General features: G+C 62.7%; 59 protein-coding genes. 19 read left to right on the top strand and 40 right to left on the bottom strand.

Going from position 1 to position 53,469, the window contains the following annotated elements:
• Nucleotides 1-186: 186 nt before the first annotated feature.
• The 4 genes from AC3EC3_RS17540 (at nt 187) to AC3EC3_RS17525 (ending at nt 2,553) form a co-directional block, all read left to right on the top strand.
• A complete protein-coding gene (locus AC3EC3_RS17540) occupies nt 187-633 on the top strand; it encodes a GNAT family N-acetyltransferase (protein WP_488490891.1) in 447 nt (148 codons plus the stop codon).
• A complete protein-coding gene (locus tag AC3EC3_RS17535) occupies nt 630-881 on the top strand; it encodes a hypothetical protein (protein WP_488490890.1) in 252 nt (83 codons plus the stop codon). Before AC3EC3_RS17540 ends, AC3EC3_RS17535 begins: the two co-directional genes overlap by 4 nt.
• Before the next feature lie 61 nt (nt 882-942).
• Nucleotides 943-2,108, top strand: a protein-coding gene (locus AC3EC3_RS17530) for an IS3 family transposase (protein WP_488490889.1) whose coding sequence is annotated in 2 segments (ribosomal slippage) — nt 943-1,195 and nt 1,195-2,108 — 1,167 coding nt in all. Because the reading frame shifts where the segments join, the coding sequence is not laid out codon by codon here.
• Between the two features lie 19 nt (nt 2,109-2,127).
• Nucleotides 2,128-2,553, top strand: a complete 426-nt coding sequence (locus AC3EC3_RS17525) for an FMN-dependent NADH-azoreductase (RefSeq protein ID WP_488490888.1) — start codon at nt 2,128-2,130, stop codon at nt 2,551-2,553.
• Nucleotides 2,554-2,738: 185 nt separating this feature from the next.
• Here the strand turns inward: AC3EC3_RS17525 and AC3EC3_RS17520 are convergent, their stop codons facing one another.
• Nucleotides 2,739-3,977: an aminotransferase-like domain-containing protein gene (locus AC3EC3_RS17520; RefSeq protein WP_488490887.1), complete on the bottom strand. Its 1,239-nt coding sequence runs from the start codon at nt 3,975-3,977 to the stop codon at nt 2,739-2,741.
• Nucleotides 3,965-4,858 (bottom strand): LysR substrate-binding domain-containing protein, encoded by an 894-nt coding sequence (locus tag AC3EC3_RS17515; protein WP_488490886.1) that lies wholly within the window; start codon nt 4,856-4,858, stop codon nt 3,965-3,967. Before AC3EC3_RS17515 ends, AC3EC3_RS17520 begins: the two co-directional genes overlap by 13 nt.
• Nucleotides 4,859-4,960: 102 nt before the next feature.
• On the opposite strand from AC3EC3_RS17515, the gene AC3EC3_RS17510 reads away from it, so the two are divergent.
• A complete protein-coding gene (locus AC3EC3_RS17510; protein WP_488490885.1) occupies nt 4,961-5,200 on the top strand; it encodes a tautomerase family protein in 240 nt (79 codons plus the stop codon).
• Here the strand turns inward: AC3EC3_RS17510 and AC3EC3_RS17505 are convergent.
• Nucleotides 5,162-6,312, bottom strand: a protein-coding gene (locus AC3EC3_RS17505) for an IS3 family transposase (protein WP_488490884.1) whose coding sequence is annotated in 2 segments (ribosomal slippage) — nt 5,162-6,060 and nt 6,060-6,312 — 1,152 coding nt in all. Because the reading frame shifts where the segments join, the coding sequence is not laid out codon by codon here. The genes AC3EC3_RS17510 and AC3EC3_RS17505 overlap by 39 nt on opposite strands.
• Nucleotides 6,313-6,375: 63 nt before the next feature.
• On the opposite strand from AC3EC3_RS17505, the gene AC3EC3_RS17500 reads away from it, so the two are divergent.
• The 8 genes from AC3EC3_RS17500 (at nt 6,376) to AC3EC3_RS17465 (ending at nt 13,794) form a co-directional block, all read left to right on the top strand.
• Nucleotides 6,376-6,603: a tautomerase family protein gene (locus tag AC3EC3_RS17500; RefSeq protein ID WP_488490883.1), complete on the top strand. Its 228-nt coding sequence runs from the start codon at nt 6,376-6,378 to the stop codon at nt 6,601-6,603.
• Nucleotides 6,604-6,653: 50 nt separating this feature from the next.
• Entirely contained in the window at nt 6,654-7,052 is a 399-nt protein-coding gene (locus AC3EC3_RS17495) for a cupin domain-containing protein (RefSeq protein ID WP_488490882.1), read from the top strand.
• Nucleotides 7,053-7,671: 619 nt separating this feature from the next.
• Nucleotides 7,672-9,189, top strand: coding sequence for an MFS transporter (locus AC3EC3_RS17490; RefSeq protein ID WP_488490881.1), 1,518 nt, complete (start codon nt 7,672-7,674; stop codon nt 9,187-9,189).
• Between the two features lie 11 nt (nt 9,190-9,200).
• Nucleotides 9,201-10,283 (top strand): HlyD family secretion protein, encoded by a 1,083-nt coding sequence (locus AC3EC3_RS17485; protein ID WP_488490880.1) that lies wholly within the window; start codon nt 9,201-9,203, stop codon nt 10,281-10,283.
• Nucleotides 10,280-11,845, top strand: a complete 1,566-nt coding sequence (locus tag AC3EC3_RS17480; protein WP_488490879.1) for an efflux transporter outer membrane subunit — start codon at nt 10,280-10,282, stop codon at nt 11,843-11,845. Before AC3EC3_RS17485 ends, AC3EC3_RS17480 begins: the two co-directional genes overlap by 4 nt.
• A complete protein-coding gene (locus AC3EC3_RS17475; RefSeq protein ID WP_488490878.1) occupies nt 11,842-12,252 on the top strand; it encodes a hypothetical protein in 411 nt (136 codons plus the stop codon). Before AC3EC3_RS17480 ends, AC3EC3_RS17475 begins: the two co-directional genes overlap by 4 nt.
• 37 nt (nt 12,253-12,289) lie before the next feature.
• Nucleotides 12,290-12,805 carry a universal stress protein gene (locus tag AC3EC3_RS17470; RefSeq protein WP_488490877.1) on the top strand — a complete coding sequence of 172 codons (516 nt, stop codon included), beginning with the start codon at nt 12,290-12,292 and terminating at the stop codon, nt 12,803-12,805.
• A gap of 8 nt (nt 12,806-12,813) precedes the next feature.
• Nucleotides 12,814-13,794, top strand: coding sequence for a LysR family transcriptional regulator (locus AC3EC3_RS17465; RefSeq protein WP_488490876.1), 981 nt, complete (start codon nt 12,814-12,816; stop codon nt 13,792-13,794).
• Here AC3EC3_RS17465 and AC3EC3_RS17460 read toward each other — a convergent pair.
• From AC3EC3_RS17460 to AC3EC3_RS17320, 29 genes are all read right to left on the bottom strand, one after another.
• Nucleotides 13,727-13,966, bottom strand: coding sequence for a DUF2274 domain-containing protein (locus AC3EC3_RS17460; RefSeq protein WP_488490875.1), 240 nt, complete (start codon nt 13,964-13,966; stop codon nt 13,727-13,729). The genes AC3EC3_RS17465 and AC3EC3_RS17460 overlap by 68 nt on opposite strands.
• A 2-nt stretch (nt 13,967-13,968) precedes the next feature.
• Nucleotides 13,969-15,105 carry a TraB/TrbI/VirB10 family type IV secretion system protein gene (locus tag AC3EC3_RS17455; RefSeq protein ID WP_488490874.1) on the bottom strand — a complete coding sequence of 379 codons (1,137 nt, stop codon included), beginning with the start codon at nt 15,103-15,105 and terminating at the stop codon, nt 13,969-13,971.
• 89 nt (nt 15,106-15,194) lie between these two features.
• Complete coding sequence (gene trbG / locus AC3EC3_RS17450) at nt 15,195-16,226, bottom strand: P-type conjugative transfer protein TrbG (RefSeq protein ID WP_488490873.1); 1,032 nt, start codon at nt 16,224-16,226, stop codon at nt 15,195-15,197.
• Nucleotides 16,223-16,906 (bottom strand): conjugal transfer protein TrbF, encoded by a 684-nt coding sequence (gene trbF, locus AC3EC3_RS17445; RefSeq protein ID WP_488490872.1) that lies wholly within the window; start codon nt 16,904-16,906, stop codon nt 16,223-16,225. The genes trbG and trbF overlap by 4 nt, the downstream gene beginning before the upstream one ends.
• Nucleotides 16,906-18,270, bottom strand: a complete 1,365-nt coding sequence (trbL, locus tag AC3EC3_RS17440) for a P-type conjugative transfer protein TrbL (protein ID WP_488490871.1) — start codon at nt 18,268-18,270, stop codon at nt 16,906-16,908. Before trbL ends, trbF begins: the two co-directional genes overlap by 1 nt.
• A gap of 4 nt (nt 18,271-18,274) precedes the next feature.
• Entirely contained in the window at nt 18,275-18,565 is a 291-nt protein-coding gene (trbK-alt, locus tag AC3EC3_RS17435) for a putative entry exclusion protein TrbK-alt (RefSeq protein ID WP_488490870.1), read from the bottom strand.
• 10 nt (nt 18,566-18,575) lie between these two features.
• Nucleotides 18,576-19,331, bottom strand: a complete 756-nt coding sequence (gene trbJ, locus AC3EC3_RS17430; protein WP_488490869.1) for a P-type conjugative transfer protein TrbJ — start codon at nt 19,329-19,331, stop codon at nt 18,576-18,578.
• Entirely contained in the window at nt 19,328-21,766 is a 2,439-nt protein-coding gene (trbE, locus tag AC3EC3_RS17425; RefSeq protein ID WP_488490868.1) for a conjugal transfer protein TrbE, read from the bottom strand. Before trbE ends, trbJ begins: the two co-directional genes overlap by 4 nt.
• 15 nt (nt 21,767-21,781) lie before the next feature.
• Nucleotides 21,782-22,063 (bottom strand): VirB3 family type IV secretion system protein, encoded by a 282-nt coding sequence (locus AC3EC3_RS17420; protein WP_488490867.1) that lies wholly within the window; start codon nt 22,061-22,063, stop codon nt 21,782-21,784.
• A complete protein-coding gene (locus tag AC3EC3_RS17415) occupies nt 22,063-22,362 on the bottom strand; it encodes a TrbC/VirB2 family type IV secretion system protein (protein ID WP_488490892.1) in 300 nt (99 codons plus the stop codon). Before AC3EC3_RS17415 ends, AC3EC3_RS17420 begins: the two co-directional genes overlap by 1 nt.
• 29 nt (nt 22,363-22,391) lie before the next feature.
• Nucleotides 22,392-23,402, bottom strand: coding sequence for a P-type conjugative transfer ATPase TrbB (trbB, locus tag AC3EC3_RS17410; RefSeq protein WP_488490866.1), 1,011 nt, complete (start codon nt 23,400-23,402; stop codon nt 22,392-22,394).
• A gap of 162 nt (nt 23,403-23,564) precedes the next feature.
• Nucleotides 23,565-24,017, bottom strand: coding sequence for a CopG family transcriptional regulator (locus tag AC3EC3_RS17405; protein WP_488490865.1), 453 nt, complete (start codon nt 24,015-24,017; stop codon nt 23,565-23,567).
• A 7-nt stretch (nt 24,018-24,024) separates the two neighbouring features.
• Nucleotides 24,025-26,004, bottom strand: coding sequence for a conjugal transfer protein TraG (locus AC3EC3_RS17400; protein WP_488490864.1), 1,980 nt, complete (start codon nt 26,002-26,004; stop codon nt 24,025-24,027).
• A gap of 30 nt (nt 26,005-26,034) precedes the next feature.
• Entirely contained in the window at nt 26,035-27,771 is a 1,737-nt protein-coding gene (locus AC3EC3_RS17395) for a relaxase/mobilization nuclease domain-containing protein (protein ID WP_488490863.1), read from the bottom strand.
• A gap of 244 nt (nt 27,772-28,015) precedes the next feature.
• Nucleotides 28,016-28,744, bottom strand: coding sequence for a lytic transglycosylase domain-containing protein (locus tag AC3EC3_RS17390; RefSeq protein ID WP_488490862.1), 729 nt, complete (start codon nt 28,742-28,744; stop codon nt 28,016-28,018).
• Between the two features lie 4 nt (nt 28,745-28,748).
• Nucleotides 28,749-29,096: a DUF736 domain-containing protein gene (locus AC3EC3_RS17385; protein WP_488490861.1), complete on the bottom strand. Its 348-nt coding sequence runs from the start codon at nt 29,094-29,096 to the stop codon at nt 28,749-28,751.
• 68 nt (nt 29,097-29,164) lie between these two features.
• Entirely contained in the window at nt 29,165-29,722 is a 558-nt protein-coding gene (locus tag AC3EC3_RS17380) for a S26 family signal peptidase (protein ID WP_488490860.1), read from the bottom strand.
• Nucleotides 29,719-30,240: a DUF2840 domain-containing protein gene (locus AC3EC3_RS17375; protein WP_488490859.1), complete on the bottom strand. Its 522-nt coding sequence runs from the start codon at nt 30,238-30,240 to the stop codon at nt 29,719-29,721. Before AC3EC3_RS17375 ends, AC3EC3_RS17380 begins: the two co-directional genes overlap by 4 nt.
• On the bottom strand, nt 30,237-30,491 hold the full coding sequence (locus tag AC3EC3_RS17370) for a ribbon-helix-helix protein (protein ID WP_488490858.1): 255 nt from the start codon (nt 30,489-30,491) through the stop codon (nt 30,237-30,239). The genes AC3EC3_RS17375 and AC3EC3_RS17370 overlap by 4 nt, the downstream gene beginning before the upstream one ends.
• Nucleotides 30,488-31,141 (bottom strand): ParA family partition ATPase, encoded by a 654-nt coding sequence (gene parA / locus AC3EC3_RS17365; protein WP_488490857.1) that lies wholly within the window; start codon nt 31,139-31,141, stop codon nt 30,488-30,490. Before parA ends, AC3EC3_RS17370 begins: the two co-directional genes overlap by 4 nt.
• On the bottom strand, nt 31,138-32,268 hold the full coding sequence (locus tag AC3EC3_RS17360) for a replication initiator protein A (protein WP_488490856.1): 1,131 nt from the start codon (nt 32,266-32,268) through the stop codon (nt 31,138-31,140). The genes parA and AC3EC3_RS17360 overlap by 4 nt, the downstream gene beginning before the upstream one ends.
• A 17-nt stretch (nt 32,269-32,285) precedes the next feature.
• The gene (locus AC3EC3_RS17355) at nt 32,286-32,567 is read right to left on the bottom strand and encodes a helix-turn-helix transcriptional regulator (RefSeq protein WP_488490855.1); all 282 of its coding nucleotides are present in this window, start codon (nt 32,565-32,567) and stop codon (nt 32,286-32,288) included.
• A 140-nt stretch (nt 32,568-32,707) separates the two neighbouring features.
• Nucleotides 32,708-33,037 carry a DUF2285 domain-containing protein gene (locus tag AC3EC3_RS17350; RefSeq protein WP_488490854.1) on the bottom strand — a complete coding sequence of 110 codons (330 nt, stop codon included), beginning with the start codon at nt 33,035-33,037 and terminating at the stop codon, nt 32,708-32,710.
• Between the two features lie 82 nt (nt 33,038-33,119).
• Nucleotides 33,120-33,464, bottom strand: a complete 345-nt coding sequence (locus tag AC3EC3_RS17345) for a transcriptional regulator domain-containing protein (RefSeq protein WP_488490853.1) — start codon at nt 33,462-33,464, stop codon at nt 33,120-33,122.
• Between the two features lie 129 nt (nt 33,465-33,593).
• Entirely contained in the window at nt 33,594-33,854 is a 261-nt protein-coding gene (locus tag AC3EC3_RS17340; protein ID WP_488490852.1) for a DNA -binding domain-containing protein, read from the bottom strand.
• Between the two features lie 124 nt (nt 33,855-33,978).
• Nucleotides 33,979-34,227, bottom strand: a complete 249-nt coding sequence (locus tag AC3EC3_RS17335) for a helix-turn-helix domain-containing protein (protein WP_488490851.1) — start codon at nt 34,225-34,227, stop codon at nt 33,979-33,981.
• Between the two features lie 189 nt (nt 34,228-34,416).
• Nucleotides 34,417-34,743: a DUF736 domain-containing protein gene (locus AC3EC3_RS17330; RefSeq protein ID WP_488490850.1), complete on the bottom strand. Its 327-nt coding sequence runs from the start codon at nt 34,741-34,743 to the stop codon at nt 34,417-34,419.
• Nucleotides 34,744-35,327: 584 nt separating this feature from the next.
• Nucleotides 35,328-35,768 carry a hypothetical protein gene (locus AC3EC3_RS17325; protein ID WP_488490849.1) on the bottom strand — a complete coding sequence of 147 codons (441 nt, stop codon included), beginning with the start codon at nt 35,766-35,768 and terminating at the stop codon, nt 35,328-35,330.
• Between the two features lie 141 nt (nt 35,769-35,909).
• The gene (locus tag AC3EC3_RS17320; protein ID WP_488490848.1) at nt 35,910-36,077 is read right to left on the bottom strand and encodes a hypothetical protein; all 168 of its coding nucleotides are present in this window, start codon (nt 36,075-36,077) and stop codon (nt 35,910-35,912) included.
• Nucleotides 36,078-36,388: 311 nt separating this feature from the next.
• Between AC3EC3_RS17320 and AC3EC3_RS17315 the strand changes: the two genes are divergently transcribed.
• Together AC3EC3_RS17315 and AC3EC3_RS17310 are read left to right on the top strand one after the other, a co-directional pair.
• Nucleotides 36,389-36,598 carry a hypothetical protein gene (locus tag AC3EC3_RS17315; protein WP_488490847.1) on the top strand — a complete coding sequence of 70 codons (210 nt, stop codon included), beginning with the start codon at nt 36,389-36,391 and terminating at the stop codon, nt 36,596-36,598.
• A gap of 336 nt (nt 36,599-36,934) precedes the next feature.
• Nucleotides 36,935-37,828 carry an FRG domain-containing protein gene (locus AC3EC3_RS17310; RefSeq protein ID WP_488490846.1) on the top strand — a complete coding sequence of 298 codons (894 nt, stop codon included), beginning with the start codon at nt 36,935-36,937 and terminating at the stop codon, nt 37,826-37,828.
• Nucleotides 37,829-37,977: 149 nt separating this feature from the next.
• Here AC3EC3_RS17310 and AC3EC3_RS17305 read toward each other — a convergent pair whose 3' ends face one another.
• The 8 genes from AC3EC3_RS17305 to AC3EC3_RS17270 all read right to left on the bottom strand — a co-directional run bounded on the left by AC3EC3_RS17305 (nt 37,978) and on the right by AC3EC3_RS17270 (nt 50,367).
• Complete coding sequence (locus AC3EC3_RS17305) at nt 37,978-38,616, bottom strand: hypothetical protein (RefSeq protein ID WP_488490845.1); 639 nt, start codon at nt 38,614-38,616, stop codon at nt 37,978-37,980.
• A gap of 4 nt (nt 38,617-38,620) precedes the next feature.
• Nucleotides 38,621-39,229 carry a hypothetical protein gene (locus tag AC3EC3_RS17300; RefSeq protein WP_488490844.1) on the bottom strand — a complete coding sequence of 203 codons (609 nt, stop codon included), beginning with the start codon at nt 39,227-39,229 and terminating at the stop codon, nt 38,621-38,623.
• A gap of 323 nt (nt 39,230-39,552) precedes the next feature.
• A complete protein-coding gene (locus AC3EC3_RS17295) occupies nt 39,553-40,479 on the bottom strand; it encodes a DUF2493 domain-containing protein (RefSeq protein ID WP_488490843.1) in 927 nt (308 codons plus the stop codon).
• 308 nt (nt 40,480-40,787) lie between these two features.
• On the bottom strand, nt 40,788-41,828 hold the full coding sequence (locus tag AC3EC3_RS17290) for a DUF7146 domain-containing protein (protein WP_488490842.1): 1,041 nt from the start codon (nt 41,826-41,828) through the stop codon (nt 40,788-40,790).
• A complete protein-coding gene (locus AC3EC3_RS17285; RefSeq protein WP_488490841.1) occupies nt 41,828-46,123 on the bottom strand; it encodes a strawberry notch-like NTP hydrolase domain-containing protein in 4,296 nt (1,431 codons plus the stop codon). Before AC3EC3_RS17285 ends, AC3EC3_RS17290 begins: the two co-directional genes overlap by 1 nt.
• Nucleotides 46,124-46,330: 207 nt before the next feature.
• On the bottom strand, nt 46,331-46,858 hold the full coding sequence (locus tag AC3EC3_RS17280; protein ID WP_488490840.1) for a hypothetical protein: 528 nt from the start codon (nt 46,856-46,858) through the stop codon (nt 46,331-46,333).
• Complete coding sequence (locus AC3EC3_RS17275) at nt 46,855-48,996, bottom strand: ParB/RepB/Spo0J family partition protein (RefSeq protein ID WP_488490839.1); 2,142 nt, start codon at nt 48,994-48,996, stop codon at nt 46,855-46,857. Before AC3EC3_RS17275 ends, AC3EC3_RS17280 begins: the two co-directional genes overlap by 4 nt.
• A 177-nt stretch (nt 48,997-49,173) precedes the next feature.
• Entirely contained in the window at nt 49,174-50,367 is a 1,194-nt protein-coding gene (locus tag AC3EC3_RS17270; RefSeq protein WP_488490838.1) for a DUF932 domain-containing protein, read from the bottom strand.
• A gap of 162 nt (nt 50,368-50,529) precedes the next feature.
• Here AC3EC3_RS17270 and AC3EC3_RS17265 point away from each other — a divergent pair, with 162 nt between their 5' ends.
• From AC3EC3_RS17265 to AC3EC3_RS17250, 4 genes are all read left to right on the top strand, one after another.
• Nucleotides 50,530-51,039, top strand: coding sequence for a hypothetical protein (locus tag AC3EC3_RS17265; protein ID WP_488490837.1), 510 nt, complete (start codon nt 50,530-50,532; stop codon nt 51,037-51,039).
• Nucleotides 51,036-52,001 carry an MvdC/MvdD family ATP grasp protein gene (locus AC3EC3_RS17260; protein WP_488490836.1) on the top strand — a complete coding sequence of 322 codons (966 nt, stop codon included), beginning with the start codon at nt 51,036-51,038 and terminating at the stop codon, nt 51,999-52,001. Before AC3EC3_RS17265 ends, AC3EC3_RS17260 begins: the two co-directional genes overlap by 4 nt.
• On the top strand, nt 51,998-52,621 hold the full coding sequence (locus tag AC3EC3_RS17255; protein WP_488490835.1) for a hypothetical protein: 624 nt from the start codon (nt 51,998-52,000) through the stop codon (nt 52,619-52,621). Before AC3EC3_RS17260 ends, AC3EC3_RS17255 begins: the two co-directional genes overlap by 4 nt.
• A gap of 263 nt (nt 52,622-52,884) precedes the next feature.
• On the top strand, nt 52,885-53,355 hold the full coding sequence (locus AC3EC3_RS17250) for a hypothetical protein (protein WP_488490834.1): 471 nt from the start codon (nt 52,885-52,887) through the stop codon (nt 53,353-53,355).
• The last annotated feature ends 114 nt before the right edge of the window (nt 53,356-53,469 follow it).

The following is a 53,469-nucleotide window of genomic DNA, read 5'->3' as shown; positions in this document are numbered from 1 at the left end:
TCAGGCTCAACACCACCGCACAGGTGGGCGGAAATTAATCGGAATGGTGGGCGGGATCAGATCGGAATCCCGGGCGGGAATTCCTCGGAATGGCGGGCGGCATCAATTCGGAATCCGCAGCTCGGGAGCCTCAAAATTAGGCCTGCACAGCGACCCGTGGTCGCCAGACCGTCTTGAGGAACGACCATGCCATTGCCTGCAACCTTCTCCCATGCCGAGACAGCTAACGATTTTGCCGCGTGTTTCGATCTGATCCGCCAGCTTCGCCCGAAACTGCAAACGCCTGAGGACTGGGCAGCCAAGGCAGAAGAAATGGGCGCCAACGGCTATCGCGTCCTCGTCCATCAGGAAGGTGGCCACAATGTCGCCCTGGCAGGTTATCGAATAGAGACCAATCTCGTGCATGGCCGATTTCTCTTCGTGAACGATCTGGTGACGCTCGACAGTTGCCGGGGCCGCGGTTTTGGCAGCCTCATGCTGTGCGAACTCGAGGCCATCGCAAGGGCGAGAGCTTGTAACCGCCTCGTTCTCGATACCGCGATGGCAAACCATAGGGCAAGGCGTTTTTATAGGCGGGAAGGACTGGAGGAAATGATCGCCGGCTTCATCAAGCCGATTGTCCCCTCGGCATGACCCACATCCTCCATCTGACCTGTAGCCCACGCGGGGATGCCTCCCACAGTTCGATGCTTAGCGGGGCAATCGTCGATCGCCTCATGACCATCGATCCATCAGCCACCCAAAATACGCGCGATCTCGCAAGTGTTCCCTTTCAAGGGATCGACGCAACCTATGCGGCTGCGGTCGTGTCAGGAAAGCCGGATAGCGACAATTCCTCGCCTTCACTCGATGCTTCGGCCGTTGCCATTACCGAGTTGTGACGTGACCCCCGTTTCTTCATCCACCCGGAACTAGAGATCGGCCCCTTGATGGGACGGACAGATGAAGCGGAAGCAGTTCACGGAAGAGCAGATTATTGGCATCCTGAAGGAGGCCGAGGCGGGCGCGGTGGTGACGGATCTGTGCCGCAGGCACGGCATGTCGAGCGCCACCTACTATGCATGGAAGGCCAAGTTCGGCGGCCTGGAGGTGTCCGACGCGAAGCGTCTTCGGGCGCTTGAGGAGGAGAACGCGCGGCTCAAGCGGCTGCTGGCGGACACGATGCTCGACAACGCGGGTCTGAAGGATCTGCTGTCAAAAAAATGGTAGCGCCCGCCGCGAAGCGGCAAGCAGTCGCGCATCTCCAGGCGACGCTGGGGATGAGCGAGCGGCGGGCGTGTGCTGTCGTCGGGGCAGATCGCACGAGCATGCGGTATCGGTCGTGCCGAGCGGATGATGGCGACCTGCGGTCGAGGCTATGTGAGCTGGCGCAGCAGCGCCGGCGGTTCGGCTATCGGCGGCTCCACATCCTGCTTCGGCGCGACGGCGTGACGATCAACCGCAAGAAGACGCAGCGGCTCTACCGCGAAGAGGGTCTGACGGTCAGGCGCAGGAAGGGGCGAAGGCGCGCCGTGGGCGCGCGGGCGCCTGCACCGGTGCTGGCGCTTCCCAACCAGCGCTGGAGCCTGGACTTCGTGCACGACCAGCTCGTCACCGGGCGGCGGTTCCGCGTGCTCAACATCGTCGACGACGTCACGCGCGAGTGCATCCGGGCGGTGGTCGATACGTCGATCTCGGGCCGGCGGGTCGTGCGCGAGCTGGCCGATCTGATCGCCGAACGCGGCAGGCCGAAGATGATCGTCAGCGACAACGGGACCGAGCTCACCTCGAACGCAGTGCTCGCCTGGTCCGGCGACGCGGGCGTCGAGTGGCATTACATCGCGCCGGGCAAGCCGACGCAGAACGGGTTCGTCGAGAGCTTCAATGGTCGCATGCGCGACGAGCTGCTCAACGAGACGCTGTTCTTCACGATCGGCCAGGCCCGCTCGATCCTCGCGCGCTGGGTCGACGACTACAATACCGAGCGCCCGCACTCCTCGCTCGGCTACGCCACCCCGGCGGCGTTCGCCGCCGAACTCGAACAGCAACGAGCGGGGTTAACCCCGCCCGTTGCTTCGCCTGCGCTCCTGCGCGACAACACCGGCCGGTCTCTGGTCGCCGCTGGATGAAAGGCGGGGGTCACGTCAGTTGCTGGCGGCCGACGTGATCGTGATCGGGACGCCCATGCACAATCTGACGATCCCGGCAGCGCTGAAGGCCTGGATTGATCTCGTCGTCCGCGCCTTCCATACATTCGCTCCTGGCGAAAATGGCAAGGTGGGTCTGGTCTCCGACAGGCCAGTGATCCTTGCGATCGCTTCGGGCGGAGTGTTTCAGGGCGAGAACGCCCGCCAACCCGATTTCTTGACGCCCTATCTGAAAGCTGTCCTCGGCTGCATCGGCCTTCAGAGCATTCACGTTCTGGCCTTACAAGGCACGGCGAGACGTTCAGCGGACGACCTATCACGCCAATTGAAAGAGTTGGTCACGCAGGTCGACACGCTCCTCGCCCCTGACGCGGCGGTATGGAAAGCTCAGCGATTATCCCTTCCAGCCGTCCAGCCCAATCAGTGATTGTAATAAGGTTGCATCGCGCTCCACCGTTTCAGCAGTGGCATTGGTAATCCCGAGAACCAGTCCACGCTGGCGTCGCTGCGTTGTGAACCATTGAGATAGGGCCGTCGGTGCAAAGCCGTGCTCTCGCAACCGGGACAGGAGACGAGTATCATCCGTGTCATCGGGTAAGGGCAGATGGGCGGTCAAGCCCGCAGCACGCACGCCACCGGCCTCTCCACCAAAGGCGGCAACACGGCATCTCGCCGCTTGAGATAGAGCGTCTTCATGCGACGCAGGTGTCGCAGATAGTGACCCTCGGCCAGGAATTCTGCCAGGGCAGACTGCGCCGCATAATTTGGTGGCGGCATCAGATAGGTCGCAACGCGCATCAATTGGGCAATCAGCCCTTCCGGCGCGACCACGAAGCCAATGCCGAGCGAAGGGCTGATCGTCTTGCTGAACGTCCCGATGTGGATCACCCTGCCCTCAGGATCATTGGCGGCCAGTGCAGGCGCCGCACGACTCCCGAGTTGCAGTTCGCTCAGGTAATCATCCTCGATCACCCAGGCACCGGATTGCCCCGCCCACGCGAGAAGTGCCCGTCGCCGCTCAGGTGATAAGGTATGACCGAGCGGAGCTTGCTGCCCCGGCGTCACGACCGCCAGGCCAGCGTCGGATGCCAACCGAATACCACAATCCACATCAATGCCATCTTCGTCCACGTTCACGCCGATCGGAGCGAAGCCGGCAAGTTCCAGACCATGGCAAGAGACCGGATAGCCCGGCTCCTCCACCCAGGCCTGTCGCCGCGAGGATGATGACAGGGCGTGCAGAACCAGCCCCAGTGCACCCCGGAAACTGCTGGTGATAAACACCTGCCCGGCCGAGCAATGCATGCCACGTGCAAGGGCCAGATGCGCCGATATCTGATGGCGCAGTTCCTCCATGCCGCGTGGATCAATATAACGGGTGCGCATGGCCCCCACATCGGCCGCGCGGCGATGCAATCTGGCCCATAATTTTGCAGGGAACGCATCATGAGCAGGCACCCCCATCTGGAAGATACCCGAGGGGCCTGCTCCGAAAAGGCTGAGCGATGATCGCAGATCCGCGAAGCGATCTGCCGGCACCGTTGGAACGGCTTGCGATTGATCCGCAACATGGGTGCCCGCCGCGCCGGAGGAAACGATCAGCCGTTCATCGACAAGACGATCATAAGCGACCCGCACCGTGCCGCGGGCGACCCCGAGTTGTGCAGACAGGTCCTGCCAGGATGGCAGGCGCGCGCCGGGCGCCAATGCTCCCTGGGTGATCGCGGTTCGAATGGCCGTGCAGATCTGGTTGGTGAGCGAAGATGGAAGGCGCCGGTCGATCTCGAACTGAAGCTCGCGGGGCGGCAGGATGTTTTGGAAGTCGGGATCGAACATCGTCAATTCAGCCATTCAAACGGAAGGGTTTCGACCAGGGCCTGGCGAATGATCTTGGCCAGATGCCCTGCCACAGGCCCGGCATCGCGAGTGCCACGCAGCATAACGAGGCTGAGCGGCGGCATGTCCGGCAACCCCAAAGCCGAGCATTCGACTGCTGCAATCGAAGACGGAATGCCAATGCTGGTGCGCAGTGCGAAGCCTAAGCCAGCTGCTGTTGCCGCCCATAACCCTCCGACGCTTGGACTGACGAAGGCGATCCTCCAGGCGATGCCTTGTCGGTCCAGTGTCTCACAGGCCAGCTTACGTAACACGCAAGGCCCATCCAGCGTGACGAGCGGAATCGGTTCTCCCGCGTCCGGAAGCCAGTTGGGGCTGTCCAAAGCACTTCCGAGCCAGGTCAATGGTACATTTGCGAGCGGATCCCCCACCGCGGAGCCATCCGCCCAGGCAAGCGCCAGATCGAGTTTTCCTGATGCAACGCGCTCGACCAATTCGCCGTTGCGCGCGATGCGTCCCTCTACACGCACTTTCGGATGGGATCTTGCGAAACGACCGAGAACACGTGGGAGGATCGCTTCGCCAAAATCCTCCTGCAAACCCAATCTGACCCAGCCCGCCAGTCCGGCTCCACGCACGGCATTCATTGCCTCATCATTCAGGTCTAGAAGGCGGCGGGCATAGGAGAGCAACGCTTCCCCGCCATCGGTCAGGGCAAGGCCACGACCTGATTTTCGCACGAGGGCGATACCAGCCTGGTCTTCCAGCTTTCGCAGATGCGCACTGACCGCCGAGGTCGAACGCCCGAGCCGCTCCGCCGCTCGGGCAAAGGAATTCGCCTCGATGCCAACAACGAAAGTTCGCAAGGCGTCCATGTCGAAGTTGCCGAAGCGCACTCAAGCCTCCTGATTTTCAGGATGGTATATCCCAAAGGTTCGAATTTTCGGAATTAACTGCGCCCGCTATCCCATGTGTGTCAACGCAAATGGAATGCCATCATGCCCTTCACACGGATTTCACTGCTCGCTGGAAAAAGCTCTATCTATATCAGAGCGATCGTCGAGAGCCTGGATCGCGCTTTGGTCGAAGCATTTGACGTTCCTCCGACCGATCAGTTTGTCGCGATCCATCAGCATCAAGCGGGCGATTTGGTCTTCGATCGCCACTATATGGTGACGTGCTCCCCTGATTGTTACCACTCAGAGGTAGAGTCCGGCGCCTTCATGATGATTGGTTGAGGTGATGGCAAGCTGTCCGGGGGCATGCCCCCGGACAGCTTGGCCGGCGATCTCGGCGGGGGTCTTCCCGCCCAGTTTCGAGTGCGGCCTGACGTGGTTGTAGTCGTGCCGCCAGGCGTCGAGCACGATGCGGGCATGGACCAGCGACGTGAACAGGGTCTCATTGAGGCATTCGTCGCGCAGCCGCCCGTTAAAGCTCTCGACGAAGCCGTTCTGCATCGGCTTGCCGGGGGCGATGTAATGCCACTCGACCCGACGCTCCTGCGACCAGCGCAGGATGGCCGACGAGGTCAGCTCGGTGCCGTTGTCGCTGACCACCGTATGCGGCTTGCCGCGCATCCCGATCAGCCGCGTCAGCTCCCGCGCAACCCGCATGCCCGACAGCGACGTGTCGGCCACCAGCGCCAGGCATTCCCGTGTGTAGTCGTCGACCACGCACAGGATGCGGAACCGCCGGCTGCAAGTCAGGGTATCGGAGACGAAGTCCAGCGACCAGCGCTGGTTCGGCCCGTCTGGCAGCACCAGCGGTGCCCGTGTGCCCAGCGCCCGCTTGCGCCCGCCACGGCGGCGCACCCGCAGGTTCTCCTCGCGATATATCCGCAGCAGCTTCTTGTGGTTGGGCGTCATGCCCTCCCGCGCCAGCAGATAGCCAAGGCGCCGATAACCGAACCGGTGACGCTCCGCCGCCAGCTCGCGCAGACGCTGCCGCAGCACGCCATCGTCCGGCCGCGACGACCGATACCGGATCACCCGCCGGCTCACACCAACCAGCTTGCACGCCCGACGCTCGCTCAGCCCGTGATGATCACGGACATGGGCGACGGCTTCCCGCTTAGCGCCGGGCGTCACCATTTTTTTGACGCCAGATCCTTCAACACCACGTTGTCGAGCATCGCCTCGGCCAAGAGCTTCTTGAGCTTTGCGTTCTCGTCCTCGAGCGCCCTCAATCGACGGGCCTCGGACACCTCCAGACCGCCATACTTGGCCTTGTACTTGTAAAACGTCGCCGAGCTGATCCCGTGGCGACGGCACACATCCGCCGTCGCCATCCCGGCCTCCTGCTCCTTCAAGATCGCGATGATCTGCTCTTCGCTGAACCTGCTGCGCTTCATTCCGTCCGACTCCTTCGCGTCGGACTCTACTCACAATCGGTCACATTTCAGGGGAGCACGTCAATGGGCGCGCTACGCTCGGACGATTTCGTCCTGTTTCACATCACCACTGGACGTACCCGCAGTGAGGATACGAAATCCACATTCTATCAATGCCTAGTAGAGCAATTGGCCAAGGAGCCGGGCATCCGACCCGATGACGTAATGATCGTCATCGTAAATTCCGGCATGGACGATTTTTCCTTCAGCCATGGCCTCTCAGCGGTCGCTGCCGCGGCAATCGCGCGGTAGATCCGGTGACGGACGCCCCCAACTCGCAACGAGAAGTTCGGCCTTCCGGGATGACTGTATTCAGCGCCAAGGCAGAATTTTTGCCCGTGGCCGAAGAAGTCGGCTCCGGGGGCATTATGGTTCAACCGCTGCTGTCCAGCGTCAGGGAGGGCGAGATGACAGCCCTGCGAGCGCAATTGCCTCCCGGGGCGAACTCCAATTGGCACAGTCATCCACACGGACAATTCCTGCTGGCTCTGCAAGGTTCAGGGCTGATCCAATGTGAGGGAGAAGAGATCCTGTCTCTTTCACCGGGAGATAGTGTCTGGATCCCAGCCGATGTGCGCCATAGGCACGGCGCGCCAAACTCCGGCTCCTTTACGTACCTCAGCATTCAACAGGTTGGCGGCGGTTCCACCACCTATTGGGCATCCACCAAGACGTCAGGCGCTGGCGGCCAAATGTCATAGGCCTGTTGGTTTGACGGATGATCAAACGAAAAGGGCGCGTGTCGCACAGTTCGCGACCATGCATTGCGTGCAGCGCACTCAACACATGCGCGAAAGCCAATTTCCCGACGGGTCCGGAACGCATACGGGTGCTTACCGGACGACTGTAGGCGGGATGTGAGAGGACGTGGCCTCGGAAAGGCGCGTTCCGATTGCGATACTGCACATTCGGGATAATGGCAGCCAGGCGGCCATATCTAAAAGATTTACCAAAAGATCATAGGGCGCTCACCAGCGCACTCCTCGTTTGGCACAACACTTGAGCACTCTACCCCCAAGCCAGCTCAAGGACCGTGCCAGGTGCGGGTCACCCCCGAGGCCCGCACCACCCAATTATACGGACGCCTATCCCCCATCCCATTCTCGTTGGTCAGTTCTCGATAAGTGCTCTCACAAGGAGTGCGCCAAGCGCACTGCTGGATTGCATGCCAGTCGATTTCTGAGAATCGTTCGCGCCTGTACCTGGCCTGATGACCGTCAGAAATACTGTCGAGGCCACAATGTTCTTCACGTCCAACGTCCTTCGCGGGCTGCCATGATAGCGATTGCCGCCCCTCGCCAGCCGTCAACAGCAACAACCGTGCCCCCGGCATCGGCGCCCCCCGCGCTACCTGCATTTGGCCCACGCCTCGCAGTCGGTCTGGTTGGTGTACTGCTGGCGTCCCTCACTGCTGGCCTCAACGAGCATGTCACCGAGGTCGCGCTCGCCGATATCCGCGGTGTGTTCTCGATCGGCCATGACGAAGGGACATGGCTGACCGCGCTGTATGAAGCGACCAACGTCGCAGCCATGGCCTTCGCCCCATGGTGCTCGGTTACCTTCTCACTGCGGCGCTTCACGATCGGCGCGGTCCTGAGCTTCGCGCTGATCGGTTTTCTGTGCCCCTTCGCGCCGGATGTCGGCACGCTCGCAATGCTGCGAACGCTCCAGGGCCTTGCGGGCGGCAGCTTGCCTCCAATGCTGATGACCGTCGCGCTGCGCTACCTTCCCGCAAACATCAAGCTCTATGGCCTTGCCGGTTATGCCCTGACCGCCACCTTCGGACCAAGCCTTGGCACACCCCTGGCCGCGTTGTGGACGGAATATGTAGGCTGGCGGATGGTGTTCTGGCAGGTGGTTCCGCTCTGCCTTGCGAGCGCGGTCGCGATCGGCTGGGGGATTCCACAAGATCCTCTGCGGCTGGAACGATTCAAGACCTTCAACTGGCTTGGCCTCATCACCGGCTTTCCGGCCATCGTGATGCTGGTCATCGCCCTGGAACAGGGCGATCGGCTCGATTGGCTCAATTCACCGCTGATCCAGACGCTATTCGGTGCTGGTGGGCTGCTGCTGACCTTGTTCCTTGTGAACGAGTGGAGCCACCCCATGCCCTTCTTCAAGCTCCAGATGCTGGGCCGTCGCAATTTCGCCCATTCCCTGATCACGCTCGCGGGTGTTCTGGTGATCCTGCTCGGCGTCATCGTGATCCCGAGCGAATATCTGGCTGAGGTCAGGGGCTATCGGCCGCTCCAGACCTCCCCCTTGTCGCTGATCGTGGCGCTGCCGCAGTTGATCGCCCTGCCCTTGACCGCCGCCATCCTCAACATCGAGCGCGTGGACTGCCGCTGGGTGCTGGCGATCGGTCTCGGGCTGGTGGCTGGCTCCTGCGCGCTGGGCAGCTTCGTCACATCCGACTGGGTGCGCGAGAATTTCTACCTGCTCCAGGCTCTTCAGATCATGGGACAGCCCATGGCGGTGATCCCGCTCCTGATGCTGGCCACCACCGGCCTGCCGCCAGTCGAAGGCCCATGGGCATCGGCGATGTTCAACACCGTGAAGGGCTTCGCCGCCGCGCTCGGCACCGGGATCGTCGAGGGGATCGGCACGATCCGCGAGCATTATCACTCCGAGATGCTGGTCGATCGGCTCGGCGCGATTCCTGCCGGCGGTGAGCCCACGGACCTCGCCGGGCGTCTCCATACTCAGGCCGTCGTCCTGATGTCCTCGGATCTCTACGTCGTGATGGCAGGCATCTCGATCGCGCTGATCCTCCTCATTCCGATCATGCCCACCCGCATCTATCCGCCGCGTGCCGCAGCGCCGGTCAAGAGCAACTGAAAGTGCCCCTCATGGCCTATCGCCCTACCCGCAAGCATGTTCTCGTTTCCGTCTCCGCACTGGTCCTCGCCGGAGCCATCTTCGGGGCAGCGCATCTCGCGATGCCTTCCGCGCGGGAAACCACCAATGACGCCTATGTCCGCGCCGATGCCACGATCGTGGCGCCGCGTGTGGCGGGGCAGATCGTCCAGCTTCTCGTCGACGACAATCAAGCCGTGAAGACCGGCCAGTTGCTGGCAAGGATCGACGACCGCGATTACCGTGCCGCGCTTGCCAGCGCCGAAGCGGATGTCGAAGTCGCCAAGGCCGACATGGCCAATTTCGATGCCGAGATCGCCCGTCAGCCCGCGATGGTGGCGCAGGCGGAGGCAAATTTGCGCGCCGATCGCGCCGCATCGACCTTCGCTCAGGCGAACGCCATCCGCTACCGCAATTTGTCGGAGGGCGGCGCCGGCACGACACAGGAAAAGCAGCAGGCCGATAGCGCGCTGGCTGAGCGGATTGCCACGAGTGACCATGATGCATCTGCCCTCACCGCCACAAGACAACAACTGGGCGTGCTACAGGCTGGCCGGGCGAAAGCGGCAGGAGCGCTGGCCCGTGCGCAAGCCGCCCTCGATCAGGCCAGGCTCAATCTCTCCTATACCGAAATCCGCGCTCCGGTGGACGGCATGGTGGGGCAGCGCAGCATCCGCGTTGGAGCGATCGTCACGGCAGGCACGCCGCTGCTCGCCGTGGTTCCGCTGGGCAAGGTCTATGTCGTCGCCGATTTTCAAGAGACGCAGCTTGCCCATATGCGGATCGGCCAGCCGGCCACCATCCGGGTCGATAGCCTGCCCGGCATAGAGTTCAGGGCGCATGTCGACAGCCTGGCACCCGTCACGGGGTTGGCGCTGGCGCCCATCGCACCAGACAACGCCACCGGCAACTTCACCAAAGTCGTGCAGCGCCTGCCCGTGAAGCTCACGATCGACCCCGGACAGGAGGCTGCCGCAAAGCTGCATGTCGGCCTCTCGGTGGAGCCGAGCGTCGATGTGACTGCTCCGGGAAGAGCCCCGCTGGCTGGGACAAACAGCGGGGCAAATGGGCGATGAGAGCCATGGTCTCCTTGCGAACCCTTACAACGCTCGGCGCAGTCGGCTCGCTTCTGTCCGGATGCATGGTCGGCCCCGATTTCCATCGACCGAAAGTCGACGCACCGGCCACCTTCGCTCGAACCTCTGCCTCCGCAGCGCCCAGCAAACCCTCAGCCTCTCCGGTGGTCGATGACTGGTGGACCCTGTTCAATGATCCGTTACTGACCTCACTCGAAACGCGCCTCGCCGCCGCCAATCTCGATGTGCAGGCAGCATCCGCGCGCCTGTTGCAAAGCCGGGCGGAACGCCGCGTTGCGGGAGCCCGCGCCCTGCCTAGCGTTGGCGCAGCCGGTTCCTATGACCGCGAACGCGCCAGCCCCAACGGTATCCTGTCACTGATGGGGACCGGCCCTGCGGGCACGCAGCAACAATCAGCCAGCGGCACCGCACCGTTCGGCGTGTCGAGCCTCCCCGGATCGGATGGCTCACCCGCCTATGATCTATGGCAGGCGGGTATCGACACGTCATGGGAACTGGACCTGTGGGGACGCACAAGGCGCAGTGTCGAGGCGGCCAACGCAGCCATGGTCGAAAGTCTGGAGGATCGCCGGGCGATCCTGCTGTCCGCGCAAGCAGAACTGGCGCGCGACTATATCGACCTGCGCGCCACACAGGCCCTTCTGGCAATCACCCGCCATAATCTCGATGTTGCTCGCGATAGTGTGAAGCTGACCCGCCTGCGGCTGGACCAGGGCGTAACGACCAACCTGGATGTCGCGGATGCCGAGGCGCAAGTCGCGACAGTTGAAGCGCGCCTGCCGCCGTTGGAGACCCGCCGCAACACGCTCATCAACGCCCTCAGCCTGCTCTTGGCCGAGCAACCGGGCGGCCTCGCGGCCGAGTTGACGACGGACCGCGACATCCCTGCCCTGCCGATCCATGTGCCTTTAGGTCTGCCCTCGCAGCTCGCAGAAAGACGCCCCGATATCCAGCGTGCAGAAGCAGCGTTGCATCAGGCGACAGCTGAAATCGGCGTCGCAAAGGCCAATTTCTACCCGAGCATCTCGCTGACCGGCAGCTTCGGAACGCAATCTCTCGATTTCTCGAACTTTGGAAGCTGGGCATCACACCAATTCGTCGTCGGCCCGTCCATCTCACTCCCTTTCTTTCAGGGAGGGCGGCTGAAAGGCATGTTGGAACTGCGCAAGGCGCAACAGCAGGAAGCGGCGATTGCCTTCCAGCAGACCGTGCTCAAGGCCTGGCACGAGATCGATGATGCCCTGTCCGCCTATGATGCCGAGCAGCGGCGGCGCGACCGGCTCGCCGAAGCAGCCCGACAGAACCAGATAGCCCTTACCGTCGCCGAGCGCCGTTATCGCGAAGGAGCGATCGATTTCCTGAACGTCTTGTCGGTGCAACGCGCCTTGCTGGACGCCCAGAACGACCTCGCGGCAAGCAGCGGCCTGGCGGCCAGTGATCTCGTCGTGCTTCTCAAAGCCCTCGGTGGAGGCTGGGAAAGCCCTCTGGACCACGCGTCCCGCCCGGATGCAGCCCCACACACGACAGGAGAAGGCTCATGACTTCGCTGCCCGATCAGCATCATTTTCAAATCCATGATGTCACCCACTTCCCGACCGTAAGAATCCGCCCAGAAGCGGTCCGTCCTGGATACGGCCCCGATTGGGTACGCGAGATGGAACGGCTCATGTCTGCGCCCTCCCCCTTCCTGCTGCTCTACGCTGACCCTCTGCCTGAGGACGATCACGAGGATTTCAAGCTCCGCGGCATGTGGATGAAGGCCAACAGGGCAAAGCTGGCCGCCCAGTGCAAGGCGATGATCCGCGTCGAGCCTGATGTCGCGAAACACGAGGCCATGCTCAAACATGCGGCGGGGACCGAGAAAGCCTTCGGCGTCCCGACCAAAGTCACCACAACGGTAAAAGACGCCATGGCTCTCGCCGCGATGATGAACGGCAACCCTGCATAAGCCAGGCGACTTCGCCTCTATTGAACGGAACATCAGCATGATCCGCAAGATTCTTGCCGGAATAGATGGGTCTAGCCGAACAAGGCATGTCATCGATGCAGCGGCCGACCTCGCGCGCTCATCTGGCGCGTCGCTGCATATTCTTTGTGCCGTCGATCCAGGATATTTCCTCGACGAACCCGACGGCGTGCGACCGACCCGCGTCGATGAGGTCGATTACCCTGCCGCCGCCAATGAACGCGAGGGGGCGGATGCCCTTGTACGACAAGCGATTATCGAGCTTCGCACGCGAGGGCTATCATCCGACGGCTCTGTCGTGGCGGGTGAACCGGTGGCGGCAATCCTCAAAGCGGCCGCTGACTTGGCCTGTGACACTATCGTGTTGGGACACAGACACCATTCATGGTTGAAACGGATTGCTGAACGCTCCGTCTGTCATGAACTTCTCGAGAGATCCTCAGTCCCCGTTCTCGTCATCCCTGACGACCTGCCAGAGACCCAACAACGGTCCGGTGATATCCCCGCCCCATCGCATGGCGCGATCTGGCCTTAGATTCCGATATGATAAAGGATAGACATTATCCAGAATTTCGCCACATCCGCTATTTTGTGGCAGCCGCCGATCACGGCAGCTTCCGCAAAGCTGGCGTAGCGCTAGACGTCCAGGAGTCGGCAATCAGTCGACGCATCCGTGACCTTGAAGATCTGCTGGGAGCGTCGCTCTTTCATCGTCAGCCCAGCGGCGTGTCCCTGACCCTCGCGGGCCAGCGCTTCTTGCACCGTGCTCAATTGGCTTTGCAAAGTCTCTGCGATGGGGCTCGTGACGTTGCGGCTATCGGACGATCGGAGGAAGGGCGGGTCAGGATCGGAATATTCTCAACTCTGGCGTCTGGCTTCCTGCACGAGTTGCTCAACGCATTTGAGCGCGCCCATCCCGAAGTCGTGATCGAACTCATCGACGGAAATGCTGCAGAGCATATCGTCTCTGTCCGTCAACTTCGTCTTGATCTGTCGTTCATCGCCAGCACCTCGACGCCAAGCGATTGCGATACCGTGCATCTTTGGAACGAACGTATGTTCCTGGCCCTGCCGAAAGAGCATGATCTGTCCACGAAAGATGCGATTGATTGGCCAGATATCGCGTCCGAACAGTTCATCGTCAGTGCTGCCCCCCCTGGGCCTGATATTCACGAATATCTGATGCAAAATTTCGCAGAGTATGGCCGACGCCCCGATATACATCCACAGCATGTTGGCCGTAACAACCTTATGACCCTGGTTGCGATCGGCCGCGGCCTGACAATCATAAGCGAGGCGACCACTGCTGCTCAATATCCCGGCGTCATATACAGACCGATCCGAGGGGAAGTGATGCCGTTCAGCGCGGTGTGGTCGCCGCATAACGATAATCCTGCCTGCCGGCGCCTCCTCAGCATGGCCAGGCAAATGGCGGCTCCACGACCTGCGGCCGGCCTCAACCTGGCAATCGGCTCTTCAGCCAAGCCTGCTTCACTTTTGCAAAGCCCCGATCCGTTGCCATGAACCGCTCGAGCATCGGCACGATCAGTCGAGCAGGGTCGCTAGCCGGCTGCCCGGCCTGCTGACCAAGAGCCTCCGCATAGATCGTCAAGTCGCGATGCAGAGCGGCGGGCAGATCCAGCGTGGTCTTTACGGGCTTATCGTCAGCGATCGGCGCCAGCTTCAGCTTTGACATAATCAGCCTCCATAGGGTTCGAGAACGAGATCGTGCGTCACCAGAACCCTGACGGGAAAACCGGGCCTGATGGTCAGAGTGGGTGGGATGTTGAGCTGACGGCTGACGATCTGCTGGCCAGTCTGGCTGATGCTGTTCGATGCCCCCATACGGATGGCCTGCGCCAGATTATTCTCGCTATCGCTGGTGCCCGCTTCGGCACCGACGCTGAGAATGGTCGAGAGAATGGCCGCCTTGAACAATTGGCCCCAATGGTAATCGACGCCATCCTGCAATCCGGCATAGCCCTGGGCATCAGCTCCCGGCTGCCGTTCCAGCACGATCGACCGCCCATTCGGAAAGATCAGGCGAGTCCAGACCAGCAACACCCGCTGCTGGCCGAAGCCAACGCCGCTGTCGTACTGACCGATAACCCGCGTGCCCTGCGGCACGAGCAGAATGCGGCCCGTGGGGCTGTCATAAACATTTTCCGTCACCTGAGCAGTGATCTGACCAGGAAGGTCAGAGCGGATGCCAGAGATAAGCGCGGCCGGGATAACCGCACCGGCCTGGAGCACGTCCGGAGATGGTGGGGCGGTGACGCGATCGGCCGATACTGCGAATTTGTCGGGGGCCTGATTCAGGAAAGCAAGTTGGCGATCCTGCACAGTTGACGTCGAAGCCTGTGGTGCGGAGCCAGGAATGGCCAAGCCGGGTTGCGCCGAAACGGTTGTGGTCTGTGTCGTGCCCACACTCTCAGCGGGACGGGTTTCGGTTGAGGTAAAAAGCCGACCCGCCAGCGCTGCCTCGCGCTCCTGTAACCGGCGCTGCTGTTCCGGGCTTGGCCCAGCGGAGGCACCACCGGGCGTGGGAGTTCCTGGCGTTACGGTCTGTGCAGCCAGGATCGGACGGCCAAGATCACCAGGCAATGGCGGCCCGAGCTTGGGCACGTCGGCATAGCTCCTAGGCAGTCCGGCAAGCCCATCTGGGGTCGAGCGGTTGTCGGTAGAGTAGAGTTCCTGCCCCTGACTATGGCCGCTGTGGTTCTGGAGAGCGTAGATCAGTGCGCCACCCACGCCCAAGCTCGTCACCAGGCCGAGCAGGCCCAGCGCCTTGCGCGAAAGGCGAGTAACGCGCGGCGGCTCGGGGCGCAGCCTCATAGGGGCGGCAGGTTCGCCGGTGAGCGATCTTGTATCATCGGCGGGTTCGGCACCAGGGCCACTCCCGGTGCCAGGATCAGATGCGTCCGTCACGATGCCCGCCTCCCATCCGTCCGGGAGATGCGCACCCGTTGCTGCCCCTTCTTCGCTCCCAACCGCAACTCGGCGGCAGCGAATAGACGGTCCACGATCATGTAGTTGTCGCGGACCCGGTAGTTCACCAATTCAGAGGTCTTCCCCTCTGGGCCGACGACGAACAGCGGCGGCATCTCGCCCTGCGCGATGCCGCGAGGGAACTCGATGAAGACCTGCTGGCCATCGTCGAATGCCCGCAGCGGCCGCCACGGCGCCCGATCGCCCGTCACCTCATAGCGAAAATTTACGTGTGTGAGATCGAGCCCGGTGGAAACAGGTTGGCCAGCCTGCGCCAACGCGTTCTGCTGGTGCAAGGCGATGAGTTGGTCCTGCGGATATTGCCAGGACAACAGGGCCATGTACGTCTTCTCGGTCGAGTGCAGCTCCAGGTGGTAAGTGCGCCGATCCGTGTTGATGACCAGGTTGGTCATCAACGCCGGTCGCGTGGGCTTGACGAGGATATGGACCTGCTTGCTTTCCCCCGTGCCGCTCTCCGTGTCGCCGATGATCCATCGCACCGTGTCGCCCGCCGCGACCGGGCCGCTGCCGGCCAGCTGCTCGCCCGGCTGGAGTGCGATGTCGGTGATCTGTCCCGGTGCGGCATAGAGCTGATAGAGCGCACCGTCGACGAAGGGGTAGGCCTGCATCGCATTGATGAATCCGTTGCGTATCGGCTGCATTCGGGCAGCGGCATTCGCCTGGCTGATCCGCGCGGTGGGATCCGGCAGATCAGGTGTCGGTTTCGTCTCTTTGCCGACCGGCTTGAGTTGGCCTGGCAGCGGCAGAGGTTTGGCCAATTCCACCACCGAGATCGGTGCCGGCGGGTCAGCCTTCAGGACAGCGGGAGCGGCATCGTCATAGGAGATTGCCGGCGGCGGCGTATGCCCTGCGCAACCGGCGAGAGATGTCGCGGACAGCAGCAAAATCAGTTGGAAAGCTGAAGAACCTGATGTCCGAGGGACGGCTTTACGGAAGGTGGGCATCATTGTCCAAGCTCCTTCGACCAGTTGATGGCGTTGATGTAGATTCCGAGTGGGTTCTTCCTGAGCGTCTCGGCATCGCGCGGTGGTTGCACGGCGATGGTCAGGATGGCGGTCCAGCGGGCGGTGTCGGCAAGGCTGCCGTCCTGATAGTGCCGCTCGATCCATTCCACCCGGAAGCTGCCGGGTGAGGCGCGGATGACCGACGACACATCCACCGCGACTTGCTGCTTGCCGACGTTGGCGAAGGGGTCGTTGGTGCGGGCATAATCATTGAGCGCGACTGCACCGCCCTGCGTGGTGAAATCGTAGGCACGCAGCCAGTTCTGGCGCACGATGATCGGATCGGCGGGGACCGAGCGGACCTCCTCGACGAAGCGCGCGAGGTAGAAGGCAATCTGCGGGTCAGAGGGCTGATAATCGGCGGCTGCGGGAGCGATAGCCTGCGCCTGACCGAGCTTATCGACCTGCACCACCCAAGGCACGATCGAACCATTGGCGGACTGCCAAACCAGCGCCGCCGACAAGCCAGCGGAGAGTGCCAGGGATCCGAAAGCCATAGTGCGCCAATTGCGCGCCTGAACGCGGGCGGAACCGATACGGTCGTCCCAAACCTGTGCGGCGCGCTGATAGGGCGTCTCGGGCTGCGGTGATTTGCCGTAATGCGTGGACGGTCGCTTGAACATCAGTTGTCCCCTTCGGTGAGATTGACAGAGGAACCGCCGCCATGGCTGTCGCCGGAGCGAACCGCGTGTGCCGCGGTCTGGGCGCCATGCGACATCTGCTGTGAGCGCTTCATGCGCTTTGCCCATTCGGGCGGACTGTCCTTGGCGGTGGTTGCGCCTTGCGGTGCGGAGGCGTTGGCTTCTTCGCCGCCACCTGTTGCGGCAGCGGCGGGTGCCCCGCTAGCGATGTCGGACGCTGCGCGAGCGCCAGACTGGTAGCTTTGCTTCAGACCGTCGGCGACGTTCGACGCGGTGCGTTTCAATGGAGAAGCGGCGGCTTGTGCGCCCGTCCTTGCAACATTGCCCAGACCCGATGCGACACCGGACATGCCCGAGCCGCCGGCAGCGCCGAGGCTGTAAGCGGTCGAGGCCCCGCCTGCGAGCGCGGCGCCACCTCGGGCAGCGGCAGCGGCCCCACCGGCCAGCATCCCGACGCCACCGGCAGCCGCGCCGATGGCCGCGCCGCCCGCCGCAGCCAAGCCGCCAGCGGCAAGTCCCGTGCCGATCGCAGCGCCAGCGCCAAGTTGCGGGCCGCCGGAGACCAGGCCATTGGCGATGCCCGGCCCATAGATGCCAAGGCCGAGCAGTGACAGCGCCGCCAGGACGATCGCCATCGCGTCGTCGATGCTCGGTTGTGTGCCGCTGGCCGTGGTGAACTGCGAAAACAGCGTCGAACCAATGCCGACGATCACCGCCAGCACCAGCACCTTGATCCCTGAGGATATCACATTGCCCAGCACCCGCTCGGCCATGAAGGCGGACTTGCCGAACAGGCCGAAGGGGATCAGCACAAAGCTAGCAAGGGTGGACAGTTTGAACTCGATCAGCGTCACGAAGAGCTGGATCGCGAGGATGAAGAAGGCGAGCAGCACCATCAGCCAGGCAAACAGCAGCACTGCGATCTGGATGAAATTCTCGAAGAACGAGACATAGCCCATCAGGCCGGAGATGGAGGTGAGCAGCGGACGCCCCGCATCGAGGCCAACTTGCGCGATCCGGCCCGGCTGAAGGAAGTCGGCGGCTGACAAGCTCGAGCCAGCCGCTTTCAGGCCAAGCCCGGAAAAGGAGTCGAAAATGATCTGGGCGAGGTTATTCCAGTTATCGATGAGATAGGCGAAGGCGCCGACGAACAGCGTCTTCTTGACCAGCCGGGCCATGATGTTGTCGTCCGCGCCCCAACTCCAGAACAGCGCGGCCAGCGTCACGTCGATGACGATCAGCGTTGTGGCGATATAGCCAACCTCGGGTTTGAGCAGTCCGAAGCCGCTGTCGATGTAGGTCGTGAAGGTGTTGAGGAAGGTGTCGATGATGCCGGTGCCAGCCATGATCCTATCGAGCCTCCGTGCTAGCCGGCGTAACGGGCGGCGCGTCGGGCGAGAGGAAGCGGCGACGGTTCTCGGCCCATGTTTTCAGGCAATCAGGATCATGCGCGCCGGCCTCGCCAAGAAGCTGGCAGCGGGCCAGTTCATCCCGGAGCGGATCCACGACCGGAGTGACGACCGGCAGGGTGCCCATCTCGACCGGCACCGGCTTCGGGCGTGTCATGTCGATCACAGTCGCGGTGATCGCCACCGCCACGAACGCGACGGCGCCCAGCCGCGCAAGGGTCTTCCCATCCATCGCCCTGCCCTCAATTGCCGTGAAACATCTGGACGGTGGTGGCCTGGTAGCCAGCGCCGGGCGTCAGGAAGGTCGACAACTGGGTCGATCCCTGATTCTGGCCGGTGGCCTTGTCCGCAGCGATGAGTGCCCGCGCCCGGCTGTCTGCCGCCTGCAAGGCAATGAGGTCGGAAAGCTGCTGGGAAATCTGCACCAGAAGCTGGTTGCTCACCTGAGAGGCTTGCAGCGCCCCTGTCGCGGATTGGCTGCTGGCGCCGAGCTGGGTCACATTGGTGCGGGCGGTCGTGATATTGCCGACGACCGTGGCCTGCATCCGCATGGCGTCCTGCAAAGCCGCGACAGACGTCTGCCAGCGATCCTGCGCCTGGGCGATCATCTGCTGCTGGCTCTTGTTCAGGTTTACCGCGCCGTAATTGGTGGTAAAGGCCTGATCGATCGTGGTGACGCTGTAGGCGATCTTCTGCGCCTGGCTGATGAGCTGCTCCGTACGCTGGATCTGGCTCGTGATCGTGGACACCAGCGAATAGGGCATGCTGGCGAGATTCTTGGCCTGATTGATCAGAGACTGGGTCTGGTTTTCGATCTGCTGAATCTGGTTGTTGATCTGCTGCAACTCACGCGCGGCGGTGAGCACGTTCTGGGTATAGTTCGTGGGATCGAAGACGATGCCGGTGCCGAGTTGTGCATGCGCGGGAACGGTGGTTGCGAGCATGGCGATGATGGCGGCGCCAGACATCGATGCACGCGAAAGGGCTTTGCTGATCATGAGCGTGTCTCCAGATTGGCGAGGTCGGGAATAAGGTCGATGGCCCAGCCGAGACCGCGATGACGCAGCCAGTGGCGGAGGAAATCATCGCGGCCATGCTCGCCGACGATGCGCGCGATGGCTGTTTGGTCGGCGCGAGACGATGCGGTACATAGCGCCAGCGCCACTTCGGACAGGCCCAGCTCGAACAGGCGATTGCCCCGGCGGCTCTGGCAGTAATAATCCCGTTTCGGCATGGCCCGGGCGATGATCTCGATCTGGCGATCGTTGAGGCCGAAGCGGCGATAGATGGCGGTGATCTGCGGCTCGATCGCGCGTTCGTTCGGGAGCAACAGCCGGGTCTGACAACTTTCGATGATTGCCGGCGCAATGACGCTACCATCGATGTCAGAAAGGCTTTGCGTGGCGAAGATGACGCTGGCGTTCTTCTTGCGTAGCGTCTTCAGCCATTCGCGAAGCTGGCCAGCGAACCCCTCGTCATCGAGTGCCAGCCATCCCTCATCGATGATGATGAGAGTGGGCGAGCCGTCGAGCCGATCGTCGATACGATGGAACAGATAGGCCAGCACCGCAGGCGCGGCCTGCGTTCCGATCAAACCTTCCGTCTCGAACGCTTGCACCGTTGCGGTGCCCAGATACTCGGCCTCCGCATCGAGCAGTCGCCCGTGGGCACCCCCGATGCAATAAGGGCGCAAGGCTTGTTTCAGGTCATTGGACTGGAGCAACACGGCAAGGCCGGTAATCGTCCGTTCCCCAACCGGCGCCGATGCCAGCGAGGTCAGCGCCGTCCAGATATGCTCCTTCACCTCCGGGGTGATGGCGATGCCTTCACGGGTCAGGATCGCAACGATCCAGTCGGCGGCCCAGGCGCGTTCGGGCACGTCGTGGATACGAGCGAGCGGCTGAAGGCTGACGGAGGATTCCGCCCCGTCCGAAAGGTCGCCGCCAAGGTCATGCCAGTCGCCCCCCATCGCCAGCGCGGCAGCGCGGATGCTGCCGCCGAAGTCGAAGGCGAAGATCTGGGCACGGGCATAGCGCCGGAACTGAAGCGCCATCAGCGCCAGCAGGACGGATTTGCCCGCGCCGGTCGGCCCGACGACGAGGGTGTGGCCGACATCGCCGACATGCAGGGAAAACCGGAACGGGGTCGAGCCTTCAGTCTTGCCGTACAGCAAGGGGGCGTCACCGAAATGCTCGTCCCGTTCCGGCCCCGCCCACACGGCGCTCAAGGGGATCATGTGGGCGAGATTGAGCGTGGAAATAGGCGGCTGCCGCACATTGGCGTAAACATGCCCGGGAAGACTTCCGAGCCAGGCATCCACCGCATTGATGGTTTCGACCATCGCGGTGAAGTCGCGGCCCTGGATCACCTTTTCGACCAGCCGCAATTTCTCATCGGCCACGCGGGGATCGGCATCCCACACAGTCACGGTTGCGGTAACATAGGCGATGCTGGCATAGTCGGCACCCAGTTCCTGCAGAGCGAGGTCTGCATCTGCCGCCTTGTTCGAGGCATCGGTATCGACCAGCACCGAAGCCTCGTTCGTCATCACCTCCTTGAGCATCGCGGCAACGCTCTTGCGCTTGGCGAACCATTGGCGGCGGATTTTGGTGAGCAGCTTGGTCGCATCGGTCTTGTCGAGCAGGATCGCGCGGGTCGCCCAGCGATAGGGAAAGGCCAGCCGGTTCAACTCGTCGAGCAGTCCCGGCGTCGTCGCGGTCGGAAAGCCAGTGACGGTCAACACACGGACGTGCTGGTCACCCAAGCGGGGCTCCAGCCCGCCGGTCAAAGGCTGATCGGCCAGCAGTGCATCGAGATACATGGGCGTTTCAGGCACCCGGACACGGTGCCGCTTGGTCGAGACGCAACCGTGCAGATAGGTCAGCGTCTCAGCATCGGTCAGCCAGGCACATTCCGGCATGAAGGCTTCGATCAGCCGGAGGATGCGATCGGTCCGATCGGCAAAGCCGGTCAGCACCTCATGGGGATCGATACCGCTCTGGTCCCTGCCCTCGTACAGCCAGCTTTCCGCGCGGGCTGCATCTTCGGCAGGCGGCAGATAGGTGAAGGTCAGGAAGTAAGCGGATTCGAAATGCGCGCCGGCCTCCTCGAAGTCAGCTTTGCGCTCGGCATCGACCATCGCCGAGGCTGCATCGGGAAAGCGACTGTCGGGATAGCTGTTCGACGGATGGCGCTGCGCCTCGACGAAGATACCCCAGCCTGATCCAAGACGACGAAAGGCGTTGTTGAGGCGGCCGGCAACCGCGACCAATTCGGCGGGCACGGCACTGTCCAGGTCCGGACCTCGGAATTGGGCAGTGCGCTGAAAGCTGCCATCCTTGTTGAGGATGATGCCGGGAGCAACCAGCGCGACCCAGGGCAGGAAGTCGGCAAGCCGACTGCTGCGGTTGCGATATTCGGCGAGGTTCATCATCGGACAGCCTCCCGCTCAAATCGTGAAATGCGTTGGCGTGCGCAGGTGACGACGCCCGACCTCGACGAACATGGGATCGCGCTTCGCGGCCCAGACGGCCGCGGCATGACCGACCGCCCAGATGGCGAGGCCGATCAGCCAGAGCCGAAGCCCCAGGCCGATCGCGCCCGCGAGAGTGCCGTTCATGATGGCGATCGAGCGGGGGGCGCCGCCGAGCAGGATATGCTCGGTCGGTGCCCGGTGGACGGGCACAGTGAAGCCTGCGACCACGCCGTCCTGATCGACGATCCCTGCCATCAGACCAGCGCCCCGCCGCTGAACGAGAAGAAGGTCAGGAAGAAGCTCGAGGCGGCAAAGGCGATCGACAGTCCGAAGACGATCTGGATCATCCGGCGAAAGCCGCCGGAGGTGTCGCCGAAAGCCAGCGTCAGGCCCGTCGTGATGATGATGATGACGGCGACGATCTTGGCCACCGGCCCCTGGATCGATTCGAGGATGCTGTTGAGCGGCGTTTCCCAGGGCATGGACGAGCCCGAGGCGTAGGCGGCCGGCGCCATGGTCACGGACAGGATGGCGAAGGATGCCGTCATCGCCAGGCGACGACGCACGATATGCAAGCGTTGGATCACGGATTGTCTCCTTGGGTGCTTGGGGGGAACGAGGCCGGACCGTGCTCGGTGACGGCAGGCGTGACGCGGTAATCGCCGTCGGGGCCAAGACCCTCGACGCGGGCGAGTTCGACCAGCCGACGCGCAGAACCGCGCCCGGCGAGCACCGCCACGACGTCGATCGTCTCGGCGATCAGCGCGCGCGGGACCGTGACTACGGCTTCCTGAATGAGTTGTTCGAGGCGACGCAGCGCGCCGATGGCGCTACCGGCATGGATGGTGCCGATGCCGCCGGGGTGGCCGGTGCCCCAAGCTTTGAGGAGGTCCAGCGCCTCCGCCCCCCGCACCTCACCGACCGGGATGCGGTCGGGGCGCAGGCGGAGTGACGAACGAACCAGATCGGAAAGCGTGGCTACACCATCCTTCGTCCGCATGGAGACAAGATTGGGCGCCGCGCATTGCAGTTCGCGCGTATCCTCGATGATGACGACGCGGTCGGAGGTTTTCGCCACCTCGGCCAGGAGCGCATTGGTCAGGGTCGTCTTGCCAGTGGAGGTGCCACCCGCGACGAGGATGTTGGCGCGTTCGGCAACCGCACGGCGCAGGGCATTCGCTTGTCCGCCCGACATGATGCCAGCCGCGACATAATCGAGCAGGGTGAAGACGGCGACGGCGGGTTTGCGAATGGCGAAAGCGGGGGCCGCCACTACTGGCGGCAGCAGCCCCTCGAACCGCTCGCCCGTTTCTGGCAGTTCGGCCGACACGCGTGGGGCGCCAGCATGAACCTCGGCACCGACATGGTGCGCGACCAAGCGGACGATGCGTTCGCCATCGGCAGGCGAAAGCCGTTCGCCGGTATCGCAAAGTCCCTCGGATAAGCGGTCAATCCAGATGCACCCGTCCGGGTTCAGCATCACCTCGACGACGCACGTATCTTCCAGAAACCGGGCAATCGCCGGCCCCAGTGCCGTGCGCAGCATTCTTGCACCGCGCGCGAAGCCTTCCGAGTTGTGATGCGAAGCGCCCATTTGATCCCCGTCACCGCCGGGAGAGCCAAACGCCCCCTGACGGGGATGATTAAAAGAGCCGCAAATTGGGTGAGTTCAACAAGGATTCGTTGTCGTAGTACGGTAGCGTGCAAATACAGGAAAACGGCGGCGGCGTGTCGTCCCCTGGAGGCCGACCAGACATCAATCGCCTGGTGCGTGACTGGCCTGATACTGCGACTCGGGTAGGTCCTCGCTGATTTCCTGGCGTAGCTTCGGCCCTCTGGCGAGCCGTCGGCCGAGCGCGGTGACGAACTGGTCATAGCGTTCGCCAGCTTTTGCGCGTGCAGCCTGCGCGGCCGGTTCCGGCAAGGTCGGCGTGGTCGCCACCCAATACTTGATGAACACGGCCAGGCTTTCGACCGCGATGCCAACATCGCGCTCCAGCCGCGTTATACGGCGATCGATCTGATCGAGCCGTTTGATGAGGGCCGCCTCCTGCCGCTCGGCTGCATCCGGAGAGAGGAAAGACTCGATCGCCGCCTCGGCGACCAGCGAACGTGAATGATCGCGGCGCGCAGCATGCTCCACCAGCCGGTTCATGACAGCCGGGTCGAGGTAAACCGAGAGCCGCTCTTTGCGGGGTGTTTTCTTCATCGACGCCTCACAAATCCATGCCGTCGTCAGGATCGAGAGAGATTTGCCGGGCAACCCCCTGCATCAGCCCGTTCATCCGGGCGAGACGTACCGTTTCATCCTCGATCTCATCGTGATCGGCATCGATCTCGAACGGATTGTCGATCGGCACCTTCTCGACTGGCTGCACCCGGTTGAGTTCCGGCTGTTGGCGATGTTCAGATTCGGTCGGATCGTCATCCTCATCCAAGGCCTTCGGGTTTGCGGTCTTAGGCTCGGGAGGACGCGGCAGCGTGGTCCAATCGTCTGGCCGGATCTCCTTTGGAGCAGCGAGCGCCGGGGGCGGCAGGATCCGTTCCTTGAACCGGGCATCCTCGTAGTAGCGCGCCTTCTTCGCCCGGATTGGCGGCGTACCGGCGACCATGACGATCTCGTCGTTCGATGGCAGTTGCATAACTTCGCCCGGGGTGAGCAGCGGTCGGGCGGTTTCCGAGCGAGACACCATCAGGTGCCCGAGCCAAGGGCTGAGGCGATGCCCGGCATAGTTTTTCATGGCTTTCATCTCAGTGGCGGTGCCGAGAGCGTCGGAGACACGCTTGGCCGTGCGCTCGTCATTGGTCGCGAAGCTGACGCGCACGTGGCAGTTGTCGAGGATCGAGTTGTTGGGGCCGTATGCCTTCTCGATCTGATTCAGCGACTGGGCGATAAGGAAACTCTTGAGGCCGTAGCCCGCCATGAAGGCCAGTGCGCTCTCGAAAAAATCGAGCCGTCCCAGCGCAGGAAACTCGTCCAGCATCAGCAAGAGCCGATGACGCCCGGCTTTAGCTTGGAGATCCTCGGTCAGTCGGCGTCCGACCTGATTGAGGATCAGCCGGATCAAGGGCTTGGTTCGGTTGATATCGGAGGGCGGCACGACGAGGTAGAGGGTGGTGGGATGCCTTCCGGCCACGATGTCACCGATGCGCCAGTCACAGCGGCGCGTCACCTCGGCGACAATGGGATCGCGGTACAGGCCGAGAAATGACATGGCGGTTGAGAGCACGCCCGAACGCTCGTTCTCGGATTTGTTCAGCAGTTCTCGCGCCGCCGAAGCAATCACAGGGTGCGGCCCTGCTTCTCCCAGATGTGCCGTCTTCATCATCGCCGCCAGCGTGGATTCGATCGGCCGCTTGGGATCGGAGAGGAAGGCGGCGACGCCTGCCAGTGTCTTGTCGGCCTCTGCATAGAGGACATGCAGGATCGCACCGACCAGCAATGCATGACTGGTTTTTTCCCAATGATTCCGCTTTTCAAGGCTGCCTTCAGGATCGACCAGAATGTCGGCGATATTCTGGACATCGCGCACCTCCCATGCCCCACGGCGTACTTCGAGCAGCGGATTGTAGGCGGACGATTTCGCATTGGTGGGATCGAACAGCAGCGTCCGGCCATGCTGAGCGCGAAAGCCAGCGGTGAGTTGCCAGTTTTCACCCTTGATATCATGGACGATGGCCGAGCCGGGCCAGGTCAATAGCGAGGGTACGACGAGACCGACGCCCTTGCCAGACCGCGTCGGTGCAAAGCACAGCACATGTTCGGGTCCGTCATGGCGTAGGTAATCGCGATCGTAGCGGCCGAGCACGACCCCATCCGCGCCAAGGAGACCGGCGCCACGTACCTCACCCTTCTCGGCCCAGCGAGCCGATCCATAGGTCTCGACCTTCTTAGCTTCCCGTGCGCGCCAGATCGACATGCCGATCGCGACGGCCACCGCAATGCCCCCCCCAGATGCCGCGATATAAGCCCCTTCGACAAATATCTGTGGCGCATAGGCATCGTAACCGTACCACCACCAGAAGAAGGCCGGCGGTAGATAGACCGGGAAGCCGAACAGCAGAAACCAGGGCCTTCCAAGTTCGGGCTGGAAAGCAAGGCGCCAGGCTACCCATTCGGTCGCGCCCCAGACGCAGATGAGCACGATGGAAAGAACCGTGATGATCTGGCCCCAGAGGATCTTGGTAGCGGGCATGCGCAAATCCTTCGCATCTGCAATGGTGGGTTAGAGGCCGAGGCCCCGCTTGCGGCCAAAACTCCAGTCGATGCCGCCATCGTTGCGGGCGACGCCAGAGACGTGTTGGCCGAGTTGCTTTTCGAGGGAGGGTGTCCAGGGGACGAGTTGGAAGCCAAGACCGTCGTCGATCATGGCGAAGCGACCGGAGGCGAGCGTGAAGCGCTGCCGGTATGAGCCTGTTACAAATTCGCCGCCGCTCGCCCGATTGAACTGCTGGCCACTCTCGGCCGAGAGCTTCTCGCCCAAGGCTTCAAGTTCCCGATTGCGCAGCCTGTCTATCAGGTTGCGGTTGAAGGTGACGCGCTGGGCACTGCGCTCGGCAAAGCCCAGTTCGACCAGATGCTCCGCTCGGGCAGTGAGCGCCTCACGCACCTCGGCGCCGAAACCGCCATCCGAAAGGGCGGCCCCTTCTCGAGCGATGTTCTGCCGGTCGAGCCAGGTGGCGCCAGTCGCGGTGATCTGCCCGTCGATGTCGAGATCGGAACGCACCGCGATCGCGACCCGGCGTTTTCCCTTGGCATCATCGAACCGGCGCAACTCGACAATCGAGCCAGGGGGACTGTCCCCTGCCGCGTCGAGGTCTGAGAGCTTGATGTGATGGGTTCGGCCATCCACACCATCGATCACGGCATAGGCAGAGCCCTTCAGTTCGTCGTCCAGCCCTCGATCGACCAGCCGGCCGATGATGGGCTGGTCAAGGCTTTCGCCCGCCAGCACGTAACTGGCCGAACCCCGCTCGATACCGCGCTCGGTCAACGCCTTGTGCATCCGCTTGATGATGTCACCGCGCTCGCCAAGCTCGCGCAATACCGCCTCAGCTTTGTCTTCGATCACCCACTGTCCCGGGCCGACCTCGGCAGCGAGGCCGAGTCCCTCCAGCTTCCGCAGCCGGCCGATCTTCTGTGTGTGATATTCGTCGGGCAGACGCCCCGCGACCGGTGCCATATCGATGATACCATCGCGCCCGTCGCGGACGAGCTGGCGATCGAGGCGGGTCCAGCGCTCGGCATCGACCTGACGCTCCAGATCGCGACGGATGTCGAGATCGCTCCGCGGCCCCAATTCCTGTGTGATCAGATCGGAGGCTCGGGCGCGCATCCCCTCCTTGATGTAATCTCGGGCGATGACGAGATCCTGCCCGTCGTCGGCACGGCCCCGCACGAGGATATGGATGTGCGGATTGTCCGTGTTCCAGTGATCGACAGCCGCCCAGTCGAGCCTGGTTCCCAGGTCGGCCTCCATTTGGCGCATCAGGCCACGGGTAAAGCCCCGGAGGTCAGCCATGTCAGCAGCGTCTTCGGGCGAGACGATGAAGCGGAAATGATGGCGATCCTCCTCGGCGCGAGCCGCAAAGGACCGGGCCTCCACGTCACCACCATCCGGCCCGAACAGCTTCGCCTTCTCTCCATCTCGGGTCACACCCTCACGCCGCAGATAATTGAGATGGGCGGCAAGCGGTGTCGCCTGGGCATGGTGGCGCACCACACGCGTCTTGATGATCACGGCACGTGAGCGGCCGGATAGAAGTCGATTGGCACGCACACTCGCGCTCCGCCCACGGCCAAAGGCCGAGCGAGTACCGGGGCTAATCCGGCCAGCGCGAGAAACATGGGCGCCGGCCTTCTGCGCGGCGGCAAGGGCCTGAGCGATGAAGGGTCTGGCGCGCTGAGCACCAGACGAACGGATGCGGCCAGGCCGAATGCGGAAATTGATCTCGTCTGTCATGGTCGAGATACCGCACATCGCGCCAAACGCAGGTAATTATGAGGAAATCGGTCAGGCCGGGAGGTGTGATAAAATCGCTCACCTCGCGAAATCGCGATATAACCCCTTGAAACAACACGACCGCCCCAAGCCGCACCTCGCGGCTTTTTATCTCGCCATCCTTCGGTCGTGTTGTCCGCTTCCCCCCTCTCCGCGCTCCAAATCACGCCTGCGCCCGCTATCGTGCGATCGGTGACCCCCGCGCTCATGGTGCGACCGCCCCGCCAGCGCGACCAACGAAAAGGCCGTTCGTCTGCGACGCGGCGGCGGCGACATCGCGCACGAATGCGGATGAGAACGCACTGCTCGATGCGTCAGTCGAAGCGCCCCTCTGCGGCGCAGCATCGGCGGCTGATTTGCCTGTCGGTTGCGTGACGAACAGTGGCGCGCGGGTCCAAGCGTTGGGATCGACTGCCGCGAGGACGGTGGTGCCAACTTCTCGTCCTCCGACCAGCGCTGGCATGACAGCCGCGACATAGGCGCGGGTCTCTGCGGGCAACGGTCGACCAGAAAGCGACGCTTCATAACGACCAGGCCCAGCATTGTACGCGGCGATCCAGCCGGGTGAGCCGTAGCGGTCGAACAGTTCGCGAATGTAGCTCGCGCCGGCGATGATGTTGTCGTGCGGGTCGTAGGGATTGCTGCCGAGGTGATGCCGGGCGCGCATGGCAGCCCATGTCTGCGGCATGAGTTGCATCAATCCCATCGCGCCCTTGGGCGAGATGGCGCGCGGATCACCGTTACTTTCAACTCGAAGAACCGTCCTGATCCAGAGCGCCGGCACCCCGAACCTTTGCTCCGCCTCGGCGATGTCATCGGCATCAGGTTCACCCGCTGGATGACGGTCAGCCGTCACGGGCTGGGCGAGTGACGGGATCGCCTGACCGCAGGAGAGCGCGAGGCCGGAAAGAAGGAAGAGGACGGTTCCACGCATGGGATCAGTCCTTCGCGTCGCGCTTGATCGGTCGAGTCCAGTGCAGCGACCAGTCCTTGCCGTCGTCGTCATCCCGGAAGAGGTTGGCGCGAATGGGTTGCGCAAGGCTCGGGTCATCGAGGAGAAGGGCGATATACTCACCGGCCCTCTCGCCGGTACGCTTCCAGCCGGCGCCGATTTCCGCAGCCGTCTCGTTGTTCATGCCGTCGAAGAGGTGGACGCGGTAGTCAGGGGCGTTCTCGGCGTCGGAAGGCTCGGCGGCGGCGATGACGACGTCCTGATGCAGGAGCAGCGTCGTCAGATGTCCGATGAAGCCGCTTTCGTCGCGGATGAAGGTGCCGATCTGTGGCATGATTGGATCCTTGACGGTGGTGTTGAGACATCCGTCGGCGAGCACCGCTCCCGCCGATCGGGAGAGGGTCAGCGCTCGGTTGCCCTGTTCTCGGCACGCCAGACGAAGTGCCCATCGCCGGCTTGATCCGTGTAGAGCGGCGTTGCCTTGCCGATGACGGCGCTTGCTGAAATCGGGCCGAAGTACCGGCCATCGAAACTGTCCGGGACAGCGGAATTCATGAGGAAGACCTGCCCGGCACCGACACGGCGGCACCCCCACCAATGCGGCAGCGGGCGGCCCCGTCTATCGCGCTCCAACGCCCTGCCCCATGGCGCACCGTCGATCGTCACGGTAGCGCCGCTCCGGCAAACCGTTTGCCCCGGAAGTGCCGCGACATGCTTCAAAATCGGCACGCCGCGACCGATATATCCACGCGCAACCATCAGTTCCGCGACGGATTTCGGGGCGCCCGCCACGACCAGATCGCCGACGGCCAGATGGTGCGGTGCTCCGAGATCGTAGAGGCCGATGGGCACGCTAGCCGAAGCGTTCCAGACGAGGCGCAGTGGCATCGGAACGAAGGACGCAATCGCAACGCCCATCGTCGCAAAATACGTCGCCATGACATAACCAAAGCGGGTCATCCTTCGATCTCCCGCCGCTTGAGCCACGCTTTATGGCGCTCCATCGTGTAGCCGCGGGGCTCCTGACCGGCGATCAGTCGATGATGGACGTGGCGCCAGTGATCGGGCGAGACTTCGCAGGCATCAATGTCGGCGGCCTCCACCAGATCGATATGGCGCAGCACCTGCTGGACCTTAGGCCAGCCTTCGATCTTGAGCAGGATGTCACCACCGGGTCGTACAAAGGGGAGCGTCTGACAGGCCTCGCCCGGCCTGACCGCTTTCAGGATATCGATCCGTGAGATGATCGTTCCGAAGTCGTTCGACGCCCATCGAACGAAGGCAAAGGTGGCGCCGGGACGGAAGGACAGCACACGGCGGCGACGGTCCAGGATGGTTTCACGCGCCTCGCGGCCGAACCGGATCCAGTTCTCGATCTTCTTTTCGACCCACGTCAGTTCGACATGGGTCAGGAGATCAGCTTGCTGGACGATCGGCACTGGGCCGCCCCGCGCGCGGGAAGCCGCGACACCGGTCATGACAGGTCTCCTTCAATCGTTGGAAATTCGCGGCCGAGCAATTCGCGCAGCATGTCCGCAACCGTGATCCCGCGCCGGAAAGCGGCGATCTTGATCCGGCCGCGCAGGTCGGGCGTCACATCGATGGTCAGTCGAGCGGTGAACCCCGCAGCGTTTCCATCGCGTGGTGGTGGTACATCGGTGGCCTTGATCCAGTGCTCGGGATCGGCTGGACGGGAAGCAAAGCTCCTACGGTTCGGCCGCTCGCTCATCGCGCTGTCCCCTCGGCACGAAGGAGATCAATCTCGTTCACCAGTGCCGCGATCTCACGCGCGGCGGGTGTATACTCGTCCAGTTCATGCGCCAGTCGACCAGACTGCGCAGCAGCGGCGAATATGACGCGCTGGCCAATCGTGGTGGAGAGTACCGGCGGATCGTGATCTGCGAGCGTTTCAGCCGTGTCCCGGGCGAGAATGGTGCGCGCGCCGCACCGATTGAGCACGAAGCGAGCGGCAAGATCCGGCCGATAAATTCGCGCTTCCGCTACAAGCCCCAGCATTTCGGCCGAAGCCCACCCGTCGAATGGCGACGGCTGTACAGGAATGATTACCAGGTCGGATGCAAGCAGCGCCGAACGCATCAGCGCGGCAACACGCGGCGGGCCATCGATAATGACATGGTCGGCATCACGGGCGAGTTCCGGCGCTTCCCGGTGCAGGATGTCGCGAGCCAGACCGATGACGCCGAAGCAGCGTGGTAGCCCCTCACGAGCCCGTTGCTGCGACCAGTCGAGCGCCGAGCCCTGGGGGTCCGCATCGACCAGCGCGACCCGCTTGCCCTGCCGCGCCCATTCCCCTGCCAGATGAAGTGCCAGCGTCGTCTTGCCGACGCCCCCCTTCTGATTGAGCAGAGCGATAATCATGGTTTTTCCCCCGGGCACGAGAGGGGAAGGAGGGGCAAGGACAAGGCCTCGCCGGTCTGGGCCGTTGGCTTTCTGCCGGCGCCTCGAAGCTTTCTTGCGGTATCGCGGATGAGGTTTCCCACATCACGCGCGCGCCCTTCAGAGTTAGATTCTTGGTTAGACTCTAAGTTAGGGGAACGAATTTCGCTTTTTGGACAGATGATTAGAGGCTGTTTGGGTTCCCGATGGCACGGCAGGCCGGTTCCTGATGGCACGCCGATCAGGGTTCCGGATGGCACGAGCGTTTCCACAGGTTTTCCACAAGGCGCCACAGGCTTGAAGGCCAGTAGCACCCGCTCGCCGACTTCGATCTCGGTGAACAGCGTATAGCCCGGCAGCGGCTGACGGCGGATGATGTCGCGGAGCTCGAAAGCGAAGCGCTTGAATGGCGATAAGCTGCCGGACTTCTGGTGAAGGTGCCGGAAGTCGAACCGCCAGCCTCGGCGCTGCCGGCCACCGTGTTTGCGCACGATCCGGTAGAGCCAGCGCTCGAGGCCCCCAGTCAGATCGAAGTAGGCCCGATCGATCGTCAGCACGAGCGCGTCGTCGAGCACCGCCTGGTAGAACCAGTCGGGCACGATCAGTTCGATACCGTCGGGCCGACCGTTGCGGTCAGTGCGCTCCTTCCACTCGTTGATCCAGGAGAAGCGATGGCGACGCCCTTCAAGGGGCTGCCGGATCGTGGTGGAAACGGTGGTGGACTGAAGTCTGTCGAGCGCGGCCTTCAGGCGCTGATAGTCGCGCACCGACGTTCCCCGGCCGATGAAGCGGAGGATTTCGTAAGGGGTGGCGGCCATCAGGCGAGAGGTCCGCAGCCCTGCATCACGGGCCTCCACGATCTGGCTCGCCGCCCAGATCAGAATGTCAGCGTCCCAGATAGTTGCCATGCCGTGATCGGGCACGGCTTCAACCCGGATCGCGACATGGCCGGCAGCGAAATCAATCGGCCTGACACGATGGGATTTGGAGAGGGAGAAAAACGGATAGGCCATGAGGTCCTGCGCATCTCGGACCGCAAAATCGCCAGGGAGCGCGCGAAACAGGTCGAGTTGTCCACGCTCGGAACGTGGCGGTTGCCGCGTCACCATTGGAGGCCGCCCCACAGTCAACGCGCGTAACGGCCGGGCTGCGGGACGGCAGGCAATGCCTGCCGCTTGGCCGGCAACACGGCACCGCGTGGATCGGTGGTCGAGGTGACAGCACCGCGCGCGGCCCAGGCCTCGAGATCGTCAATCGAGTAGACGACACGCCCACCGAGTTTGCGATAGGCGGGGCCGGTTCCGTAGGTGCGATGCTTTTCCAGCGTGCGGGCGGAAAGGCTGAGGAATTCGGCCGCCTCCTTGGTGCGCAGAAAGCGCGGCGGCAAAAGGGCGAGATCGGGTCGCATGGATCGAGCCTCCGTGGTGTTTCGGGCGACCGCAGCGCATCAGCGGCGGGCGAAGACCAAGGTGGCGGAGGATGGTTTTCAGGGGGGATGGGGAATTAAGGGAGGGCCAAGATCCCTACCCCGAGCCCTGTAAGGACAGATTATGATCTGCGGCGATGGCGCAGAAGACCAAGATAGCCGCCGGCGATCAGGCCGATGCCGCCTTCCACCAGTTCTATGACGGTGTCGCGCAGGGACGATGTCTTCCATGGCCCGGCAGCCGTGCGCGCCTCACCGAAGATAGCGATGGCGATCTCGCGATAGCTCGCACCATTCTTGCGCCCATCAGCAGCCTGAATCTTGAGGCGCAGGCGTCGCCGTTGGTTGGAGGTGATCCGCGTGTCGGGCGGGACGATACGGCCATTCCAGGCACGCCAGACCCGTGTCAGAGCGTCGATGCGGCCAAGCGTGTCATCGTCAAACGGGATCAAAGCGGCAAGCGGAGCTGCGGGGTCGATGCCTGGCAGGACTAGGAGTTGCGCCGTATCATCGACAAAATGGCTGCCGTCGGAACTATCGCGTGCGGTGCCGGCGCCCGACTGCAACGGAGAAGGCGCACCCGACAGAGTTTCGGGACTTCGGGTGACGATAAGGACCGCTGGATTGGCCAGTGGAGACCAGAACACCGCCTGCTCTACGGCGGAAAGCCCGGGCCGAGCCGCAAAATCGCAGGCCCCATCGTCTTTGCACCTCCTGCGGCAGCGGATCAGCCTCGACTTTTTCGATTACGAGCCCCTGGTAAAGCGACTGGTAATGCTCATCCCGCCGGAGACACTCCCAGGCGAGACCTTCTACGGTCAAGGCATCGAAAAACTGATAGCTATCCCCATCTCGCCAGCGTGACGTGTCCGGTTTCATACGCCTAACTCCCAGCAGATCACGCTCAAGTCGACCTGAGCACGATCCGGGGCGGCGGGTTATTTTGGAAGATTGCCGGCTGGCATCGCGCGATGCCGCCACGGCATCACCCAGCTCGGAGTCCTCGTGTCAATCAGGTCGCAAGCGGAGCAAGTGCTTGTAGCCGGCACTGCTTATCCAGCGGGCTCGTGCGAGATGGCTGTCATGGACATGCCTGGCGCGATCCGGTTCGCTGGTCGGATCGATGCCGAACAGGATCTCCACGGCCTCCTGCCAATCCGCGCCATCGGCGGCAGCATCCAGCAAACGCAGATAGAGCCTGATATGGGATCGATCATACTCGGTCAGTTCGTTGCCAGATGGCGCGTTATCCTCGAACGGTTCGATCATTGCCCCTCCCCCGCAATGTGCAGTGCCCTGCAAAGGCACGCATCCTAGCGCATCGCGGTCTATTCCGGAGGCATGTCGCTCGACATCAGGTGATGCCGCCACGGCATCACGCTCGGCGACGAATTTAGATGCTCGACCCCTTGCGATCATCGACCAACAGCACTCCATGACCCCGGTCGGTCGACAGAAGGACAATGCCTGCGGCTTCAAGCGCCCTGCGGACCTGATCGCGCGTCGTCTCATACACCTCGAGACCATTCTCGGACTCAAGGCGCTTCAGCGCGGTCAGCGATACTTGAGCCTTGTCAGCGAGCGTCTCCTGCGTCCAACCCAGCAACGCGCGTGCGGCCCGCGATTGTCGAGCGGTGATCATGCATGATCACCTCCCACCGCCTCCGGCGCACATTCCAGAACTACGACTAATTTAGTCGTCCTTGCTGATCATGCCACAGAAAATTCGACCGACGCTGCTCCTTTTGCCTTTCCGCCTCTGTGCCGGCACGGATTCGATCGCTTGACGGCACGCGGCCCCTACCTTTCGACCGGGGCCGGCGCCCGGGGGTCAATCCCCCCGGCGCCCGCTGGGGCGGCTCCAGATCAGCGAGTAGGCCTCACCATCTTCGTCGTCGAAAAGATTGGCGTAGATAGGAGCGTTGAAGCTCGGATCATCGAGCTTGAGACCCAGATACTCACGGCCCTCATTGGAGCGCTTGGACCATGCGGCACCGATTTCGGCGCGGCCGACCAGGACGCGGTGGCTGGGGGCATTCTCGCCGGTGGCGCGCTGGTCGGGGATGATGCGCACGCCCTTGGCCTGGACGCTGAGGGTGACGATGTCGCCGGTGAATTCGTTCGAACCGGTCTTCTTGAAGGTGCCGATGGTCGCCATTTTTAGTCTCCGTTTTCCGTTTCGAGCCCCGCACCATGCGGCCTCGATGGCGATCGGTGGGCTGGAGACGACCGACGGCGCATCGCTTGCGACCGAAGCATCGCGGAGGACGGCGAAGGATGACTTTCTTGCCGCGCGAGGAATGACGGCGCAGCCGGCAGGGGAAGAAAGTCGGACGCCGCCGTTGCGGCATAGGCGGTCAAGGCGAAGCCGGTCTTCAGCCAGATCAGGCCATTGAAGAGGCTGCCAGGTGCGCTCGCACAACGGAGAGACGAAGGAAGCGCATGGCGACATTCCACAACCGGCAAGGGGAACAGAGCGGCCCGTTCATTGGCGTCGATATCCTCGGCAAGACAGCGCGTGCGCCCTGCTCCCCTACTCGGCTTCCGGCAGGATCCCCGGGCATCGGCATCCGCTTGCTCCGCCCAATTCGTACAAGCGCCGGACCCACGCTCTCATGAGAGGCGAGAGGTTCCGCACGCCCGCACGATCCGTCACGGCCGCCCTAACCCAGCACAATCTCAGGGTGGCGGGTAGCCAGGCCCCCCGCCGTGTTGGTGCCGCCAGCAGTGCTACCGGGATCACTACGCCCGCGCTGCCCCTTGGTTCGACGCGGGTATCGCCGTCATGCCTGCAATGCGAAGAAACGCCGTCACTCCAACCGCGATTGCGCCAATCGTGGAGAAGGCGAACTGCCAAGTTTGCGACGGCATCGTGTGCTTCACAATGCCGTGAACGGCATGATAGCCAGCGATAACGGCCGGCGCGACGAAGACTACAGCAATCGCAAACCTGGCCCAGGCCGACCGGACGACCCCGAGCAGAACCTGCCCGACGCCTAGAATGAGCCCGCCCGCGATGATGCCGATAAGGATGGCACCGAGCCAGCCCGCGCCGGTGTGGTAAGCCCACATACCAACGGCCATTCCTGAAAAGAACGGTAAGGCAAACACGGCAAGCGTGAAGAGGAGCCAGCAGCAGAAGCCGATGACCGCGACGGACAAAAGGATGCCAAGAAGAATCATGGTGGTGCCTTTCAAGACAAAAGTCTGAGGGTCGCGCCTTCCACCACCACCATGGCGCGAACGGAACTATAGCAGAACATCAACGCGGATGGGAGCGGAAACCGGTGAAGGTTTCCGCTCACGATTAACGGCTCTTCCCAATCATCGAGCGAAGGGGTCGATTTCATTGATGATCGCTGCGCTGTCGCCATCATACTCTGCCGCCGTTGTCACCGACAGCGTGCCATCTCCAGCCCGGAAAATGACGATGACGGCCATCAGGGTGGTGGCAAGGCTGAAGGCGAAGGCGTGTGCGTCAGTGAAAGACATCGATCCGGCTCCTGTTTCGAGCGGAGGATCATCCCCCGCTGACAGGCGCCCGATGTGTCCGGCCGTGGGCCGCAATCACCGTGAAGGCGAAGCCGGGAACGGCGGCACGCATATGCGTAGTCCGACCCTTTACGGGTTGATGGCGTCAGGCCTGCGGCCGGACCAAGGATCAGCGCAGTGAAGCGGGGGTGCTGCTCCGCTCTCCGTCAAAGCCGATAGCTTTGCCCATACTGATACCTAGCATTTCCTGCTTCCATCGCTTCGGCGTTCGGCTATCGAGGGATGACGGAGACAGTCATGAGGTGACTGACATGGCCGAGTTCAAAGACCGCGATCTGCATCTCGTGAAGAAGGCGCTGGCCATCGCGGTGCTGGCGATCGAGCGACAGCCTGGGCCGCTCCAATCGTCATCCGATCAGGCCGACATGAAAGATCTGCTGGACCGCCTGATCGTGAGCGACACGGAGTTGGCCCATTACGCCCGCTCCGCTCGCATCGCGGTGACGGGGGAGCCCGACTGACGACCTTGGGCGCTGACCCGCGATGTTTAGCGTTAGCGATTGAAGCCGAATGACGGAAACCCGACGCAGGCGGGGTTCCGGCGCAGCCGAAAGCGCGGCCCGCAGGGCAACGCAAAGGGACTGGGTCCGACCAGAGCCGGTCGCTCAGATCAGTTACCATGAACGGTGGCTCCAAGCGGAACCCGCCGATGGGACGCTGCAAAGCTGGCCGTCAGCAGAGCGCCCCAATCCCGGTTGTTCCCGGCCAGCAACCTCTGCCCGGAATCGGCCACCAAAATCATTCCTATATACTGGCCCCCGAAATTCCCTAGGTTCATTTTTCTGAGGGGAACTACCATGCCGACTGCACCGATCGAAAAGCTGGAGGACTTTGTTTCGGAAATCCTTGGCCGAACGACGCCGGCGACGCGACTGGTGTCGTACCGAGGGCACGGCAATTCGGAGTTCAAGCTGCAGCCGTCGATCTTTCGAACTGCCGTGAACCGCGAAAACGAACACATCCTCCTGCGCGAGCTGGTGGCGGCGCATCCCGAGGACTTCTCTGCTGATACGAGCGCCCTCGAACTGCTCGTCCGGATGCAGCACTATTCGCTGCCGACTCGCGTGCTCGACGTGTCCCTGAATCCGCTGGTCGCGCTCTATTTCGCCTGCGAACCGACAAAGAAGCGCGTACCGGCGATTAGCGCCGGCAAGCGCGTCCTGCGCAGCGTTGAGGCGGACGGCGAGGTCGTCATCCTGTTGGTATCCAAGCGACGGGTGCGCTATTTCGACAGCGACACCGTTAGCATCCTGGCGAACCTGGCGCGCCTGCGGTGGGATTTGCAAAAGAAAATCGACACCAGTCTCGAACAGGAAGAGTTCAACACATCTCTGCCGATCCGGCGGCTTGTACACTTCATCCGCCAAGAGAGTAGCGGGTTCGAGTTCGGGATCAAGCCGAGCGACCTTGACGACGTCCTGATGGTTAAGCCCAAGCAGAACAACAAGCGAATCCTCGCGCAATCGGGTGCCTTTTTCGTCTTCGGCCTGACGGAGGAACTCGAAGACCCCAACGCGTTAGGCGTCAAGATCGACCGCATCACTATCGCCGCTGGCGCCAAGAAAGACATTCGCGATCAACTCGACAAACTCGCCATCAACGAAAAGACGCTCTTCCCCGAGATTGAGCGCGCGGCGCGTTATATCGCGGGCACACTCACCACACCGGTTTCGGCAAGCAAACTAATCTGAATCGAAATCCGACCAACTATTGTGGTTCCCAAACAAAGCGGTGATCGACCGTTTCGGAGGAAACAGGACGCTGTCAAGAAATACAAAAGCTTGGACTTAAGAGCGGATGCATTCGGAAAGCCGGCACCGCTCAGGTCGAGTGGTGAGCCTCACCCTCCATCGGGCGGCCCCCATAGGTCACTTACATCAAAAGCGTCCTGAAATTGCTCCGGGCCGTCACTATCCACGGCGATCTTCACGATCGCCTGCTTCAACTCTTTCATCTGCTCCGAACGAGGCGCCTGCAGAAGCGCGGAAGGAAAGGCCTTTACCAACTCGGATGGCTTATTGTCGTTTTCATCGAGGAGCGCAGGATTAACGACGGTGAACCACGCAATGAAGGTGACCATCCTTGCGGAAAGCTGCTTAAACAACCAGCCATGTTCCTGCGCGGCACAGTAGAGCGTACTCTCGACAATCCTGGGATGTATGTTTACGGCAACTCCGCTTGAGTTTGAATGTTTCATAGAATTATAAAAGTGCGCCATCGTGTCGATGACAATTTTGTCCTCATGCGACGAGAGCTGCGCCATGTTCGCATGCAAGTCAGCGCGCAAACTAAGCCCAACCCGGGTCGCGTGCCCGCGCATCACGTCGTGCGCTGCCGAGGCCAGGACGTGCGCTGCAATAAGGTTGCTGTTTAGGACGAAGCTGTCGATCGCCGCATCAATCTCTGCCTTGCACAGTTCTTCAACAGTGAAAGCGATACTACCTTCGGGATCGGGCAGGCGCTTGCTTCTGCGTGCCATCGGCTCAGTGCCGGAAGATGGTTGGCAGGCGGTGCGGGCGCCGCACCCTGATAGGTCGGTATCGGAAAGTGTCTTCGTGGTACATGATTGAGGCCAGAGCGAAAGCTCGGAACTTGGCGTCCTTCCAGAGAACAATCCGCGTTTTGCGGGACAGACGTCGGTCCTGAAGCTCCTCACGGTCGCCATCGTAGACCCGTCCGGTATAAGGATCGCAGACCGGCCAATCCATGTTGTCCTCATGGCCGTGCGGCACGGAAGGGAAGTGATCGGGATCTGTTTTCCGGAAGTGCCAGCGGCTCATGCCCCTGACGTTCTGGACAACTAGCTCTAGCATTGGCGGCGAAGCGGCGCCACGTTGCCTTGTGCCACCTTCTTCCTCAATTGCTCTGATTAATATCTCGCTTTCCGTGTCCTCGCGTTGCTCGCCAGCAGGAGACGGCCCATCGTCCACGCCGATCTCCCGCCGAAGCGAGGTCGCGAGTTGATCGGGCAGCATGTCGGCCAAGCTTCGCATCCGGTCCTGGAAGCCATGGTCACCAATTGCGCCGCAATCGAACTCACGCAAGGATGCGAGATAGAAAGCTTCAGCTTCGGCGTCGGATAAGCCGGTCATAGGTTTGGGTATCTCCGCAATAATGAAGGAGCCTCCAGGGTGGGATAAGCTGAACGGCGCATCGGAAGAAAGAGTTGTGGATTTTTAACAAGATGGCTGCAACTTGTACAAATGTCTACAATTAGCGTCAGTGCATCCGAACGGCGCTGATTGCCCACCGGCCCAAGCTTGCTCGTTACCCGGCTAGAATCCGAGGCACCGTGAACGACCTATTTTGCCGAAATCCGCCTTCCAATACCCGGCTCATGAAAGACCGTTTTGTCCCCAAAGGCTAGCCTTCTCGCAGTGGAGATGCGCCCCGGTAACTTTGCTCATTGCGGCGCTCACGCGCCGCCTGAACCGAACCGATAGACGGGGATCCCCAGCTTCCGGGCTTTATCGGCAAGATTGTCCTGGATGCCCGTGCCCGGGAAGACGATGACCCCGATCGGCATGATCGCCAGCATGGCATCGTTGCGCTTGAAGGGCGCTGCCTTGGCATGTTTCGTCCAGTCGGGCTTGAAGGCGACCTGTGGCACCTTGCGGGTTTCAGCCCAACGCGCAGCTATCTTCTCAGCGCCTTTGGGCGAACCTCCATGCAGCAGCACCATATCGCGATGCTTGGCGTGAACCTGATCGAGCTTGGCCCAGATGAGCTGGTGATCAGCAGTATCCCCGCCGGAGAAGGCGATCTTCGGGCCAGCGGGCACTAGTACCTCGGTCTCGGCACGGCGCTTGGCGGCAATGAAATCTCGTGAGTCGATCATCGCGGCGGTAAGTTGGCGGTGGTTGACGCGCGAACCGGCACGCTGCGACCAGGGTGAGCCGGTGGTGCGGAGATAGAGGCTGGCGGCACTGTCGCGGAAAACCTCGAGACTGTCGCGGCGCTCGATCAGCGATCCCCCTACCCCGATCAGGCTTTCGAGTTGCACGGACTTGACCTCGGAGCCGTCCTGTTCGCGCTGAAGACGCTTTTGCCCCTGCTCGTTATCGTCCAGCTTGCGCTCGACCCGATCGACGGCACGGTGGAACATGTTGACGGTCGACCAGAGGAGATCTTCGAGATCGTGATCGAGGCTGGTATCCGCCATCGTTGCGACGAGGGCATCGAAGATATCGGCGACGGCCCCTTCGATGATGCGATCTTCCGGTGCCGGGCGGGGATCTGGTTCGTCCTCGGAAGGGCGATAGCCGTATAGCTGAAGCTCCTGAGTGATATGGTCGGTGGGTGAGGATTCGTGATGGGGTTCGTAATCGTCATACGTGCTCATGGGATGCTCCGTCGGTGAACCGCGACCGTCGCGGCCTTCATGGCGACGAAGCCCATGGGTGGGACGGGCCTGCACCCGGCGCGAAGCGCTGGGCCGAAGCGCAGCGGAGGATGGCGGAGACCGGCTATTTTGCCTCGCGATGGAAAGGCGGCTCCGCCGCCGCCGGAAAATAGCCGGGCGCAGCCATTGCCGACCCGGCCCAGCTATGGGCCGATCGCCCTCTCGAAGGCCGAGGCGCGGTTTCTTGCCGATGGATCAATGCATCCTGGCGGCGACGGCGATGCCCCCGCCATCTTCCTTCCTCCCGGTTATGCCGTGGGTGCCATGAAACGGGCGACGTCCTGTGGAGCAAGTTGCGTCCGGAGTGTGGCGCGGAGCGCATCCGTTCCGAACTGCCTGAGATCCTCATTGAAGTCTCCAAGCATTGGTGACAGCACGACAGCCTCGATCCCCGCCGCATTCGCCCGTTCGATCAGGCTATCCCGCGCGCCGTCCCCTGCGGGATCGTTGTCGCGGACGATATAGATCCGCCGGAGCGTATCGGGGAACAGGATGGCGGTGAGATGGGCTGCCGACAACGCCGCCGCCATCGCCATGTGAGGGATCGCCTGCCGTGCCGACAGGATGGTTTCTATGCCTTCGCCAGCCGCCATCACATCACCGGCGATGCCGAAGCGTACAGCGTGACCGAGAAGATCCCCCATCGCCTTCCGCTGGATCTCGATCGGTGCCTTTCCCGAGCCGTCAGGTGCGAGCCAGGTCCGATGCGCGCCTGTGACCCTGCCTGAGAGATCGGTGACAGCGGCGATCATCGCCGGCCATTGCTCGGTCGGGCTTTGATCATCGGGCCGATAATAGCAGTGGGGGTGGAAGTGCAGGTTTCCGGCTCTGTGCAAAGCCGTGATCCCGCGTCTGCGTAAATACGTTTCCACGAGCGTGCCACCGATAGGCTGAGACATGGCGATGAGCCGACGTGCAGCTTCGGACGAGCCTGTCGTCGCATGGGTACGAGCAGTTCGTTTGGGCGGCGGCTCTGGCTCGGGATACGGGAGACTAAGAAAGCGGCGGGCCTCCTCGGCGACCTCGGCGAAGTCGATGAGGCCGAGGCTCTCACGGATTACATCGAGCAGATCACCATGTTCGCCGGTAGCGGCGTCGGTCCATTTGCCAGCCGGGCCTTTTGCCGTGTCCTTGAGCCGCAGAAACATCGAGCGTCCGGGCGTATTTCGGACATCACCGACCTGCCAGTAGTTACCTTGGCGGCAACCAGCGTCGAGATACACACGACACGCCGCTTCGGCCTGCCGACCGAGACGTTGCGCCAGATCGGAAGCATCCTGCCGGGCCATCACGCTGCCTCCTTCTCGGAGATACCGACGATGCCGTAGGTATCGGTGAGCTTGCCAAGGACAGTCACGCCAGCCGCGTCCACCGGCACGAAAAAGCGCAGTTTCCAAGAGATGATCTCCGTGAAGAGACCATAAGCCCGCAAGCGTTCGCGCATCGCTTCGCTAAAGCCGGTCAATTCGATCCGATTCGCGCCCATGACGCGGACACGGCGCAACTGGAGCCCTTCGGCGAGTTCGATGATCGTGCGTCCCTCGTTGAGCGCTCGATGGATGTCCTCGGCGGAGAGATTTGTCGTGCCAGCCGATGAGGCATTCGCCGCCCAGGCAGGAGAAACCCGGCGACCGATGATGCGCTCGCCGTCATCGGTCTGGAGCCGATAGACCCGCGTCGACTCATTCGGCAGGCGCTTCCACACCGGTAGGAGCAGCCCAGCAACGATATGCAGCGTCGTGTCCTCGAACTCGGGCACCTCGGCGTATTCGCGACTCCAGACGGCAGCGAATGCCGCGCGGTCGGCTTCCTCCCAATGGCTATCGGCCATCATCTTCAAGGAGGCATGCTGGTGCTCCATCGGTCGGATCAACCGAACGCGCCGTTCGATCTCGCCATCGTCGAGCATCAGCGAGGGGGCTGACACCTGCACGGCGACACGGCCGGACTTGGCGTTGATCAGCAGTTTGCCACGATCGGCATCGACGAGCGCCAGCGCGTCGGCCAGCCCCATCGGCCGGTTGCGCCGCTTCTCGGTGATGGTGAGCAACCGGGTCTCGGCCCCGGTCGCCGGATGGGTGTAGATCACCTTGCGATCGGTGACGACGAAACTCTCCGCCGTCAGAGTTTCCAACCCGACATCATAGATGCCGCTGACGATGGCGCCCTGGACCTTGGCGTCGAGCAGTTGCTCGAAAGCGGTGAACAGGATGCCCTGAAGTTCGATCGTCAAAGCGAGAAGGCGGTTGAGGAAGGTGGTGATCGGCGGCAGTTCATCCTTGATGCCGTTGTCGTCCATCAGCCGAAGGCCCGTCGCCGATTGAAAACGATCCAGTGAGCAGCCATCGATCTTGCCCCGCACGATCAGCAGATAGAGCTGGCGCAGCGCGTCGCGGGCATAGGGGCTTTCCAGATTATCCTCGGGCCGGAACAGCCCCTGCCCGCCGGTCTGCCGCTGCCCGCGAGTGATAGCACCCAGCGTATCCAGCCGCCGCGCGATCGTGGAGAGGAAGCGCTTTTCGGCCTTCACGTCGGTCGCGATCGGCCGGAATAGTGGCGGCTGCGCCTGGTTCGTGCGGTTCGTGCGGCCGAGCCCCTGGATAGCGGCATCAGCCTTCCAGCCCGGTTCGAGCAGATAGTGGACACGCAGCCTTTGGTTCTTCGCCGACAACTCGGCATGGTAGCTGCGCCCCGTGCCACCAGCGTCAGAGAAGACCAGCACGCGCTTTGCATCGTCCATAAAGGCAGCGGTCTCGGCGAGATTGGCCGAAGGTGCACGGTTCTCGACGGCAAAGCGATCGCCCTTGCGAACGATCCGCCGTGACCGTCCCGTCACCTCAGCAATCATATCGGTGCCAAAACGCTGGACGATCTGGTCGAGAGCCCCCGGAACCGGAGGCAGGCCCGCCAGATGCTCAATCAGTTCGTCGCGCCGGGCGACGGCTTCGCGGCTTTCAACTGGCTGACCGTCGCGGATGACAGGGCGCGACGACAGATTGCCCTCGCTATCGGTGAACGGCTCGTAGAGCTGAACCGGGAAGCTATGGGCGAGGTAATCCAGCACATACTCTCTTGGCGTGATGTCCACGCGGATGTCGTTCCAGTCCTCTGTCGGGATCTCGGCGAGCCGCCGTTCCATCAGCGCCTCGCCGGTGGAAACGATCTGAACGACAGCCGCGTGGCCCGCTTCCAAATCCGTCTCGATCGAGCGGAGCAGCGTCGGCGTCTTCATGCTGGTCAGGAGATGGCCGAAGAACCGCTGCTTGGCGCTCTCGAAAGCGGAGCGGGCGGCGGATTTGGCCTGCCGGTTCAGCGTGCTGTCGTGCCCCGTGATGTTCGCCGCCTGCATCGCCGCATCCAGATTGTTATGGATCACAGCGAAGGCCCCGGCATAGGCATCATAGATCCGGCGCTGTTCGTCAGTCAGCGCGTGTTCGACCAGTTCGTATTCCACTCCGTCGTAGGAGAGCGACCGGGCCGTGTAGAGGCCGAGCGAACGCAGGTCGCGGGCCAGCACCTCCATCGCCGCCACGCCCCCTCCCTCGATCGCCTCGACGAACTCGGCGCGCGTGGCGAAGGGAAAATCCTCGCCACCCCAAAGGCCCAGCCGCTGGGCATAGGCGAGATTGTGGACCGTCGTGGCACCGGTCGCCGAGACATAGACAACACGGGCGTTGGGAAGTGCATGTTGCAGGCGCAAGCCCGCACGCCCCTGTTGCGAGGGCGCGACGTCGCCCCGTTCACCTTTGCTGCCGCCGGCGTTCTGCATGGCATGGCTCTCGTCGAAAATGAGGACTCCGTCGAAATCGGAACCCAACCAATCGACGATCTGGCGGACGCGCGAAACCTTCTCGCCCCTCTCGTCGGAGCGTAGCGTGGCATAGGTTGCGAATAGGACGCCTTCGCTCAGCGAGATCGGCCTGCCCTGGGGGAAACGCGATAGCGGCGTGACCAGCAGTCGCTCCATGCCGAGCGCCGACCAGTCGCGCTGTGCGTCCTCGATCAGTTTGTCGGACTTGCTGATCCAGACCGCCTTGCGGCGCCCCTGCATCCAGTTGTCGAGGATAATTCCGGCCGACTGACGCCCCTTACCGGCGCCGGTGCCGTCACCGAGCATGAAGCCCCGACGAAAGCGAACGGCGTTCGGGGCCTCGGCGGGCGCTGCCTGGACGAGATCGAAGGTCGCATCGACCGTCCACGATCCGGCAAGATGACCACCGTGCGCTTCTCCGGCATAGATGACGGTTTCCAGCTGCGCATCCGACAGCAGCGAGCGAATGTTCGTTGGCAACGTCGGACGGTAGCTGGGCCGGGGCGGCGGAACGGACGCCATCGCCGCCGATTGCACCAGCTTGGTCGGATGGGGCTGTGAGCCGGGAATACGGATCGACTGCAATCCGTAGGTCTCGTAAATCGCCTCGGTGAGATGGGCTGCCTCGGGCGGCCTCCATTCCAGAGTGTCATAGGCGAGTTCGACGCCTTGGGGATCACTGGCAATCGGGCGCGGGGCAACTGCGCGCGCCAGATAACCGCGGACGGATTTGGGCGTGGTTGCAATCCGCCGGACCTCGGCGGGAAGCATCACCGGCAGGCGCGGCGGGAGTTGTGTCTCGATCCAGCCAAGCAGGGTTGCGACATCGGACGCCGTCCCCGGCGAGGAAGGGAAGATAGTAGGGCCATCGGCGGGCAGTTTGTCGATGACGGTCAGCCTCGTCGGGAAAGTCGTCCCGTGCTTCTGATAGACCGACCCCGCAATGGCAGCAGAGAACACGACGCGTCCGCGCGCCTGCAGGGCGACGAAAGCATCTCGCCAATCCGGCAGTTCCGGCCCGACATTGGCGCCGGTGATCGTGACCAGACGCCCACCAGGCGCAAGCCGGTGGAGCGCGGAAACGATATGGCGGAATCCGGCATCCTGCACGCGTCCCGCAACATGCGCCATCGCCGAGAACGGGGGGTTCATGATCACCACCGATGGAACCGCCGAAGGATCGAGGTGATCGTCGATCTGGGCCGCATCAAACCGGGTTATGTCGATGGCGGGAAAGAGCGCGGACAGCAGTTCGGCGCGGGTATCGGCCAGTTCGTTCAGGATCAACGATGCGCCCGATGTCTGGGCCAGGATCGCCAGAAGGCCGGTGCCGGCCGAGGGTTCAAGCACGCGATCGGTTAGCATGATCGCAGCAGCCGTCAGGGCGGCCAAGCCGAGGGGCAACGGCGTCGAGAACTGTTGCAGCGCCTGGGATTGTTCCGAACGGCGCGTATGTGTGGGCAGGAGACCCGCAATCTTCATCAGCACGGACAATCGTGCGGCCGGCAAAGCGGATTTACGGAACAGCGGCTTTCCGTATTTGCGCAGGAACAGGACGGTAGCGACTTCGCAGGTTTCGTAGACCGCTTTCCAGTCCCAAGCGCCTGACGCATCTGAGGCGCCGAAGGCGGTTTCCATCGTGGAGCGCAGAACGGCGGCATCGATCCGTTCGCCGCGTTCCAGATGCGGCAGCAGGAGATAAGCCGCGGCAAGGATGCACGACGATGGGGCGAGTGGCGGCGCGGCCGATACCATGGAAGACAGGACGTTCATGGGGTGGAGCTTTCAGGAGAGGGGAAAGGACAAGCCCGCACGGCTCTCTCTCGACCGACCGGGCTCAATTCCCTCCCGCCGGCCCTCTCACTCTCTGTGCTCCGGCATGAAAAAAGCGCCCGACCGCAAGGTAGGCGCTTTTCTGGTCAGCGGAAACCGCAGCCAGCCTCGGTAAAGGCGTAGCGTCGGCCTGTGCTTTCGATGGTTTCAGGAATCAGGATCGCCTCCGCCCAGGACCTCAGCAAGCCAGCCATCAGTGCAGGTCCAGGCAATCGTCTTACCTGTGGCGAGATCGACCGCATGAGCCCCACCGCCAAAGCCGTCCAGGCGAGGCTTTGAGCATGTGTTGGCGTATTGAAAGCCCCAGAGGCCGGAAAGACGAAATGCATTGCCGCAGCGGATCACGAAATCGATCACACGCTCGGGATCGCCTGTGGTGTCATCCCGTATCCAGAGGTTCGTGCCCTCGTGCTCGGGTTGGATCGATAGAAGGAAACCGTCGGCAGGTGATCCCTCCGATGTGCTTTCCGCGGACAGGGCATGGTAGAGGTCGAGCGCGCGAGCAGCGTTCTCAGGCGTGCGAACATCGAGCTGGCACGAGAAATGAGTAAAATAGTCGGCCACGTCAGTCTCCAGAAACAACAAAGGCCAAAAAAGAGTCGGGTGAGGATTGAAGAATGGGGAAAGTTGCCAGCGGGAAATGAGCCGCCCCACTCCCCGCCAGCGATCAGTCATTCGGCGGCAAGCAAGCCTTCCTCGTCTTCGACCGGCTCCTCATCATCACCGTCACCGGAAAGAAACTCCGGGAGAGCAGAATCGGCGTCGTCCTGATCGGTTGGGAGGCCCGCCGTTTCAATATGAGCATCTGTCGAGCGCAGCGGTTCAGGCAGCCAGCCACTGTCAGCCAGAAGCCGCTCCGCTTCCTTGGCCATGTCGCCCTTCTTCATATGGTCGATAAGCTGCGCCGCTCGCTCGCCTGCGCCTTCCCGCACCGCCTCGACGATGCGCGCCTTGGTTACCCGGCCAAAGTAATTGCCAACGGTTGGGCGCCAGCCTACTGCCGCCATGTCGAGGCCCGTCGCTTGCGACAGCCGCTCGGCCTGGGCCATACGGACGTTCAACCCATATTCGCTGACGCCGGAACCGCTATGGGGATTGGGCCGCTCATAGAGGGCTGTGATGCCATAGCTGACGCAATGGGCGAGCAGGTCTATGCGGCTATCGTCATCGAGCCCGGTCAGCCAGTCCCACAGAGCCTGATCGTCGGCAGGGACATGATCACCCCAGCGCTCATGCCGATCGGTCACAGACTGCGCCGAGATGCTGTCTTTCAGATCCTCCGCCTGCGCGGGAAAATGGATCTGCCGGACATTGGCCTCGAGCGCGCCCGTCGCCGGGCGATGCAGGAAGGTATCCGAGACCAGCTTGTGCAGCAGCGCCGTCATAGCGACCTGCGGGTGGCTGGCGACGGCATCGCGCAGTGCAAGCGTGCGGTGGGCGGTCAGTTCGACTATAAGGCGTTCGGGAAGCGGCTTGATACCGTCTTCGCCCTCATCCTCCTCAATGGGTGCCGGCTGACCGCCGATGGTGATGACAGCGCGCTGGGCAGCGGGCGGGCGGATTTCACCGGTTTCGGGATCGACTGCCTCCTCCGGCAATTCATCGCCACCGGCTGCTTCCATTGGCAGTTCGTCGTCAGGGCGGACATAGCCACGATCGACGGCGAGCGAACCATCCGCATCGATACTGACGAAGACACCCGCGATCGCGATCTCACTCAGGTCATAGCTGACCGGACGGCTGTCGAGATGGTCGATCGCCACCTCGATCTCGCCAAGGCGCGCATCCACTGCATCGGGCAGTTCGTCCGCATCCTCATATTCCGCGACCAGGCCGTCGAGTTCCGCCTGCAAGGCATCGCGGGTAGCGCGCTCCTCGTCGGTCATATCGAAGACGATGCCGGTTATCCGGCGAAGGCCGTGGGTGACGCCATAGGGGATGCTGACGGCAGCATCGACCCACTTCCACCCCGCAGCCGCAACCTCGTCGGCGATGGCCGTCAGTTTCTCTGCCACCAGGCGGTCGAGCAGCCCGACATCCTGCAACCAGCCGCCATCATCGGACTCGAAGAGATCGCGCAGCACGACGCCGCCAGCCGCCTCATAGGCGTCGATGCCGATGAATACGGCCCGCTTGTCGGAGGCGCGCACCGTGGTCTCGGTGAGCATGCGCTTGATGTGCCACGACTCCTTCTGCCAGCCATTACGGATCTGCTCCCAGACCTGTTCCTGGCGGGCGTGATCCTGCGAGACGGTGAAGGCCATGAGTTGCTTCAGGTCCATGCCGTCCTCGGCGAAGATCTCCAGCAGCGCCGGTGAGACCGAAGCGAGGCGCAGGCGCTGCTTGACGACGTTGACGTCGATCAGGAAGGCGGCGGCGATCGCTTCCTCGTCCATGCCCTTGTCACGCATGGCCTGAAAGGCGCGATACTGATCGAGCGGGTGCGGCGGGATACGCTCGTCATTCTCGGCATAGGAGATTTCTTCCATCAGGATGCCGGTAGCCGCATCGCTGACGACGCAGGGTACGGGGGTCGTCTTGCTGAGCCGCTTCTGCTTCGCCAGCCGTTCCAGCGCCCGATAGCGGCGCCCGCCCGCCGGCACCTCGAACATTCCGGTTTCCGCGCCCGTATCGTCGAGGACGGGACGGACATGCAGAGACTGGATGAGACCGCGCCGGGCGATGGACTCGGCAAGATCCTCGATAGAAACGCCCGCCTTGATGCGCCGGACGTTCGATTGGCTCAACACCAGCTTGTTGAAAGGGATGTCCCGCGAGGACGAGAGGATGATCTTCTGAACGGCAGTAGCCATGGGGATTTACTCCGCGACGGGCGGTCGGGAGCCTCTCTCCAGACCTCCAATCCGTCACGAAGCGAAGCGCCACCCTCTCACTCTTGGAGGGCAGCGCCACGGAAGCGGAAAAACGGGACGGCGTAGAAGCGCAGAACCGGAGGCACGGAAAACCGCATCTCCGGCTCTGCGGAAGGATCACGATGCGCGGTCGAGCAGCTTTTTCGCCTTCGCCTCCATGTCGAGGCGGGCGTCCTGATGCGGCTTGTCGCGGGCGACGGCTGTGATGCCCTGCACGAAATCGAAGATCGATTCCGGTGGGCGGCCTTCCTCGGCCAGCACCGTGTCGATGATCTTGCCGGTCTCAGCCTTGGAGAAGCCGCGCCGGCGCAGAAAGTCGGTGCGATCCTCGTCGGTGCGGGCCACGATACGTTCGCGCGCAGCCCTGATGCCGTCGATGAAAGGCGCAGGCGAGGAATTGGCGAAATTCAGCAGCGCCGGGGCCGCCTCGTGAGCGAAGCGGGAAGCGGCATATTTGCTGTGCCGGATGCTGATCTCCTGAAAATCCTCGACGCCCCAGAGGTTTCGATTCTGGCACACGGCGCGCAGATAGAAGCTCGCCATGCCGAGCGTCTTGGCCCCGACCTCGCTGTTCCAGCAGTAGAAGCCGCGGAAGAACAGGTCAGGCGAGCCGTCGGGCAGCCTGCCTGCCTCGATCGGGTTCAGATCATCGACGAGGAACAGGAATACATCGCGATCCGAGGCATAGAGCGTCGTCGTATCCTTCGTGATATCTACACGCGGGTTATAGATCCCGGTCGACCAGTCGAGCACGCCCGGCACCTTCCAGCGGGTATCCCCCGTGCCGTTGCCGGCGATGCGCTGGACGGCCTCGACCAGTTCGTAGTCGTAGATGCGACCGTAATCCGGCCCGGTCACGGCCCGCAATTCGACGCGGCCATCGTCGGTTTCCAGCGTCTTGATCTGCTCCGCCCGGTTTGAGGTCAGGCCATATTGCAGGTTGATCCCAGCCAGAGCCGCCGGGAGATTGCGCAGGTAGGCAGCCGGTGCGCCGATCTGGGCCGCGAGTTGGCCGAAGCTCCAGTGCGTTGGGGCCACGGGCGCCTCCGCCCCCGGCAGGATCAGCGACAGCCTCTCGGGATCGGCACGGTTCGCCTCGACATGGATCAGCGCGGTTTCCACCACACGGGTCCGGCTCCGCTCGGCTCGGCCGCGCACCGCGCCGGCCAGATCGCCGAGCGACAGGAACCGCTCGTCGTGGGGCCGCGAGAACCACTCCGACGAAACCCGGCCGACGCGCTGGCCCCGACCGACATCCACCTTGTAGCCCCCGCTGACATCCCGGCGGGCTTCGAGCACATTCATGTTCATGGGAAACACTCCGCGACGGGCGCCGGAAGCCTCTCTCCCGAAACTTAACCCGTCACGGAAATTTCTTCCGCCCTCTCACTCTCCCCAGCGTCAGGGAGGCAGTAGTCTGCCCAACGATGCTGGCACTCGACCCCAGTCGGTCATTCAGATCAACCACCGCGAATGTCCGCTTCTGACAGATATTCCCTGTTCCAAGACGGTAGTTTCTTTCACGAAACAATCGCCCGAACCCTTCCTCTGAAGCCCAATTTTCCTTACATGTTCCCAATCAACGACACTGCCACTGGATCGATGCCGATGACTGTTCACTCTCCGATTGCATCCGCCGACCCGTTCCTGCTCCGCTTCGCCACGCCGAGGTCCGCCGACGCCGAGATGCCGGGGCGTTATTCGCCCGAGTTGGGGGTTTGGGTTTTGGACGGCGAAGACGGTGTCGTGCCAATCATCGAGGTCGCCGGCGGCGCGTTAGTCGTGACGCAGAGCAAGACCATGACGCAGGTTGAGGTAGACGACGACGATCCGTCTCGCTTCGGAGCGCTGGAGACGAGCACCGGTGCGCGGGTCCGACAAGAGGTGGACGACGAGGACGCATCCCTGTGCCTGCCCGAGTTGCAGACGAAGACTGAGGCCCAACAGGAGCGGGACGACGAAGCGGCGGCGCCATACTGGTGAGCGCGCCTTCCGGACTGATACTCCTCGTAACCAATAAGCGCGACGTGACGACTGACTACGTCGTCATGGAGATGCGTCGACGCGGCCTGCGTTTCGTCCGCCTGAATACTGAAGACCTGCCCCAGCACGAGGTCGTAATGGTCGATGGCGACCCTTCGAACCTCACGCTGATCGGACCGTGCGGCGACCTGTCTCTCGCGGATGTGACGGGCGCCTACTATCGCCGGCCGGGCAATATTGAGGTTAGTGGAAGCGACGCCATCGCCGAGTACGTCGTGGCGGAATGGTCGGCGATAGTCCGGAGCCTCTGGAACGCGCTCGAGGGGCGGTGGCTGAACTCGCCATTCTCCATCCTACGCGCCGAGGACAAGCCGAGGCAGCTCGCCGCCGCCCGCCGCTTCGGCCTTCAGATCCCTGGAACGCTCGTCACGAATGCGTTCGGGCATGCCCGCGCCTTCCTCGCGGAAGGGCCGATGGTGGCGAAGCCCCTCCGGCATGCCCTGATCAACGACGGGGAAATCGGCAGTGTCGTCTTCACCAGTCGGGTGGATGCGCTTGATGCGGCCGATGCCGATGGCTTTCGGCGTGCGCCAATGATCCTACAGCGCGAGATTTCGAAGCGGTCCGACATCCGTTTGCTCGTGGTGGACGACCGACCCTTCGCGACCCGCATACTGTCGCAGGCATATGACGAGACGCAGGTTGACTGGCGGAAGGGCGTTCGCAGGGATCTCGACCACGAGGTTATAGAGCTGCCAGCTGATGTGGCTTCTGCCTGCATCGCGGTCACGCGCGACCTTGGCCTTCGGTTTGCGGCGATTGACCTCGTCGAGGATTCAGATGGCCGTTTCTGGTTTCTAGAGGCCAACCCGAACGGCCAGTGGGCCTGGATCGAGCAGCGGACGGGTGCCCCGGTGACCGCCGCGATTGTCGATGCGCTTTGCGCGGGCTCACCAACATGAATTGGCATTCGATTGCCAGTGCGGTCTTCCCGTACATCGAGCCGCTCACCCCGACACAGAAGACCGATGAAGCACAACGGCTTCAACAGGATCGAGCCGCGATCCAGGCAGCAGTTTGGAGCTCAAACGAGGAACGGGCGCTCGACGAGGCGCAGAAGGTGGCGGCTGCCGAGATGGAAAGGGTCCGCACGGCGGAGGGCAAGGCGACGACCTACCTCGCGGTGCTGGCGGCACTGGTTCCGGTCATCATCACACTGCAGGCGGCCAATTGGGAGAAGAAGGCGGGTCCGGCACCAGACTCGGCTCGGCTGTTCGTACTGGCATTGGCGACAGTCTACGTCGCTGGAGCCGGATTCAACGCCTTCAAGACCCTGCAGGTTCGGGGTTTCCAGAAGGTCGGGGAGGCCGAGATCGTGGCCGCTTGGCAAACGCCAAATCCACTTCGCAAGTTGACCCGAGGCACCCTGCTAGCGACACGCAATTCCCGGGACGTGGTCAACGAGAAGGTCACGCGCATTCTGGTCACGCACGAGCACTTGCTCCGGGCGTTCGGGATATTCATCCTGCTCCTGCTGCTAGATCCGCTGTTCTATGCGATGGGCTTTCGCAACGCCGCGTAGGAGCCGCCCGCCCCGAAAGTCGTCGTGGTACAGAAGCCGGCGGCTGACGTTCCGTCCGAACTGAAATGCACGATCGCCCAGCCCGTGGGACCGTCCGGCCGGCAGATCACTCGTACCGTGATCTCGGAGGTGCGACCACGCCAGCCGGTCGAGCCACGGATAGATCGTAGACGCGCCGTTTCGTCGCCGACTCAGTCATGTACTGGCAGGACCGCTCCGGGCCTTCAGATCGCGCCTAGTCCTCAGGACGGAACTACAGCCCCATGACCCTCCTGACGGCCACGATCATCGCGCCAGACACATCGCACTGGGCTGATTGGATCGACGCCGCCATCAAGCCCGCGTCGCCCAAGGGGCAGATAGCCCGAGATCTTCACCAGCGTCTGCTCGAGCATGGGCGCATCCCGTTCCTCTCTTGGCATCATCTGGAGGAGCTGCTCGTCGTAGACGATCCGGCGAACGCCAGCGCGCGGGTGGCGTATCTCCAGTCGCTTCCGATGATGGCGTGGATGCGGATGCCGGACGAGCGTGGCTTAGGCGGGATTGTCGACATCCTTGCGGCCGAGGCGATCGCGTACGACTCCGGCTGCCAGACCATAGCGGATGTGCGCGACGACGTGCGATCGCGCCTCATGACGACCGGACCCGGCGTCGTCGCCGTCGGGAATGACTGCGGATTCCGAATTGATGCCGCCCGCCATTCCGAGGAATTCCCGCCCGGGATTCTGATCTGATCCCGCCCACCATTCCGATTAATTTCCGCCCACCTGTGCGGTGGTGTTGAGCCTGATCGTTTGAGGCCATCCTTCTGGGCTGTTCAGCAGTCTGGAGGATGGGATGCCGACGAG

The sequence above is a fragment of the Novosphingobium sp. BAM6 genome (genome assembly GCF_057784955.1).
This window is presented reverse-complemented; position numbering and strand designations above follow the sequence as displayed.

Bases quoted from the DNA above. Each gene is read 5' to 3' on its own strand.
- AC3EC3_RS17540 (WP_488490891.1), top strand. From the start codon at position 187: ATGCCATTGCCTGCAACCTTCTCCCATGCCGAGACAGCTAACGATTTT.
- AC3EC3_RS17535 (WP_488490890.1), top strand. From the start codon at position 630: ATGACCCACATCCTCCATCTGACCTGTAGCCCACGCGGGGATGCCTCC.
- AC3EC3_RS17520 (WP_488490887.1), bottom strand. From the start codon at position 3,977: ATGGCTGAATTGACGATGTTCGATCCCGACTTCCAAAACATCCTGCCG.
- AC3EC3_RS17510 (WP_488490885.1), top strand. From the start codon at position 4,961: ATGCCCTTCACACGGATTTCACTGCTCGCTGGAAAAAGCTCTATCTAT.
- AC3EC3_RS17500 (WP_488490883.1), top strand. From the start codon at position 6,376: ATGGGCGCGCTACGCTCGGACGATTTCGTCCTGTTTCACATCACCACT.
- AC3EC3_RS17495 (WP_488490882.1), top strand. From the start codon at position 6,654: ATGACTGTATTCAGCGCCAAGGCAGAATTTTTGCCCGTGGCCGAAGAA.
- AC3EC3_RS17485 (WP_488490880.1), top strand. From the start codon at position 9,201: ATGGCCTATCGCCCTACCCGCAAGCATGTTCTCGTTTCCGTCTCCGCA.
- AC3EC3_RS17480 (WP_488490879.1), top strand. From the start codon at position 10,280: ATGAGAGCCATGGTCTCCTTGCGAACCCTTACAACGCTCGGCGCAGTC.
- AC3EC3_RS17475 (WP_488490878.1), top strand. From the start codon at position 11,842: ATGACTTCGCTGCCCGATCAGCATCATTTTCAAATCCATGATGTCACC.
- AC3EC3_RS17470 (WP_488490877.1), top strand. From the start codon at position 12,290: ATGATCCGCAAGATTCTTGCCGGAATAGATGGGTCTAGCCGAACAAGG.
- AC3EC3_RS17465 (WP_488490876.1), top strand. From the start codon at position 12,814: ATGATAAAGGATAGACATTATCCAGAATTTCGCCACATCCGCTATTTT.
- AC3EC3_RS17460 (WP_488490875.1), bottom strand. From the start codon at position 13,966: ATGTCAAAGCTGAAGCTGGCGCCGATCGCTGACGATAAGCCCGTAAAG.
- AC3EC3_RS17455 (WP_488490874.1), bottom strand. From the start codon at position 15,105: ATGAGGCTGCGCCCCGAGCCGCCGCGCGTTACTCGCCTTTCGCGCAAG.
- trbG (WP_488490873.1), bottom strand. From the start codon at position 16,226: ATGATGCCCACCTTCCGTAAAGCCGTCCCTCGGACATCAGGTTCTTCA.
- trbF (WP_488490872.1), bottom strand. From the start codon at position 16,906: ATGTTCAAGCGACCGTCCACGCATTACGGCAAATCACCGCAGCCCGAG.
- trbL (WP_488490871.1), bottom strand. From the start codon at position 18,270: ATGGCTGGCACCGGCATCATCGACACCTTCCTCAACACCTTCACGACC.
- trbK-alt (WP_488490870.1), bottom strand. From the start codon at position 18,565: ATGGATGGGAAGACCCTTGCGCGGCTGGGCGCCGTCGCGTTCGTGGCG.
- trbJ (WP_488490869.1), bottom strand. From the start codon at position 19,331: ATGATCAGCAAAGCCCTTTCGCGTGCATCGATGTCTGGCGCCGCCATC.
- trbE (WP_488490868.1), bottom strand. From the start codon at position 21,766: ATGATGAACCTCGCCGAATATCGCAACCGCAGCAGTCGGCTTGCCGAC.
- AC3EC3_RS17420 (WP_488490867.1), bottom strand. From the start codon at position 22,063: ATGGCAGGGATCGTCGATCAGGACGGCGTGGTCGCAGGCTTCACTGTG.
- trbB (WP_488490866.1), bottom strand. From the start codon at position 23,402: ATGGGCGCTTCGCATCACAACTCGGAAGGCTTCGCGCGCGGTGCAAGA.
- AC3EC3_RS17405 (WP_488490865.1), bottom strand. From the start codon at position 24,017: ATGAAGAAAACACCCCGCAAAGAGCGGCTCTCGGTTTACCTCGACCCG.
- AC3EC3_RS17400 (WP_488490864.1), bottom strand. From the start codon at position 26,004: ATGCCCGCTACCAAGATCCTCTGGGGCCAGATCATCACGGTTCTTTCC.
- AC3EC3_RS17395 (WP_488490863.1), bottom strand. From the start codon at position 27,771: ATGACAGACGAGATCAATTTCCGCATTCGGCCTGGCCGCATCCGTTCG.
- AC3EC3_RS17390 (WP_488490862.1), bottom strand. From the start codon at position 28,744: ATGCGTGGAACCGTCCTCTTCCTTCTTTCCGGCCTCGCGCTCTCCTGC.
- AC3EC3_RS17385 (WP_488490861.1), bottom strand. From the start codon at position 29,096: ATGCCACAGATCGGCACCTTCATCCGCGACGAAAGCGGCTTCATCGGA.
- AC3EC3_RS17380 (WP_488490860.1), bottom strand. From the start codon at position 29,722: ATGACCCGCTTTGGTTATGTCATGGCGACGTATTTTGCGACGATGGGC.
- AC3EC3_RS17375 (WP_488490859.1), bottom strand. From the start codon at position 30,240: ATGACCGGTGTCGCGGCTTCCCGCGCGCGGGGCGGCCCAGTGCCGATC.
- AC3EC3_RS17370 (WP_488490858.1), bottom strand. From the start codon at position 30,491: ATGAGCGAGCGGCCGAACCGTAGGAGCTTTGCTTCCCGTCCAGCCGAT.
- parA (WP_488490857.1), bottom strand. From the start codon at position 31,141: ATGATTATCGCTCTGCTCAATCAGAAGGGGGGCGTCGGCAAGACGACG.
- AC3EC3_RS17360 (WP_488490856.1), bottom strand. From the start codon at position 32,268: ATGGTGACGCGGCAACCGCCACGTTCCGAGCGTGGACAACTCGACCTG.
- AC3EC3_RS17355 (WP_488490855.1), bottom strand. From the start codon at position 32,567: ATGCGACCCGATCTCGCCCTTTTGCCGCCGCGCTTTCTGCGCACCAAG.
- AC3EC3_RS17345 (WP_488490853.1), bottom strand. From the start codon at position 33,464: ATGAAACCGGACACGTCACGCTGGCGAGATGGGGATAGCTATCAGTTT.
- AC3EC3_RS17340 (WP_488490852.1), bottom strand. From the start codon at position 33,854: ATGATCGAACCGTTCGAGGATAACGCGCCATCTGGCAACGAACTGACC.
- AC3EC3_RS17335 (WP_488490851.1), bottom strand. From the start codon at position 34,227: ATGATCACCGCTCGACAATCGCGGGCCGCACGCGCGTTGCTGGGTTGG.
- AC3EC3_RS17330 (WP_488490850.1), bottom strand. From the start codon at position 34,743: ATGGCGACCATCGGCACCTTCAAGAAGACCGGTTCGAACGAATTCACC.
- AC3EC3_RS17325 (WP_488490849.1), bottom strand. From the start codon at position 35,768: ATGATTCTTCTTGGCATCCTTTTGTCCGTCGCGGTCATCGGCTTCTGC.
- AC3EC3_RS17320 (WP_488490848.1), bottom strand. From the start codon at position 36,077: ATGTCTTTCACTGACGCACACGCCTTCGCCTTCAGCCTTGCCACCACC.
- AC3EC3_RS17315 (WP_488490847.1), top strand. From the start codon at position 36,389: ATGGCCGAGTTCAAAGACCGCGATCTGCATCTCGTGAAGAAGGCGCTG.
- AC3EC3_RS17310 (WP_488490846.1), top strand. From the start codon at position 36,935: ATGCCGACTGCACCGATCGAAAAGCTGGAGGACTTTGTTTCGGAAATC.
- AC3EC3_RS17305 (WP_488490845.1), bottom strand. From the start codon at position 38,616: ATGGCACGCAGAAGCAAGCGCCTGCCCGATCCCGAAGGTAGTATCGCT.
- AC3EC3_RS17300 (WP_488490844.1), bottom strand. From the start codon at position 39,229: ATGACCGGCTTATCCGACGCCGAAGCTGAAGCTTTCTATCTCGCATCC.
- AC3EC3_RS17295 (WP_488490843.1), bottom strand. From the start codon at position 40,479: ATGAGCACGTATGACGATTACGAACCCCATCACGAATCCTCACCCACC.
- AC3EC3_RS17290 (WP_488490842.1), bottom strand. From the start codon at position 41,828: ATGGCCCGGCAGGATGCTTCCGATCTGGCGCAACGTCTCGGTCGGCAG.
- AC3EC3_RS17285 (WP_488490841.1), bottom strand. From the start codon at position 46,123: ATGAACGTCCTGTCTTCCATGGTATCGGCCGCGCCGCCACTCGCCCCA.
- AC3EC3_RS17280 (WP_488490840.1), bottom strand. From the start codon at position 46,858: ATGACTGATCGCTGGCGGGGAGTGGGGCGGCTCATTTCCCGCTGGCAA.
- AC3EC3_RS17275 (WP_488490839.1), bottom strand. From the start codon at position 48,996: ATGGCTACTGCCGTTCAGAAGATCATCCTCTCGTCCTCGCGGGACATC.
- AC3EC3_RS17270 (WP_488490838.1), bottom strand. From the start codon at position 50,367: ATGAACATGAATGTGCTCGAAGCCCGCCGGGATGTCAGCGGGGGCTAC.
- AC3EC3_RS17265 (WP_488490837.1), top strand. From the start codon at position 50,530: ATGTCCGCTTCTGACAGATATTCCCTGTTCCAAGACGGTAGTTTCTTT.
- AC3EC3_RS17255 (WP_488490835.1), top strand. From the start codon at position 51,998: ATGAATTGGCATTCGATTGCCAGTGCGGTCTTCCCGTACATCGAGCCG.
- AC3EC3_RS17250 (WP_488490834.1), top strand. From the start codon at position 52,885: ATGACCCTCCTGACGGCCACGATCATCGCGCCAGACACATCGCACTGG.